Annotated in this window: 49 protein-coding genes, 2 tRNA genes and 1 pseudogene (2 of these 52 only partly in view); 31 read left to right on the top strand and 21 right to left on the bottom strand. The window is 46.9% G+C overall.

The window, feature by feature from the left end; all coding sequences use genetic code 11:
• Both K300_RS15325 and K300_RS15320 read left to right on the top strand, forming a co-directional pair.
• Positions 1-364: the final stretch of a glycosyltransferase gene (locus tag K300_RS15325; protein ID WP_022851544.1), read on the top strand. It extends 2,072 nt beyond the left edge of the window; only the last 364 of its 2,436 coding nucleotides appear in the window; the start codon falls outside the window, past its left edge; the stop codon is at positions 362-364.
• 20 nt (positions 365-384) lie between these two features.
• Positions 385-1,683 carry a radical SAM protein gene (locus tag K300_RS15320; RefSeq protein ID WP_022851543.1) on the top strand — a complete coding sequence of 433 codons (1,299 nt, stop codon included), beginning with the start codon at positions 385-387 and terminating at the stop codon, positions 1,681-1,683.
• Positions 1,684-1,748: 65 nt separating this feature from the next.
• On the opposite strand, the gene dnaX is transcribed toward K300_RS15320, so the two are convergent.
• The 6 genes from dnaX to argH form a co-directional block, all read right to left on the bottom strand.
• Positions 1,749-3,377: a DNA polymerase III subunit gamma/tau gene (gene dnaX / locus K300_RS15315; protein ID WP_022851542.1), complete on the bottom strand. Its 1,629-nt coding sequence runs from the start codon at positions 3,375-3,377 to the stop codon at positions 1,749-1,751.
• Positions 3,378-3,425: 48 nt separating this feature from the next.
• On the bottom strand, positions 3,426-5,270 hold the full coding sequence (locus K300_RS16280; protein WP_022851541.1) for a sensor histidine kinase: 1,845 nt from the start codon (positions 5,268-5,270) through the stop codon (positions 3,426-3,428).
• A gap of 73 nt (positions 5,271-5,343) precedes the next feature.
• On the bottom strand, positions 5,344-6,150 hold the full coding sequence (gene folE2, locus K300_RS0110045; protein WP_022851540.1) for a GTP cyclohydrolase FolE2: 807 nt from the start codon (positions 6,148-6,150) through the stop codon (positions 5,344-5,346).
• A gap of 2 nt (positions 6,151-6,152) precedes the next feature.
• Complete coding sequence (locus K300_RS0110040) at positions 6,153-6,872, bottom strand: tetratricopeptide repeat protein (RefSeq protein WP_022851539.1); 720 nt, start codon at positions 6,870-6,872, stop codon at positions 6,153-6,155.
• A gap of 78 nt (positions 6,873-6,950) precedes the next feature.
• Positions 6,951-7,838, bottom strand: a complete 888-nt coding sequence (locus K300_RS0110035) for a hypothetical protein (protein WP_022851538.1) — start codon at positions 7,836-7,838, stop codon at positions 6,951-6,953.
• Complete coding sequence (gene argH / locus K300_RS0110030) at positions 7,822-9,207, bottom strand: argininosuccinate lyase (protein ID WP_022851537.1); 1,386 nt, start codon at positions 9,205-9,207, stop codon at positions 7,822-7,824. Before argH ends, K300_RS0110035 begins: the two co-directional genes overlap by 17 nt.
• A gap of 171 nt (positions 9,208-9,378) precedes the next feature.
• Here argH and K300_RS16755 point away from each other — a divergent pair, with 171 nt between their 5' ends.
• Positions 9,379-9,543 carry a hypothetical protein gene (locus tag K300_RS16755; protein WP_022851536.1) on the top strand — a complete coding sequence of 55 codons (165 nt, stop codon included), beginning with the start codon at positions 9,379-9,381 and terminating at the stop codon, positions 9,541-9,543.
• Positions 9,544-9,652: 109 nt separating this feature from the next.
• Here K300_RS16755 and K300_RS0110020 read toward each other — a convergent pair.
• Together K300_RS0110020 and K300_RS0110015 are read right to left on the bottom strand one after the other, a co-directional pair.
• Positions 9,653-9,725: transfer RNA gene (locus tag K300_RS0110020), tRNA-Asn, on the bottom strand.
• Positions 9,726-9,834: 109 nt separating this feature from the next.
• Positions 9,835-10,344 (bottom strand): ferritin family protein, encoded by a 510-nt coding sequence (locus K300_RS0110015; protein ID WP_022851535.1) that lies wholly within the window; start codon positions 10,342-10,344, stop codon positions 9,835-9,837.
• Positions 10,345-10,475: 131 nt separating this feature from the next.
• Here K300_RS0110015 and K300_RS0110010 point away from each other — a divergent pair, with 131 nt between their 5' ends.
• The 16 genes from K300_RS0110010 (at position 10,476) to K300_RS15305 (ending at position 25,340) form a co-directional block, all read left to right on the top strand.
• Positions 10,476-11,783: an aminotransferase class I/II-fold pyridoxal phosphate-dependent enzyme gene (locus K300_RS0110010; RefSeq protein ID WP_022851534.1), complete on the top strand. Its 1,308-nt coding sequence runs from the start codon at positions 10,476-10,478 to the stop codon at positions 11,781-11,783.
• Between the two features lie 92 nt (positions 11,784-11,875).
• Positions 11,876-12,913, top strand: a complete 1,038-nt coding sequence (selD, locus tag K300_RS0110005; protein ID WP_081646952.1) for a selenide, water dikinase SelD — start codon at positions 11,876-11,878, stop codon at positions 12,911-12,913.
• 83 nt (positions 12,914-12,996) lie between these two features.
• Positions 12,997-13,081, top strand: a tRNA-Leu gene (locus tag K300_RS0110000).
• Positions 13,082-13,312: 231 nt separating this feature from the next.
• A complete protein-coding gene (locus tag K300_RS0109995) occupies positions 13,313-14,494 on the top strand; it encodes a tyrosine-type recombinase/integrase (protein ID WP_022851532.1) in 1,182 nt (393 codons plus the stop codon).
• Positions 14,467-15,222, top strand: a complete 756-nt coding sequence (locus K300_RS0109990) for a hypothetical protein (RefSeq protein WP_022851531.1) — start codon at positions 14,467-14,469, stop codon at positions 15,220-15,222. The genes K300_RS0109995 and K300_RS0109990 overlap by 28 nt, the downstream gene beginning before the upstream one ends.
• A gap of 98 nt (positions 15,223-15,320) precedes the next feature.
• On the top strand, positions 15,321-15,527 hold the full coding sequence (locus tag K300_RS17130) for an AlpA family phage regulatory protein (RefSeq protein WP_022851530.1): 207 nt from the start codon (positions 15,321-15,323) through the stop codon (positions 15,525-15,527).
• Positions 15,524-17,158 carry a YfjI family protein gene (locus K300_RS0109980; protein ID WP_022851529.1) on the top strand — a complete coding sequence of 545 codons (1,635 nt, stop codon included), beginning with the start codon at positions 15,524-15,526 and terminating at the stop codon, positions 17,156-17,158. The genes K300_RS17130 and K300_RS0109980 overlap by 4 nt, the downstream gene beginning before the upstream one ends.
• 376 nt (positions 17,159-17,534) lie before the next feature.
• Entirely contained in the window at positions 17,535-18,383 is an 849-nt protein-coding gene (locus K300_RS0109975) for an alpha/beta hydrolase (protein ID WP_162139878.1), read from the top strand.
• On the top strand, positions 18,355-19,512 hold the full coding sequence (locus K300_RS0109970; protein ID WP_155827592.1) for a hypothetical protein: 1,158 nt from the start codon (positions 18,355-18,357) through the stop codon (positions 19,510-19,512). Before K300_RS0109975 ends, K300_RS0109970 begins: the two co-directional genes overlap by 29 nt.
• Positions 19,505-20,026 carry a hypothetical protein gene (locus K300_RS16750; RefSeq protein ID WP_155827591.1) on the top strand — a complete coding sequence of 174 codons (522 nt, stop codon included), beginning with the start codon at positions 19,505-19,507 and terminating at the stop codon, positions 20,024-20,026. The genes K300_RS0109970 and K300_RS16750 overlap by 8 nt, the downstream gene beginning before the upstream one ends.
• Positions 20,002-21,456 carry a hypothetical protein gene (locus K300_RS0109965; RefSeq protein WP_022851526.1) on the top strand — a complete coding sequence of 485 codons (1,455 nt, stop codon included), beginning with the start codon at positions 20,002-20,004 and terminating at the stop codon, positions 21,454-21,456. Before K300_RS16750 ends, K300_RS0109965 begins: the two co-directional genes overlap by 25 nt.
• Position 21,457: 1 nt before the next feature.
• Positions 21,458-22,318 carry a decaprenyl-phosphate phosphoribosyltransferase gene (locus K300_RS0109960; RefSeq protein WP_022851525.1) on the top strand — a complete coding sequence of 287 codons (861 nt, stop codon included), beginning with the start codon at positions 21,458-21,460 and terminating at the stop codon, positions 22,316-22,318.
• Complete coding sequence (locus K300_RS0109955) at positions 22,315-22,704, top strand: GtrA family protein (RefSeq protein ID WP_022851524.1); 390 nt, start codon at positions 22,315-22,317, stop codon at positions 22,702-22,704. The genes K300_RS0109960 and K300_RS0109955 overlap by 4 nt, the downstream gene beginning before the upstream one ends.
• 2 nt (positions 22,705-22,706) lie before the next feature.
• Positions 22,707-23,999 (top strand): FAD-binding oxidoreductase, encoded by a 1,293-nt coding sequence (locus K300_RS0109950; protein WP_022851523.1) that lies wholly within the window; start codon positions 22,707-22,709, stop codon positions 23,997-23,999.
• Complete coding sequence (locus K300_RS0109945; protein WP_022851522.1) at positions 23,996-24,727, top strand: SDR family oxidoreductase; 732 nt, start codon at positions 23,996-23,998, stop codon at positions 24,725-24,727. Before K300_RS0109950 ends, K300_RS0109945 begins: the two co-directional genes overlap by 4 nt.
• A 1-nt stretch (position 24,728) precedes the next feature.
• Complete coding sequence (locus K300_RS15305) at positions 24,729-25,340, top strand: HAD family hydrolase (protein ID WP_022851521.1); 612 nt, start codon at positions 24,729-24,731, stop codon at positions 25,338-25,340.
• 294 nt (positions 25,341-25,634) lie between these two features.
• On the opposite strand, the gene K300_RS0109935 is transcribed toward K300_RS15305, so the two are convergent.
• The 7 genes and pseudogenes from K300_RS0109935 to K300_RS0109905 form a co-directional block, all read right to left on the bottom strand.
• Positions 25,635-26,045, bottom strand: coding sequence for a GFA family protein (locus K300_RS0109935; protein WP_022851520.1), 411 nt, complete (start codon positions 26,043-26,045; stop codon positions 25,635-25,637).
• 200 nt (positions 26,046-26,245) lie between these two features.
• Positions 26,246-26,407: pseudogene (locus K300_RS17125) on the bottom strand (RMD1 family protein); the annotation flags it as partial.
• Between the two features lie 91 nt (positions 26,408-26,498).
• Entirely contained in the window at positions 26,499-28,013 is a 1,515-nt protein-coding gene (locus K300_RS0109925) for a tripartite tricarboxylate transporter permease (protein WP_040463722.1), read from the bottom strand.
• Between the two features lie 4 nt (positions 28,014-28,017).
• Positions 28,018-28,503 carry a tripartite tricarboxylate transporter TctB family protein gene (locus tag K300_RS0109920; RefSeq protein WP_022851517.1) on the bottom strand — a complete coding sequence of 162 codons (486 nt, stop codon included), beginning with the start codon at positions 28,501-28,503 and terminating at the stop codon, positions 28,018-28,020.
• A 73-nt stretch (positions 28,504-28,576) separates the two neighbouring features.
• Complete coding sequence (locus K300_RS0109915) at positions 28,577-29,563, bottom strand: tripartite tricarboxylate transporter substrate binding protein (protein WP_040463718.1); 987 nt, start codon at positions 29,561-29,563, stop codon at positions 28,577-28,579.
• A 304-nt stretch (positions 29,564-29,867) separates the two neighbouring features.
• Entirely contained in the window at positions 29,868-30,554 is a 687-nt protein-coding gene (locus K300_RS0109910) for a response regulator (RefSeq protein WP_022851515.1), read from the bottom strand.
• Positions 30,547-32,169, bottom strand: a complete 1,623-nt coding sequence (locus K300_RS0109905) for an ATP-binding protein (protein WP_022851514.1) — start codon at positions 32,167-32,169, stop codon at positions 30,547-30,549. The genes K300_RS0109910 and K300_RS0109905 overlap by 8 nt, the downstream gene beginning before the upstream one ends.
• A gap of 226 nt (positions 32,170-32,395) precedes the next feature.
• On the opposite strand from K300_RS0109905, the gene K300_RS0109900 reads away from it, so the two are divergent.
• Genes K300_RS0109900 through K300_RS0109890 form a run of 3 tightly spaced genes read left to right on the top strand, consistent with a single transcriptional unit; the run spans position 32,396 to position 35,259 of the window.
• Positions 32,396-33,592 (top strand): CaiB/BaiF CoA transferase family protein, encoded by a 1,197-nt coding sequence (locus K300_RS0109900; protein WP_022851513.1) that lies wholly within the window; start codon positions 32,396-32,398, stop codon positions 33,590-33,592.
• 5 nt (positions 33,593-33,597) lie between these two features.
• The gene (locus K300_RS15300; RefSeq protein ID WP_022851512.1) at positions 33,598-34,509 is read left to right on the top strand and encodes a hydroxymethylglutaryl-CoA lyase; all 912 of its coding nucleotides are present in this window, start codon (positions 33,598-33,600) and stop codon (positions 34,507-34,509) included.
• Positions 34,510-34,512: 3 nt separating this feature from the next.
• The gene (locus K300_RS0109890; protein ID WP_022851511.1) at positions 34,513-35,259 is read left to right on the top strand and encodes an IclR family transcriptional regulator; all 747 of its coding nucleotides are present in this window, start codon (positions 34,513-34,515) and stop codon (positions 35,257-35,259) included.
• Here the strand turns inward: K300_RS0109890 and K300_RS0109885 are convergent.
• Positions 35,256-35,756, bottom strand: a complete 501-nt coding sequence (locus K300_RS0109885) for an AbrB family transcriptional regulator (RefSeq protein WP_022851510.1) — start codon at positions 35,754-35,756, stop codon at positions 35,256-35,258. The two genes, K300_RS0109890 and K300_RS0109885, sit on opposite strands and share 4 nt — an antisense overlap.
• Before the next feature lie 124 nt (positions 35,757-35,880).
• On the opposite strand from K300_RS0109885, the gene K300_RS0109880 reads away from it, so the two are divergent.
• Positions 35,881-36,795 (top strand): GntR family transcriptional regulator, encoded by a 915-nt coding sequence (locus K300_RS0109880; protein WP_022851509.1) that lies wholly within the window; start codon positions 35,881-35,883, stop codon positions 36,793-36,795.
• Positions 36,796-36,830: 35 nt separating this feature from the next.
• Here K300_RS0109880 and K300_RS0109875 read toward each other — a convergent pair whose 3' ends face one another.
• The 5 genes from K300_RS0109875 to K300_RS0109855 are packed head-to-tail and all read right to left on the bottom strand — an operon-like array spanning position 36,831 to position 43,044.
• Positions 36,831-37,022, bottom strand: a complete 192-nt coding sequence (locus K300_RS0109875; RefSeq protein WP_022851508.1) for a YgaP family membrane protein — start codon at positions 37,020-37,022, stop codon at positions 36,831-36,833.
• A gap of 1 nt (position 37,023) precedes the next feature.
• The gene (locus tag K300_RS0109870; RefSeq protein ID WP_022851507.1) at positions 37,024-40,251 is read right to left on the bottom strand and encodes an efflux RND transporter permease subunit; all 3,228 of its coding nucleotides are present in this window, start codon (positions 40,249-40,251) and stop codon (positions 37,024-37,026) included.
• A gap of 2 nt (positions 40,252-40,253) precedes the next feature.
• Positions 40,254-41,429 (bottom strand): efflux RND transporter periplasmic adaptor subunit, encoded by a 1,176-nt coding sequence (locus K300_RS0109865; protein ID WP_022851506.1) that lies wholly within the window; start codon positions 41,427-41,429, stop codon positions 40,254-40,256.
• A 20-nt stretch (positions 41,430-41,449) separates the two neighbouring features.
• The gene (locus tag K300_RS0109860; RefSeq protein WP_022851505.1) at positions 41,450-42,769 is read right to left on the bottom strand and encodes a TolC family protein; all 1,320 of its coding nucleotides are present in this window, start codon (positions 42,767-42,769) and stop codon (positions 41,450-41,452) included.
• Positions 42,739-43,044: an ArsR/SmtB family transcription factor gene (locus tag K300_RS0109855; protein WP_022851504.1), complete on the bottom strand. Its 306-nt coding sequence runs from the start codon at positions 43,042-43,044 to the stop codon at positions 42,739-42,741. The genes K300_RS0109860 and K300_RS0109855 overlap by 31 nt, the downstream gene beginning before the upstream one ends.
• A gap of 204 nt (positions 43,045-43,248) precedes the next feature.
• Here K300_RS0109855 and K300_RS0109850 point away from each other — a divergent pair, with 204 nt between their 5' ends.
• From K300_RS0109850 to K300_RS15290, 8 genes are all read left to right on the top strand, one after another.
• Positions 43,249-48,423, top strand: coding sequence for a transporter substrate-binding domain-containing protein (locus K300_RS0109850; protein ID WP_022851503.1), 5,175 nt, complete (start codon positions 43,249-43,251; stop codon positions 48,421-48,423).
• Entirely contained in the window at positions 48,424-49,794 is a 1,371-nt protein-coding gene (locus tag K300_RS0109845) for a TIGR01777 family oxidoreductase (RefSeq protein ID WP_022851502.1), read from the top strand.
• Entirely contained in the window at positions 49,795-50,910 is a 1,116-nt protein-coding gene (locus K300_RS0109840; protein ID WP_022851501.1) for a hypothetical protein, read from the top strand.
• 5 nt (positions 50,911-50,915) lie between these two features.
• Complete coding sequence (locus tag K300_RS0109835; RefSeq protein ID WP_022851500.1) at positions 50,916-51,794, top strand: DMT family transporter; 879 nt, start codon at positions 50,916-50,918, stop codon at positions 51,792-51,794.
• A gap of 50 nt (positions 51,795-51,844) precedes the next feature.
• On the top strand, positions 51,845-52,711 hold the full coding sequence (locus K300_RS0109830; protein WP_022851499.1) for an NAD(P)-dependent oxidoreductase: 867 nt from the start codon (positions 51,845-51,847) through the stop codon (positions 52,709-52,711).
• A gap of 77 nt (positions 52,712-52,788) precedes the next feature.
• Complete coding sequence (locus K300_RS16275) at positions 52,789-55,491, top strand: response regulator (protein ID WP_155827588.1); 2,703 nt, start codon at positions 52,789-52,791, stop codon at positions 55,489-55,491.
• A 95-nt stretch (positions 55,492-55,586) separates the two neighbouring features.
• Positions 55,587-56,624, top strand: coding sequence for an efflux RND transporter periplasmic adaptor subunit (locus tag K300_RS0109815; RefSeq protein ID WP_022851496.1), 1,038 nt, complete (start codon positions 55,587-55,589; stop codon positions 56,622-56,624).
• 4 nt (positions 56,625-56,628) lie between these two features.
• Positions 56,629-57,671, top strand: partial view of an efflux RND transporter permease subunit gene (locus K300_RS15290; RefSeq protein ID WP_022851495.1) — the 5' portion only. 2,089 nt of this gene lie beyond the right edge of the window; the window shows 1,043 of its 3,132 coding nt (coding positions 1-1,043); the start codon lies at positions 56,629-56,631; its stop codon lies off the right edge, out of view.

The following is a 57,671-nucleotide window of genomic DNA, read 5'->3' as shown; positions in this document are numbered from 1 at the left end:
ATTCCCCAGCAACACGGATACCTTCGGCATGGTTGTTCTGGAGGCTCAGGCTTGCGGAGTTCCAGCCGTCGTTTCCGATGAAGGTGGACCGAAGGAGATCATCAAGGATGGCGAAACCGGATTCGTCTGCACAGCTAATAATGTTGAGGAGTGGGAGGAGCGCATCAGCTCTCTCATAGAGATGGCCAGAACCAGTCCTGCGGAATATGAAAAATACTCCATAGCTGCCAGAGCAAGGGTTATGGAGGTCTTCAACTGGGATAAGGTACTGCAGGATATCTTCCTTAAAAAGAAGCCGGAGCTTAGCCAGGAAAACTCCGGAGAAAACGGAGAAGAACCGGGACGCAGGTTCTCGGTGGCATAAATAATAACCAAGGTGAATTAATGTCCATAAATGCAAAGGATTTCATGAATCAGGCAGGAACCTTCCTGAGGGGAAGGATGCCCGGTCAAGTCATTATACAGATGACAGACTACTGCAACGCAAAATGCCCCCAGTGCGGCATGCGTGTTCAAGAGAAGTTCCAGCGGAGCAAGCTGGAGCAGGATAAGGTACGCAGGATCATCGACCGTGCCGCCCAAAACAGCGTAACCGCTCTCTCCTTCACAGGCGGAGAGCCCTTTCTCCATACAGATGAACTCATAGGCCACATAAACCACGCCTCAAAGGCCGGCATAAGGTTCATACGTACTGGCACAAACGCATTCTTCTGCATGGGGAGCGAGAAGCCCGACTTTGAGGACAAGATAAAGCGTCTCGCGGAGAAGCTTGCGTCCACTGAGCTATACACCATATGGTTCAGCCTCGATTCATGGAATGCGGAGGTTCATGAAGAGAGCCGTGGACTTCCCGGCGTTGTGAAGGGTATGGAGAAGGCACTCCCTATCTTCCACGAATTCGGCATACATCCATCGGCAAACCTAGGGATAAACCGCCACGTTGCCTGCGGCAAGCTTCCGGAAAAGCTCGACAGCGAAGATGCAAAACAAACGTTCTACAGCTCCTTCCGTGAGGGTTTCAAAAGGTTTTACCGCAACGCCGCCGGCCTCGGTTTCACCATAGTAAACGCCTGTTATCCGATGAGTGCAGAGGAGAATGCGGTCTATCAGGCGGAATCCGCCGATATGATGGTGAGCTTCACAAAGACAGAGAAGATACAGCTCTTCAGCGCACTCTACGATACAATCCCCGAGTTTCGCTCCGAGCTCCGTATCTTCACACCCAGAACATCGCTCCTTAGCCTTATCAGGCAGTACAGCGGGGATGACTATGCAGACTACGCCTGCCGTGGCGGTCTTGATTTCTTCTATATAGACGGAGTTAAGGGGCATGCCTACCCATGCGGATTCAGGGCAAATGATGACTTTGGCCCTTATGAGAATCTGGACACAACCGGCGGAGTTCCCAAGGCGGACTGCCGCATTTGCGACTGGGAGTGCTTTCGTGATCCATCTACGCTTATGGGCCCTGTAACGGAGTTTTTCGAGCACCCCGCCGGTCTTCTGAGCCGTGTGCTTAACGATAAGCAGTTCTTCCGCCTCTGGATGGAGGATCTGCGCTACTACAAGGCTTGTGATTACTTCAACTGCCGCCAGCAGCCAGACTATGACAAGATGGCAAAACACGCCGAGAAACAGAAGGCTAAGAAATCCGTAAATCTCATTGAGGCTGTTGGTTCATAAAAAGTTATTAAGGATAGATATATAGATAATACCGGGGAATAGGGGGGAGGTCCTTTTTTCCGGGGCTATTCAGTCTGTTCCGAATCGCCGTCCGGTGTTCCTAGAACCTTTATATCAAGAATCTCGCCTTCGAATTCCTGCTTGAGCTGTTTAACGACCTCGTTTTCTCCGGCTTCCTTCTTTGTCTTGCGTTCGTAGTAGGTTTCCCTTTCCTTCTTCTTCTCAGTTACCGTTTTTTTTTTCGGCTCCGAATCCAGAACAGCCTTGATATATGAAACACCAGGATAGAACTTACCGGCAGTTTTGTTCAGGTAATCCCTCGTCTCCGGCTTCTCAAGCATCTGCACGTAGAATCGCTTTTCCTCTGCAACACCTATATAGAGCGTATCTCCTTCCACACGGGAGAGGTAAACGTTGCTGAGATATGAGGCTACGGGAGCGTTCTCTTCGGAGATATGCTTTATCATCTCCTGCCATTTGTCACCACCCCCCTGGGATGGGCTCTCCTGCCGTGGGGCTTTATGGGAAGGGGACTGCTGGGCACTTCTCGCCGGGGACTGCCTGGCAGATGATACCGCAGCCTGGGGTGTTCCCCCCGTGACAGGGATAACAGCAGAGAAAGAGGCCGCCTTATACATGGCGAACTCGAAAACATACTGATCGAAGCTGAAAAACTTCAAATCGTTGAGCAGTTTCTGGAATATCTGAAAGAGGGCGAAGAGCCGATGCTCTGTAACCCTTAAGGAGAGATCACTGTAAAGCTCCTCCTCATAGCTTGTTAAGCCCTTGAGGGTTCCCCCGCCAGTCATATAGAAAAGCAGATTGCGGGTATGCTCTATGAGGCTCTCTGCGGCAAATTTGAGATTAACACCCTTTGAGGTCAGCTCGGTGATATGCCCTGCTATATCCTCCTTACGCTCCTCAAGGATAGCCTTGAAAAGCTCTACGATGATACTCGCCTCGGAGTAGCCGAGGAGGAAGGCCGTGTTCGATTCATCCACACGCCCGTTGGTGTATGCTATTATCTGATCCAGCATGGAGAGGGAATCCCGCATGCATCCGTCCGAGTTTCGTATGACAAGGTTAAGGGCATCCTCATCGTACTCGATCCCCTCTTTGGCAAGGATCTCGCTGAGTGATGAGTACATCCTTTCAAAGGGTATCTTACGGAAGTCGTATTTCTGGGTACGGGATATTATAGTTGCAGGAATCCTCTGGGGATCGGTTGTTGCAAGGATGAATAGGGCATGCTCTGGAGGTTCCTCAAGGGTTTTGAGCAGGGCATTGAACGCCTGCTCGGTGAGCATGTGCACCTCATCGATGATGTACACCTTCTTCCGGCACTTCACAGGGAAGAATTTAACCGCCTCACGCAGGTCACGAATCTCATCGATACCCCTGTTTGAGGCACCGTCCACCTCTATCACATCCATGGATGTTCCGCCTGTTATCTCAAGGCAGTTTTCGCACTCGTTACACGGATTAACACCCTTTGGTGAGAGACAGTTGAGAGCCTTTGCGAATATACGTGCAGTGGAGGTTTTACCCACGCCACGGGGGCCTGTGAAGAGGTAGGCGTGGACAAGTCTGTCCATCTCCATGGCGTTTTTGAGGGTAGTCACCACAAATTCCTGTGCGACTATCTCATCAAAGTTCTGCGGCCTGAGTTTTCTGGCGAGTGCGAGGTATGACATGGTGTTGTTTTAGAATACTCCCCTTCAGTTAGTCAATGCAAAGTTTCCTCAGAGAACAATGCTCACTTCGGTTCCATGCTCCCTGTTCTCTATGTTGATGTTTCCGCCCATGTTATTCTCGATTATCATCTTAGACATGTACAGGCCTATTCCTGTACCCTTCCCCTGCTCCTTGGTTGTGAAATAGGGCTCAAACACATTCACGAGGATCTGCTCGGGGATTCCGCCTCCGTTGTCCAGAATACGCACAAGGCTCTTCTCCCCAAGGGAGGCGATGCTTATCTTTATGTATCTTTCCTTGCGCCTGTTCTCAATAACTGCGTCCTTGGCATTGCTGAGCAGATTAAGTACAACCTGGGCAAACTCGTTGGGGAAGCCTTTGGCCATTACACCGTCTTCGGCATCCATAATCAGCTCTATGCGGAAGTTGTCCAGACTTGCGTGGATAATATTAACCGCCTCATCAACGGCCTCACGTACATCAAACTCAACAACCTCCTTATTTGTTCTATAGAAGTTGCGGAAATCATCAATGGTGGTGGACATATGCTGGATAAGCTCCATGGAGTTTTCCACAACATCAACGATATAGTCCTCATCAATACCACCGTGGCGGAAGGTATCCTCGATATCCTGCACTGTAAGGGCGAGTGCGTTAAGGGGCTGGCGCCACTGGTGGGCGATGTTGCTTATCATCTCTCCCATGGCGGCAAGGCGTGATTGGCGAACCATAAGCTGGTCTTTACGTACGCTCTTGCCAGCCTCATCCTCAAGCTTCCCCTCAAGTTCAGATACAAGGGCCTGCAGGCTCTCGGTCCGAAGCTTCACTCTTTCCTCTATTTCCTCCTCCATTCGCTCCAGCTGGTCCAAAAGGCTTTCTATGCGCAACCGAACGGCTCCGGTGCCTGCGGCGATGGTCTCGAGTTCGTTATCCGAGCGAGTCTGCTTCGCTTCAATCCTGCCAAGTATGGCTGTACAGTTTGAAAGAGCCTCCCTGAGCGGGGCAAAATTACCTTTGATTGATATAAAAAAGAAATATATCCCAGCAAGGGATGCAAAGAGCGTTATGGCGGCAAAACCTGCAAAGGGGGCATTTAAAGTGTTCATAACGGCGGCCTTTTCACGAACCGATGCAAGGGTGAGATTGAGGTTAAGGTATGAGAATCTTGAGTATGCTATGCTCTCCCCCCATTTATCTATAACACCGGAATCGTCCTGCATGGAGGATACACTACGGTATATACCCGGAAAGAGCGTTTCATCCATATCGCCGAGAACAAGGTCGCCCGTCTTTGTATTGAAAAGAAACATCCTCTCCCCGCTAGTTCCGGGGCATGTGAGGGCTGTATTAAGTGGTTCCAGAGACAGCCTGAAGACGCTCACTCCCACTGCACTCCCTTCGATATTGGGATTATACATCGGTGTGGATATGTCCATAAAAACATCGCCGCCAACCGTTCGCTGAACACCAGCAACATATCCGGAGCCGGTTCGGAGGGGGGATTGAAAAATAGGTCGATCACCTATGTTGTCGTCAATGAAAAGGGGCTTATCCTTGCTCATCGAAAACCATATCTCCCCCGATGAATCAGCTGCTGCTATGGCGTTAATCTCGCTGTAGCCCTCCAGAACGGACTGAAGCTGTCTGCGTGAGAAGGTGTAGCCAATCTCGTTGTCCGGAACGGTAAAGCCTGCGATGCCGGGGTAAACCTGCAAGGAATCAAGGCTTTCCAGTAGTCTCACCTCAGAGATGCTGAGACATTCGGTCTGCTGGCTGATTGCACGCTCTTTCACTGTGTGGCTGAAGAAGAAGTAGGCAGATGCCATTGCGCTCAATGCGATAAACAGAGCGAATACGGCGCTGTGGAGTGTTATCCTTTTGAGGAGCTTCATTGTATAAGAGAATCCGTATCAAACATTCAAACTATTCTACTCCGAATAAAGGAATGTTCAAACAGAAAAATGATTAAATCCGACCCGATTCGCCCAGGGCTTTTTGATTCCTTTTATCACGAACGATAACGGCATAGGCGCTGTGGTTGTGGATGCTCTCAAAGTTCTCGCTGGAGACCTCAAACCAGTCTATTCTGGGCTCTTTCATAAGCTTCTCTGCGCAGTTGCGAACAACATCCTCAACAAAGGCGGGGTTTTCATAGGATTTTTCGGTGACAAATTTCTCATCCTCCCTTTTAAGGAGGGGGTATACGGGCGAGCTTGCCGAGGATTCGGCTATGTCGATGAGCTCCTCTATCCAAAGCATCTTACGGAAACGTACCTTGATTGATATCTCACCCCGCTGGTTGTGGGCTCCGTGGCAGGAGATCTCCTTGGAGCAGGGGCAGAGGGTCATAACCGGGACCTTTACGCAGAGGATGAAGTCCTTCTCCTCACCGGTGCTGGAGGCGTAGTATTCGCAAGTATAGTCCATCATGGAGGCTAGACCGGATACGGGTGCGGTTTTCTCTACGAAATACTTGAAGAAAAGCTCGATGTGGGATTCCTCACTCTCAAGCTTCTCCCGCATCTCTTTGAGTATATCCCAGACAGAGGAGATCCCCATCTTCTCCCTGTGACGGTTCAGAACCTCCACAAAACGGGACATGTGGGTCCCTTTGAAATCATGGGGAAGGCGCACATACATATTTATGCGGGCGTTTGTATGCTGTTTCCCCTTCTGCTTATCATCAAGTACGATGGGGTAGACAATGTCCTTAATCCCCACCTTGTCGATGTATATATTCCTGCTGTCGTACTCGTTTTGTATATCACGCAAGATTACTTTCTCTTAATGCGCTGATTTGCAAGAAACTGCTGATAGTGCTTTGCCCCCTCGGGGAGTTTGCCGAGGTGAAGCTGCATCCAGACCGTTCCATAACGCTCCATCTTGAGCTTCTTACCGTTCTTAAGCAGTTCTATATCGGACTCAAGCCTCTCATCAAGGGGGTTCTTCTTGGTTCCCCTACCGAGAACATCGATAGCCTTATCCGTCTCGTTGTTCTGAACGTGGAGCCAGGCGAGGAAGCTGTAGGGGAAGCCTTCCTTCGGAGCGTTCTTAACGGCGGTTTCCATGGTCTTTATCGCCTTCTCCATATTCTTATCCTTATAGTAAAGGGCGGCGAGCATGGCAAGACCCATCCAGTTCTTTTTGAAGCCCTTCTCAAGATACGGTCTTGCGTCCTCAAACTTCTTATTGGCATAGAGGATCATACCTATCTGGGAGTTGATCTGCTCCTTTACGAAGAACTGCCAGTTTGCATACTGGTATCCATCCTTAAGCTTTTCAATGGCTTTTTCGTTTCTGCCAGCTTTGAGATCCTTCTCCACAGAGGCAAAGAGACCCTTTAGCTTGTTGAGGAAGTGCCTTCCCATAAGAACGTTGATTAGGATGATGAGCAGTACCGCCAGAGCGATTGCCCAGGCGAAGCTGTATGTGGCGTAGTAAAGCCCTAGGGAAGCGGCTACGGAAACTGCTACGGAAATGAGGAGAGTAAGCATTTATAAGACTCCTGGATTATTAGTTATTATTTTGCAAAGCGGGATTATATTACCCGCAGGACTCTTTTTCAAGGGAAATCAGGGATAGCAGACCTCTATGACCGTCTTCTCCGACTCCGCCCCGTTCTTCAGCGAAGATACCGCAAACATACTGCAACCCGGCTCATCCCCCGTACGAAACATATAATAGGGGAGGTCTACCCTTGTAACGTACTCATATGCATCCCCTTTCATCCTGTATACGTTGTAGAGCCACACCCCTTCGGGTTCCATCCATGAGATGGTGGTTTTCCCCTCCGCAGAGATGGTCTTGAGGCTGAATGGAGCGTCCGGCTTGTTCCCCCCCTCTGCAAATATGGACACAACCTTCGGCTCACCTGCGTTGCCGTATTCATCGTAGGCATAGATGGTAAGGGTTCCTGTATCCGTTTCGGTGAAGTTTACAGTGAACTCATCCTCTATGGTAGAGGCCGCTTTCCTGTCGCCGGCGAAGGCTATTAGCCGCTCGAAGGGGCGGTTTGTCTCCACCTCAAAGGTGTAGCGTCTTCCGGGAAGTTCCGATGCCTGAACAGATTCAATAAAGATCGGCTCTGCATAGATGACCACCTCCCTCGCCTCATCGGAGAGGATCTTATAGGGGATATGCTCATTCCTCAGCTTGTAGACATAGCGGACATTCTCCGCAACATCTGTATCGGTAAACACTTCGCCCCCCTTCATGGACGTAAGCGGCTTATACTCCGAGAGGCAACCGCACTCGGGGTCATACTCCGCACGGGATATATGCAGAAGGTAACTGCTCTGTCCGCTACGGAACATTACGCCCTCCCTGGTATTAAAGATCTCATACTCCGAGGGTACAGGCACTTCGATGTATTTCTTCACCACCGGCTCCGTCTTCTTCCCGCAGGAAAGAAGGGGGACGATAAGCAGTGCGGCAATAAGAAGCCTAAGAGTTGTCCTCAATGAATTTCCTCGCATTATCTATCTGTTCCTTGACCGATTTCTCCGCTGTGCCACCCTTTGCGGCTCTGCTGTTTACGGAGGCATCAACGGTTATATAGGAGTATACATCCTCATCTATACGGTTGGAAAAGGATTTCAGTTCCTCAATTGTCAGCTCGCTGATATCACACCCCTTATCCAGAGCCTTTGCCACAGCACTACCCACGATATGGTGGGACTGACGGAACGGAACACCCTTGCGCACAAGGTAGTCCGCAAGGTCTGTGGCTGTGGAGAATCCCAGGGAGGCGGATTCACGCATCTTCTCACGCTTTATCTGCATCTTCTCCATCATGGGTATGAAGATCTTGAGTGAGGCTTTAATGGTATCCGCAGTATCGAATACAGGCTCCTTATCCTCCTGCATATCCTTATTATATGCGAGGGGGAGTCCCTTCATCGTTGTGAGCATGCCCATCAACGAACCATAGACCCTGCCGGTCTTTCCTCTTATTAGCTCGGGCATATCCGGATTCTTCTTCTGGGGCATGATGGAGCTTCCTGTGCAGAAGTCATCGCTGAGTTCTATGAAATCGAACTCCGAAGTGGAGTATATGATAAGCTCCTCGGAGAGTCTGGAGAGGTGCATCTGGCATATGGAGGCGGCACTCAGGAACTCGAGGGCGAAATCACGATCGCTAACGGAATCGAGGCTGTTCTCCGTGGGTGCATCGAAGCCGAGGGCCTCCGCTGTTCTGTCACGGTCTATGGGGAATGTTGTTCCTGCGAGTGCTCCGGAGCCGAGGGGGGAAAGGTTCATCCGTTCGGCGCAGTCCGTAAAGCGACCGTAATCCCTTTTCAACATCTGGCAGTACGCCATAATATAGTGGGAGAAAAGGATAGGCTGGGCAGTCTGCAGATGGGTGTAGCCGGGCATAACCGCGCCCATCTCAGCCTCCGCCTTATCACATAAGACCTTGATTAGCTCAAGGAGATAGCCCCTGATGATCTCTATCTCGGCACGGAGATACATCCGCATATCAAGAGCTACCTGATCGTTGCGGCTTCTGGCTGTGTGGAGTTTTCCACCCACTGGACCCACAAGCTCGGTCATCCGCTTTTCCACAGCCATGTGGATATCCTCATCCTCTGTGCGGAACTCAAAGGTTCCGTCCTCGATCTCCTGAAGGACATTGCCGAGCCCTTCGACGATAGAGTCCGCCTCTTCATCGGTGACGATACCGCAGGCGGCGAGCATGCGCACATGGGCGATGCTTCCGTTTACGTCGTATTTATAAAGCCTTTTATCGAAATGGATAGATGCGTTGAATTCCTCAACGAACTTGTTGGTGGGTAGCTTGAAGCGCCCCGCCCATGGTTTATCGCTCATCGAATCACTCCGTATTGTTTATGGAAAATATTAAAAAAGAATGCTGGTAATAATAGCAGTAACCTTGCTCGATCTCAAGGCTGAGGTTGCATACAGGGAGCAGGATTTCACCTGACACAGCCTCTCAGTGTGTTAGGATCGTTATATAAATATTATTGAGGAGGACAAAAGATGACAAACTGCGGAAATATGAAAAAGGATGATATTTATGTCTGCAAGATATGCGGCCTTGAGGTGAAGGTTCTCACAGAGTGCACATGCGGCATAACCGACGGCAACACTAACTGCAAGACCGAGCTCAAATGCTGCGGTCAGGCGATGGAAAAGGAAGGATAATTACTAAGCCGGGTACTCCCCGGCTTTTTTATTGTTTATTGTTTCACCAACTAAAAAACCCCGCCGAAAAGGCGGGGTTTATGAAATGGATTCTACAGGATTAAAGAAACTCCCCGGGACGGACTTGAACCGCCAACCTAGTGATTAACAGTCACCCGCTCTGCCGATTGAGCTACCGGGGATTGATTAACGAGATAGGACTATATCAACACGCCCTTTCTTTGTCAATAAGATTTTAAAAAAAATCCCCGACAGCGGAAGTTTCTGTAAATTAACTGATTTTAACCCGTTTTACTTCTCCAGAGAGAACTCCATCATGTCGAACCAGAAGCCATCCTGCTGGATGAATTCCATTTCTGCACGAATGATTTCGAAGTGTTTCTGCTCAACTGCGGCCAGATCGCTGAAAAGCTTCTTCGCCGCCGGGTCGTCAGCCTTCTCCGCCTGCTCAAGGTAGAAGTCTCTCGCCTTCTCCTCGTGTACAAGGGCTATCTTGAGCGCCTCGTCATCACCAACCGTAGCCTTCTCGGTCTTCTGGAGGCTGGCATCGCTCACATCGGGCATAAAGCCGCTAAGCCTTCCCTTGGGGACCTCTGCGCCTTCGTATACCTCACCCTTGATCATCTTCTCCATGAACTTACCCACGAGTTCCATGTGGTCTATTTCATCGAGTGCAAGCTGAATAAGCATGTTCTTGCCGCTTACAACCTCTGTTTGTTTTGCGAATTTCAGGTATGCACGCATACCCTCAACCTCTGCGTTGTAAGCCGTCTTTAGTGCTTGAAGTAATTCCAAGTTCATTCTTGCCTCCTTTTTTTACTACCTGTTTTGCACATATACATTATAATATTCTTCTTTCAAAATTTGTAACTATTTTGTATATTTAATTGCTATCCTGCAAGCAAACATAGCTTTATTCGGAGGCTAATTAAATGAACGCTCTCGCAAAGGAACTTAACGAACTTATCGCCAAAGACAACCCGGCAGTGCTTGAAATGCTCTCTGAGCTGGGCAAGAATCTTTTCATGCCCAAGGGTATCGTAACCCAGTCCGCAGAAGCAAAGGAAAAAGCACATAAGTTCAACGCAACTATCGGCATCGCCCTGGAAAACGGTCAGCCGATGTATCTTCAGTGCGTATACGACAATCTCAGCAAATACGCACCCAAGGATATCTTCCCCTATGCACCCTCTTCGGGTAAACCTGAACTCCGCAAGAGATGGAAGCAGAAGATATTCGACGAAAACCCGACTCTCAGCGGCAAGGCTACGAGCAACCCCGTTGTGACAAACGCCCTTACCCACGGACTTAACGTTGTGGGCGACATGTTCCTTGATAAAGGGGACTACGTTGTTCTCCCCGATAAATTCTGGGGCAACTACAGGCTAGGCTTCTCCGTTATCGGCGGTGCTGAGATCGCAACGTATGAGACTTTCACAGAGGAAGGGGGCTTCAACGTTCAGGCTCTTCTCGACAAGGTTGAGGAGTGCGGAAGGATCAAAGGCAAGGCCGTTGCGATCCTTAACTTCCCCAACAACCCCAGCGGATACACGCCCACCGTTGCAGAGGCAACAGCCATTGCAGACGGACTCACTGCCATCGCAGAGAAGGGTATCAAGGTAATCGCTGTTACAGATGATGCTTACTTCACCCTCTTCTATGAGGACACTATAAAGGAATCCATCTTCGGCCTTCTTACAGGCAGAAGCAAAAACCTTCTCCCAGTTAAGCTCGATGGAGCCACAAAAGAGGAGTTCGTTTGGGGATTCCGTGTGGGATTCATCACCTTCGGCGCTACGGAAAGCTCCGAGCAGAAGGATATGATGGCGGCACTTGAGAAGAAGGTTACCGGACTTATCCGTGGAACCATCTCAAACTGCCCCCACCCCTCACAGACATTCGTTCTCAACAGCCTTGATGACGAATGCTTCAAGGAGCAGAAACAGCAGAAGTTTGAGCTTATGAAGGAAAGGGCCCTTAAATTCAAAGAGGTGCTTAACACTGGCAAATACCTCGAGCAGTTCGAGTATTACCCCTTCAACTCCGGCTACTTCATGTGCCTTAAGCTCAAGAATGTGGACGCAGAAGAGCTTCGTGTCCACCTCCTTGATAACTACGGAATCGGAACGATATCCGTTAACAAAACAGATCTGAGGATCGCTTTCTCCTGCGTGGAGGCTTCGGATACAGAAGAGCTTCTGGACGGAATCTTCGCCGGATGCAAGGATCTTGCTAAGTAGTAACTAAACCCTGTAGAATCCTATACGCTTAAGGGGGAGCCTATGGTTCCCCCTTTTGCATTATCACCTTTTGGATTATACTAGAGGAGATTATGGCGGATAAGAAACGGCTGACAGAATACGCCAAAGCGGCGGGCTGAGCGGCTAAACTGGGTCCGGCGGACCTGGCAGGAATGCTTGATGGATTATCCCGCTACCGGGATGAACGACTGCTTGTGGGCTTTGAAACAAGCGACGATGCTGGTTTGTTCAAAATGCCCGACGGCAGGATACTGGTTCAGACGGTGGACTTCATCACACCAGTGGTGGATGATGCGCACACCTTCGGCCGTATAGCTGCGCTCAACTCCATGAGCGATGTATACGCCATGGGCGGCATACCCATTACAGCCATGTCCGTTTTCAGCTACAACTGCTCCGCCGAAGAAGGGCTTATCCGTGAGATAATGCAGGGGGCCTGCGATGAGCTCACCGATGCGGGGTGTACTCTTCTGGGGGGGCACACCGTAAGCGATGATGAGATCAAGGCGGGCTTTGCCGTAACCGGCGTTATCGAAGACGATAAATACTACCGCAACTGCGACCTGCGCCCAGGCGATGTTCTCATATACACAAAAGCCATCGGAATCGGCATCCTCACAACGGCCATAAAGGCTGGCAAAGCCACCAATGAACAGGCTGAGGAAGTTACTAAAGAGATGCTTATTTCGAACCGGATGGCGGCGGAATTGCTCAGAAGCTACGATGTATCAGCCGTTACCGACATCACAGGCTTCGGGCTCACAGGGCATGCATGTGAGATGGCTAAGGGGGCTGGACTCAGCATAGAGATAAACAAATCGGCTATCCACGTCATGGAGGGTGCGGCGGATTTTGCTTCCCAGTTCGTCATACCCGGCGGCGCACTCTCCAATCAGCAATTCCTTGGTACTGACTGCACATATGAGCAGATGCAGGATAACTCCCACATAATATACTTCGATCCCCAGACCTCCGGCGGCCTGCTCATAGGGGTTTGCGAGGACGATGCTGAGAGGATGCTCAGCACACTGAAGGATTCGGGGTATCCCCACGTAGAGGTTATCGGTACAGTCCTGCCAGGCGGCGAATCACCTGTAGTAATAAAATAATTCTCACTGCACCATCAACATACACCTATTGCATATTGACACCAAAGCTGAAAAGAGCGTATAAAACAGGTTCACAACTGCCTGCCCGAGTGGCGGAATTGGTAGACGCAAGGGACTTAAAATCCCTCGGAGCGAAGCTCTGTACCGGTTCGATTCCGGTCTCGGGCATTTAGGCAGCATCCTGGTAGTTCTGTAGAAAGCTATAAAATTCATGAAATACAGCCTTTTGCAAGGCCTCGTGAGCCAATGCATTCCATAATATTCCTGCTATATCCAGCTTCTGTTGACGGTAGATGTGACGGTACCATATAATTCAGACATATCCTATACCGTCAAGCGTATCTAATCATAGATAATGTTTTAACGGTATCAATTAAAAATAACCGAGGTTATACCGTCATGGCTCTTACAGATACTGTCATTAAAAATGCAAAGCCTAAAGATAAGAATTATAAGATCACTGACGAGAAAAGCATGTACCTACTTGTAACTAAATCAGGCAAATATTTCAGGCTTGATTATAGGTTCCATGGAAGACGGAAAACTTTTGCTATAGGAGTATATCCTGACATCTCATTAAAAGAAGCTAGAGAGAGCAGAGACGAAGCTAGAAAGCTCATTGCCAAGAATATTGATCCTAACGAGGAGAAGAAGAACCAGAAAGCTAAAGCTGAAGAAAATATTATCAACAGCTTCGGGAATGTTGCTAAAGAGTGGTTCGATAAGGCAGTTTCAAAGTATAACCCTGATACAGCAAAACGAAAGTGGCATTTTCTGGAAAAGGATGCCTTACCCTATATCGGTAATCGCCCTATAAACAATATAACCTCAAGAGAGCTTTTGACTGTACTAAACCGTATACAAAATAGAGGTGCAATAGAGATAGCCCACAGAGTGAAAGGTATCTGCGGAGAGATTTTCAGGTACGGTATTATTACTGATAGATGCGATAACGATCCTAGCCAAGCATTAGCAGGTGCACTAAAGCCAAAACGTAATAAGAACATGGCTACAATTACTGAGCCTAAGGCTGTAGGAGCGCTTCTAAGGGCTATTGAAGACTATCAAGGCAGTTATGTTACAATCTGTGCTTTAAAGCTTTTACCAAATGTTTTTACTAGGGTTGGAGAACTTAGAAATGCTGAATGGTGTGAGATAGACTTAGATAATGCTATATGGAAAATCCCTGCTGAAAAGATGAAAATGAACAGGATACATATGGTTCCTCTATCAACTCAGTCAGTAAGCATACTCGAGGATATCCAAAAAGTATCTGGCAATGAAAAATACGTATTCCCTTCAGTAAACAGAAAGACTAGACCGATGAGTAACAACACAATCAACTCAGCATTGCGTACTATGGGATTTGAAAAAGATCAGATAACAGGTCACGGTTTCAGGGCTATGGCTTCAACGCTTTTACATGAAAATGGATGGAACTCTGATATAATTGAGATGCAACTTGCACATGCGGAAAAGAATAAAGTTAAAGCAGCATATAACCATGCTCAATACCTTAAGGAACGCACGAAAATGATGCAATGGTGGTCGGATTGTCTAGAAAGATTAAAATCAAACTAAATTTCAAGGAGCTGACAAGGTGTGCAAAACTTCTTATGTTTTGGGAGGAGTATAAGTGCTATATTGCTAGCCTTGAGCTTTTCGATGGAGATAATAACCAAATAAAGGAAATATCGAAAGAGGAGATAATTGATATCATACTCCAGTTGATATTCCACAAAAGAAAAGAACCAATAGATGACTTAACAACAGAACATAATAAAGCTATGATTGGTAATTTTGATTATTTAGATTACTTAGCTCATAACAAAAAAAATAAATTTATAAGAAATGTTTTGAGTTCTGCTATTAAAGAAAATCTAGAAGCAGGTCACCAATATCAACAACTCCCCGAATCAGTCATTGCCTATTGTGTTGATAATACAGCAGGCACACTCAAGAAGGTTGGCAGAGGGAAAAATATTGAGGATAGAACCCCTCAGACAGATTACTATTATATCAGTGCTGATGTGGCATTAGCCTTATGGGCATTAGAGTTTATACTGAATATCCCGCCTACAAAGAATAATGCTACTGAATTAAAGGAATCCGGTTGTGATTATTTAGCGAAGAAGCTTAGTTCATCTTATGACTCAATTTTAGGTCACCGCAGAGATAAGGTTAACTCATTTTATTTAGACAAAAAGAAAATAAATCAGATACTTAATCATTTTGACTCACTAAACAAAAATGAGCGCCATGAGTATCTTGCACACATGATCAAACGTACCAGTGACTTTAATTTTTAGTCTTTCTCTGTTGGTAAAATAACAACATAGTATTTTGCATACGCTTATTTACTTTTCATAATATATCGTTATCTACACAAAATAAAACGAGGAAAAGTATGAGAAAAAATCTTTTACGGCGTAAGCAAGTCGAAGCAATCACAGGCCTATCCAGATCATCAATTTATGCGAAGATGGAAAAAGGAACCTTTCCTAAGTCAATCAAGCTCAGCACACGTTCAGTCGGGTGGCTAGAGAGTGAAGTAATTGAGTGGATTGACCAGAGAATTAATGATTCCAGAACAAACAATGAGGCTCAAATATGAATCAAAAGGAAAAGCCCATGGCAGGTGCGACTGTACATGAGCTTCAAAAAAACACCAATACAATAAATGATGTTACCTATTATTCGTCAATCAATCAAGAATTAATTGGAGACCCTGATACATTCGAATGGCAGCGACCTGAAGAATTTGAAAAGGGTCTCAGGCCTGTTATTAAATTAACAAGTGGTATGTTACCGAAAGCATACAGAGACTTTATTGTTGATGTGTCATACCGATTACAAGTTCCACTAGAGTATATTGCAGTACCTTTGATTACTCTCACAGGCTCATTAATTGGCAGAGAGTTAAAAGTTATACCGAAACGCAAAGATACTTCATGGAAAGTTGTTCCAAACCTTTGGGGTATAGTAGTGGGAGATCCTTCAACTAAGAAAAGCCCTGCTTTAACAGCAGCTCTTAACAGGCCTATAAGGTATTTAGAGAATGAAATTAGTAAGCACTACTCAGAAAAATATGAGAATGAGAGGGATGCCATTAATACTGTAATTAAGGGTTTAGAGGTTAAGAAATGTAAAGCTACTACTATTCAAGAAGCAAGAAATATCACCATGGAAATACGTAAGCATAAAGAAAACCTTTCTAGCATTCCATCGAAAAGACAACTAAAAATAAATGATGTAACAGCTGAGGCGCTGATGGAGTTGTTAAGCGAAAACCCTCAGGGCTTGCTCTACTATCGTGATGAAATATCCGCTCTGCTTGATAGTTTAAACAAGAAAGGCTATGAACAAAAGAAGACAATTCTGCTAGAATCATGGAATGGTGACTCTCCCTATCATGACCACCGGATAGGCAGAAAAAGCATAAAAGTAGAGCATGCCTGTTTATCTATTGTGGGTGGTATCCAGCCGGAAGTTCTTATACAACATATCTCAGAATCATTACGTAAGAAAGGTAATGACGGGTTTATTCAACGATTTCAACTCATGGTCTATCCTGACACAGCAGAACGCAAATACACTGATGAGAGCAATAATGATAAAGCACAAGAGACTGTATACAGTATACTTAACAAACTTACATTTCTTGATTACAGATCAATTTTTGATAGCTTAGAATCAAAGTCTGGAAATGATAACATCATTAGATTTAATTCAGAGGCTCAGAAAGTTTTTGAAGACTGGGACAAAGAGCTTATTGCCCGTACTGTAGAAATGGATAGCTGTATGCTCGGACAACATATCAGCAAATATGAATCTCTTCTGCCTTCGCTGGCTCTGATATTCCATCTAACAGATATTTGTTCAGAAAACTTTGAAAAAAACATTTCTGTAGAAAGTTTGAAACTGGCTATTCAATGGTGCGAATACTTAGAGAGTCACGCAATGCGTTTGTATGATATTAATGAAGATTATATATATAATGTATCTAAGAGCCTATCTAAAAAGCTTAGAAATGAAGATAATGATTTACCTACACCGTTTAAGGTGGCCGATATTAAACGTAAGGGCTGGTCAATGCTGGAAAATACTGAAGTAATAAAAGATGCTCTTGAATACTTAGAACAGCTTAACTGGATAAAAAGTGTCAAGCCAACTAACAGAGGCAGTAAAGGCGGCAGACCGCAAGGACTAGACTATTATATAAACCCTAACGTTAAGAAGATTTAACCCCCCCCCAGAGCAGAGGGGCAGAGACCTGGTTCTTTCCGGGGCTCTGTCCTTCTCTCTATTTACTCCACGTTCAGTTTCACATGTATAGTTCTGTAGGTTTTAGAGGTTTTATAGTTTGTATCTGTATCTAAGTGTGTAAAGACACCTCCACAATATGCTCAATAAAAGTCAACATATTCAGGTATGCGTATAGGGCTAAAAACCTATAAAACCTCTTTAATTGAAGCACCTCATCATTATTGACTAGATGTTTACAGGGATACCATTTCTTTTCTAATAGTGATAAACAGAACAATGAAATGCTTGAAGGTATAATATGCAAAAAGTTTTAAATTTAATAATTGCCTTGTTACTTTTAGTTACTAACAATCATATGGCTAAGGCATACGATCTTTCTCCATACATTATTCGTTATCAATGCACTGGTAATTTTACCGAAATATACAACTATAACCCAGTACCGCTCGAGCAATTTGAAAAAAACGGCTACACAATAAAAAAAGAAAAATACAAGGCTCAAGATAAGTACATAGGAGTCATTTCATATTATCCTTTGAATAAGCCCAAAGGTGTAATAGTATTTTTCCACGGTGGTGGCTGGACTGGAGGCAAGCCTGAACAAATATCTTTCATAGGAGAGTATTTTGCGAGCCTAGGCTTCGCTGTACACCTTCCAGAGTACACAAAAGTATGGGACTCTCATATGCCTTTTATATCAGTCAGAGATGCAAAATATGCATATCTATGGGCATATAACAAACATAGAACCAGAAGCTATGTCGATAACTTTATTGTTGGTGGAGAGTCTGCGGGCGGGCACTTAGCGCTTTCTATGCTAACAATACCCTTATTTTCATATAATCTTAATGTTAAGCCGAGTAAACTTGTCCTTATAAATCCAGTAACACGCTTAAGGGAAGGTGGTTATTACAGAAAAGATTATAGAGTGAATGCAAGATTTATTGAGCCATATAATTATATTTCACCTGGTCTGCCTACCACGCTTATTGTCCATGGTGACAGAGATAACACAGTGCCGTATGAAGACTCATGGGATACAAATATGAAGATTAATAAAGCTGGTAATACTTCATACCTCTGTAATTCAAGAACACTTGTTCATGGTTATTATTATGAGAATTTGACAAAAAGAATAAGCCTGCTAAATGTAATTCGAACATTTCTAATGGGCTATGAGACTCAAGACAATGCTAAAAAATAGTCATAAATATCAATTCATCATATTAGAGCTTTTAATACTGTTTACAATAATATACTCAACATCGTTGCATCTAATATATGATAAGAGTGAGACTAGAATAACTACAAGATATTATTGGCAAAAACTACCTGCTAACTACATGCCCAAAAAATTCTTTGACGATATTGGCAAGTTTCATCAATATAAAGAACAGTTAAAGGTCAGCAGTAAAGAATGGACTCTTTTCAGTGGAGATTCAAGATTCTATTTAGCTCAAACAATTGAACAGTCCAGTGGTAAACCACCTTACAAGTACAGAATCCTACCTACTTCAATAGCAAAACTCATAAAACATATACTTAATACTAGCTATTATAAGGCATACCTAATACTTAATATTATACTTTTAACAGCCATCGTTCTCATATTTAGAGACTATCTTTTAAAGCTTGGCTTCAATCATGTAACTACACTATTCGGCAATATTCTATTTGTTACGATGGTAACAACAACAAATACTTTAATATTGCCCATGCTTGAGATATTTAGTTTCTTTTGGATGATACTAATTATGATCTCTATTCAAAGGGAAAATGTGCTACTTTTTATATTTTCGTCAGTTCTAGGTGTGATGACAAAGGAGATTTTACTTGTTGCATCTTTCTTATGGATTTTTCACAATCTATCGTTAAGAAATCTATTTTCATCGATGAATTTCAAAACTCTTATAATAGCCAGTATACCAGGAATAACCTTTGTATTGCTGAGGTATTTTTTAGGTGGAGGTTTGGCTGAAGTAAACTACGGCTATAATCTTCTTGAAGGTGAATTCCCTAAAGGTTATCTAAACCATTTCCTTTCCTGGAATGGTTTTATTGATACATTAATAGCTTTCTTTTGTGCATTTTCTTTTGTCTGGGCAGGGCTTCTTAATATAAACAAATCAAGATTTCTTGCAAAAAGCTCTTTAGCGATACCTGTCATAATGACAGTAATAATACTTCTATCTGGCCAAAAGACTAGGACGTTAGGAATTATTTACCCAATAATCATACCTCTTTTCTTGTTCTATATAGACAGTTACATACGAAATGTTGCAAACAGTAACTCTAAAGAAAAACTAATAACAGGTGTGAATTCTCATGAATAAGAATTTTACTAACATAGTTGCAGTAACATTCTTATTATCTTTACTGCTTATTACCATTCTTAGAACTTCTTGGATTTCAGATGATGCTGCAATTACATTAAGAAGTGTGATGAATTTTACACACGGTTTTGGTCCAGTATTTAATGTTGGAGAAAGAGTTCAGGCTTATACTCACACTCTTTGGTTTATTGTTCTTACTTTTGCTTATCTTATTTTTGGACATATATATTACTCAACTATCGCAATATCAATTATAACAGTTTTGGCATCTCTGATAGTTGCAATAAAATACTACTTCAAAGATATTACATGTTCTATAATTTTCTTGCTTATACTGTTCTTCTCACAAGCATTCATTGATTACTCAACATCTGGATTAGAAAACCCTTTATCATTCTTGCTAATTTCATTTTACATAGTTAACTTTGCAAAAATTACAGATTCAAACTTTGAAAAAAGTATCTCTACGAGTTGGTTACTGTTTTTTTTATGTTCCTCAACAGGCCAGATTTAATATTAATAGCACTTCCTTCACAAATATATATCGTTTATCAACAGCTAAAAGTCAATAATACTACAAATGCGCTTAAATGTTTATTTGTTGGCTCAATTCCGTTTATAATATGGGAATTCTTTTCATTAGTCTACTACGGCCTCCCTCTCCCTAATACTGCATATGCCAAACTGAATACAGGTCTACCAAAGTATGAACTTATGAAGCAAGGTATCTTGTACTATATCGACGTAATTCAGTTCGATCCATTTACAATAGGTGTCATTATTACAGCACTAATCGCATCAATAGTCAGCAGAAGCATACTACACAAGCTTTTATCATTTGGCGTCTTGCTCTATTTGCTCTATATCCTAAAAATAGGCGGCGATTTTATGTCTGGAAGATTTTTTGCAGTACCTTTTTTTGCTACAGCGTTAGTAGTGTCTAGTTTTAATTATCACCGTCTTAAAAATATAAATATTTTCTTTTTCATCATCTTACTATTTGGGCTTTCGTCAATAAATATCAACTCTCCTAAGGTTATGAGAAATGGGTTGGTCACTGCTAGTAAAGACAACATCAGAGGAACTGGAATAGCTGATGAGAGAAAATATTACTCTTCAAGGAAAAGAAGCCTTTTTGCTAGTCTCTCAAACAACTACGGCTTGAATTATAAAGAGAGTGTTTACGATACTAATATTGGTAATAGTTATGCCAATGTACACACAAGAAAAGCCGGAATAGGTTTTTTTGGCGTTTGGCACGGACCAGAGCACTATATTATTGATAAGTGTGGACTTGTAGATCCATTGTTGTCAAAAATACCACAAGACTTTAACACTAACTGGAGAATCGGGCATTTCGTAAGAAGTCTTCCATATGGCTATAAAGAGTCTATACAAAGCAATAAGAATCTAATAATAAATGATGATTTATCAGAGTATTATGACACAATTAGAAGTATTACAAGAGGCGATGTATTTACCTTAGAAAGATTAAAACATATACTGTATTTAAACATAGGTTTGTATAATCATTATATTGAAGAATACCTTAAGTTTAACACCTATAAAATCGAGTATCTTGAAACTCAAAAAATAGACATTTCAAAGCTTCAAGCCCCCAAAAGAAGCGGCCATATATGGAATCAAAATACCGTTATAATAAAACCAGAACACTATCTTGTCATAAACTTAAATACGGCGATGTCAATTAAATCGTTTGATATCTCATATGACCACACTGATCTTTACACAGTTATATTTGTAAACAAAGATAAAATCGTCGAAAATGTAAGAGTTTATGGACAATATGGTTCTACTGGACTTAATAGAAAAGAAGTACTCTTCGATAACCCAGTAATCGCAGATGAAGTATTTATAGTTCCAGAGGACGGAGATGAAAAGTACTCAATAGGACATTTTATAATAGGAAATAGTGGTGACTAAAATGGGATTTTTTAGGCTCCTTCGACCGCATCAATATATAAAGAACTTATTTGTTTTCGCTCCCGTTTTTTTCTCATTCAATCTCGATATCTACATTATATTTAAGACGTTTATTGTATTTGCTCTGTTCTCTCTTTTAGCAAGCTCGATTTATATAATAAATGACATTAAAGATTTGGAAGAAGATAGAAAACACCCAGTAAAAAAACATAGGCCAATTGCTTCTGGAATAATCAAACCATTCACAGCAGCCTTAACATCTATTACCCTAGCTTTGACTGCGTTTATATCTGCTTTTTTTCTTTCAAGTAATCTACTTCTGGTTTTCCTGATATACTTTGTCCTTAATATTGCCTATTCCTTCAAACTTAAGCATATTGCTATTGTTGATATTGCAATTATTGCTACTGGTTTTGTATTAAGGCTATATGCAGGAAACTCAGTTACCGATATTGAGCTTTCTAAATGGATTATTGTTGTAACTTTTCTGTTAGCCCTCTTCCTTGCTGTGGCAAAGAGAAGAGATGACGTTCTGCTTTCAACTCGGGGACATCAGACCAGAAAAAACATTGATGGTTATAACTTAGAGTTTGTTAATGCAACTATGGTTTTAATGTCAGGGGTAGTTATTGTTGCCTACTTACTCTACTCTGTATCACCTTCAGTTATTGAGCGACTTGGTACTGATAACCTTTTTATCACTACTTTCTTTGTTGTTCTTGGAATAATGCGTTATATGCAAATAACTTTTGTAGAACAAAATAGCGGTAGCCCGACAAGGATTGTTATAAAAGACAGATTTCTACAAGTCACAATCTTTCTATGGATAACGTTGTTCTTTGTCTTGGTAAAGCTCGTATGATAGCAGTTAAATATATAATCTTTGCAGGAATCTCAACAATCGTTAATCTTTCCTCACAGTTCCTTTCACTCAAGATATACGCAGGTACATACTCTTTATATATCGCAATATTCTGGGGAACTTTGTTTGGGCTGGTGACTAAGTATATCCTTGATAAAAGATATATCTTTTATTACATAACAAAGAATAAACTTGATGATAGTATTAAGTTTATCCTTTACACTTCTATGGGTGTAATCACTACACTAATATTCTGGAGTTTTGAGATTAGTTTTAACTACATTTTTGACTTTAAACTAGCAAAGTATTTAGGGGCAGTGACCGGTCTTTCTATAGGCTATTTAATAAAGTATAAGTTAGATAAGAAATATGTGTTTAAGGGTTAGAAATGAAAGTATGCGGCTGGGGAAAATACCCTGTAATAGAATCAAATGTTAAGCAACTAAGGAATATTGAGACTGCACAAGAGCTGTATAATTCTGGAACTGACTTTATACCTTACGGTAACGGTAGGAGTTACGGTGACAGCGCTCTTGCAGATAATATTTTAGCTTGTAACAAGTATGACTATTTTCTAAGCTTTGACAATCGTGATGGAACACTGCACTGTCAAAGCGGAGCTATGCTTTCCGATATTTTAACCGCATTCGTTCCAAAAGGCTGGTTTCTTTCAGTAACTCCTGGTACTAAATTAATAACTGTTGGAGGAGCTATTGCAAGCGATGTACATGGCAAGAACCACCACATAGAAGGCTGTTTCAGCTCTTGTGTTGAGGAAATGGAATTGCTTTTACCAGATAACAGAGTTGTAAAGTGCGCAAAGAGTGACGAGCTTTTTAAGGCCACTTGTGGAGGGATGGGGCTTACTGGAGTTATTCTAACTGCTAAGCTTAAGTTAAAGAAAATTCCATCAAGCACAATTGAACAGACAACAATTAAAACAAAGAATCTTAAAGAAACGTTTGAGGCGTTTGAAGCTTATTCTCACTTGCCATACTCTGTTGCCTGGATAGACTGCTTAGCAAAAGAACCAAACATTGGTAAGTGCCTCCTCATGGTTGGTGATTTTTGTAAAAGAGGAAAGCTTAAATATGAGCCAAAAGGCGGCTTAGGAATACCATTCGAATTTCCATCCATCTCCCTTAATAAAGCTTCTGTCTCTCTTTTTAATACACTCTATTATCGCAAGGCTCCAGAAGGCATTTCCGAGCAAAAGGTTGACATTGATAGCTTTTTCTATCCTTTGGACTCTATAGGCAACTGGAATAGAATTTATGGGCGAAAAGGTTTCACCCAGTATCAATTCATTCTTCCAAAAGAAAGAAGTTACGATGGGCTTAAAAAAATATTAGACACTATATCAAAAAGTGGTAAAGGATCTTTTCTTGCCGTTCTCAAACTTTATGGGAAAGCAAATGATAACTACCTTTCATTTCCAATAGAGGGTTACTCCCTGGCACTTGATTTTAAAATAGAAAGAGGACTTTTTAGACTTCTGGATGAGTTGGATAGAATCGTTCTCGAGCATGGTGGAAGGATCTATTTGACCAAAGATGTAAGAGTAAGCAGCGAAGCATTTGCAGCTGGATACCATAAGCTCAAGGACTTCAGAGCCTTGAGGATGGATTATAAGATGGACAAACACCTCAACTCTTTACAGTCAAGGAGACTTGGATTATGAGCTATGTATTAATTGTTGGCGCTAAGAGTGATATTGCTAAAGCAGTTGCTAGAAAGTATTCGGAAAATGGCTACAACCTGTACCTTGCAGCTCGTGAACATGAGGAACTTACGGCTTTTGCAAACGATATATCCTTAAGAAGTAGTAATACTGTTAAACTATTTGAGCTTGATGTGTGCAACTTAGAAGAGCATGTTGAGTTTTACGATAAACTACCTGAAAGACCCGTTGGTACGATAATATGTGTTGGATATATGGCTGATCAGGAGATAGCACAAGCAGAACTAGATGAGACCTTAAAGACAATAAACACTAACTTTACTGGATGTGTGAGCTTGTTGAATATTATTGCCAATGACTATGAGAAACATAGGAATGGTTTTATTGTTGCTGTCAGCTCTGTTGCTGGAGATAGAGGGCGTAAGACAAACTACTTATATGGGAGCGCAAAAGCAGGTTTAACAGCATACCTCAGCGGCCTTAGAAATAGGCTAAATAACTCGAATGTACCTGTTCTTACAGTTAAGCCAGGGTTTGTAAATACAAGAATGACACAAGACATGGACCTGCCGGAAAAGTTAACTGCCCAGCCTGATGAGGTGGCTAGTGCCATCTATAAGTATCAGCAAAAGAGAAAGAACATACTTTACACTAAGGGAATCTGGAGGATTATAATGTTTATAATAAGGCATATACCGGAATCTATATTTAAAAGACTCAGCATTTAGCATGAATAAAACTCTAGTGCTGTTTGATTTTGATGGGACTCTTACAAATACAGATAGCTTGTTAGACTTTGCAAAATATTACAAAGGCCGTTGGTTGTTCTATTTATTCATGACAGCTCTATCACCACTATTAATTATGTATAAGACCAAACTGATAAGTGGTCATAGAATGAAAGAGATATTTCTGAGTCTATTTTTTGCTGGTGAAATATATGATAAGTTCCAAAATAAGGCTTGCAACTATTCAAGGTATATTATCCCCACAATTTTAAGAGAAGACACAACAAAGATTCTTAATCAGCATAGAGAGAACGGAGACCGTATTATTGTGGTCTCAGCCTCGCTAAATGACTACCTGCATATATGGTGTAAGGAACAAGGCCTAGAACTCCTTTCAACTAAAATCGAAGTCACACAGGGCAAATTAACAGGTAAGATAAAGGGGCATAATTGCAACGGTTTCGAAAAAGCCAAAAGAATAAAAGAGCTACTAAAGCTAGAAGACTATACCGATATTTATGCTTACGGTAATGGTTCTGGAGATCTTGAAATGCTTGAATTAGCCAACTTCAAGTTTATGGTGAAAAGGGAGGGGGGGATCGTATCTCTATAGTCTATACTCAAGCAACGTGTTATGTAATCAAGTTAAATACGTGTCAAATATGCCCAATAATCGGTGATGGCCTATAGGGTGTATGATTATCTATTTTTGATAATAATTATATAGCATAGATTTCTTGACGGTACATATGACGGTACAAGAACATACCGATAGAGTATTTACACAGCCCTTCCAATAACATACAAGACGACTTACATTCCGGTCTCGGCATTTTTAAGCAGTTTTCAACCTTCATATCTCAAGGCAATGCCAGTAGATGCCGCCTGTTATATTTAAATAATTATCCTATTCAGAGATATTCGGCAATTTATCATACTTATTAATAGCTTGAAGCTCATTATCCCAGTTTGCTCTGTTAGCCCAGAATATATGTCCATCAGGCTTAATATTTACTTCAACATCCAGACTTCCGGCTGGTACAACAAGGAGTGCTCCATCCATCTGGATATTAGGTAATGCTGAACCGCACTCAGTACAAAAACTCTTTATATGTCCGCTGGATTTATAATCGAATGTTTTGACAAAACTCTCACCAGAGATCCATTTCAGTTTTGCAGAGGCGGAAAACAGACTTGCGGCATGTGCTGACCCAGTGTCCTTGCGGCAGTGCTCGCAATGACATAAGAAGAAGTTATCAAAAACACCGTCGATCCTAAAGACAATCTTCCCACAAAGGCATGACCCTGAATGATTCATATCACAGCTCCAATAAATTATCGAAAATCATTTTACCAAAAAACTGGTAACACCATCAGACGAATAAGCATAAGCAGCTAAGCGGTGCATTTCAAATCTGGACTTATTGACGGCATTGAGTCAATAAGCCTTCTGTTCTATATAATGAATTCGGTGCTTATATACCACATAATAGTCGCTGTTAAACGGCTCTCCCGCCGCTAAACATGTCTGATAAACATCTCGTAAAGTGTGAGCAGGATCTCCACGACGATGAGGATAACGATATACCACTCCACCCGGAGGGAGTGCTTATTGTGGAGGAGTTCCAGCTGGGTTTCAGCTGTTGTGGTGATAAGGCTCAATTTCTTCTCAAGTAAAATGCAAGCGTAAGCTCCCCGACCATAAAATCGGGGAGCCATCTGGGAGGGGTTACGCAAAAAGGTTTACTGTTTATGGAGCGCAGGCTTATTCTCAGCCCGCCTTTAGTTCTCTTCTCTTAGCCATAAAGGTTCTCATAAGGGGGAACATGAGAACGAATATTGTGAGCAGGTTAATCGCCAGTGTAACGGGTCTTTCCCACATAAAAGAAACGGAGCCGTCGTATATGGCGAGTCCTCTTCGGAGGTTGTCCTCCATCAGTCCACCGAGGATGAACCCAAGAAGCAGTGGAGCCATGGGCATATTCATAAGTCTTAGCGCAAGGGCTGATACGCAGAATATAACCATCATCTGTATATCGAAGGTGTTGAACGTAACAAGGTAAACACCCATGATCGAGAAGAACAGTATCGCCGGTATCATGATTACCCTGGGTATAGCGAGCAGTCTTGCGAAATAGGGGATCAGGGGAAGGTTCAGCACTAGGAGGAACACGTTCCCGAGATACATCGACATGATAACGCCCCAGAAGACCTCCGGACTGTCGACGAATAGACGGGGGCCTGGCTCTATACCATAGGCTATAAGGGCACCGAGCATCACCGCAGTGGTTCCAGAACCGGGAATACCGAGGGTGAGAAGGGGTACGAAGGAGCCGGAGCTGGCAGCGTTGTTGCCTGTTTCGGGTGCGGCAAGACCTCTGAGCGAGCCTTTTCCGAACTTCTTCTGCTCCTCTGGCGGAGCAAGGTTACGCTCCATACCGTAGGACATGAAGGAACCGAGTGTTGCACCCGCTCCGGGGAGAACACCGACGAAGAAACCGAGAAGTGAAGAGCGCCCTATGGTGGGTGCTATATTCTTAAACTCATCCTTAGTAACCTTGAGGTCCTTGAATGTGATCGACTTCGGATCGAGGCTGTCGGATGAGGCGTCCCTTTTCATAACAAGGAGGAGTGCTTCTGTGAGGGCGAATGTTGCCATGGCAAGCATAAGGAATTCGATACCGTCGAGCAGTTCAAGGGAACCGAAGGTGTACCGCTGTGTTCCTGATGTCTGGTCCGTACCAACGGTGGAAAGCATAAGCCCGAGCACGGTCATGAGCATCGCCTTGAGGAAGCCGCCCCTGCCTGCAAAGGCGGAGACTGCGGTGAGCCCCAGTATCATAAGGGCGAAGTAGTCCACCGACTGGAAGCTCTTGGATACGGAGGCGAGCATCGGAGCAAAGAACATGAGCAGAATAACAGCCACAGTTCCGCCAGAGAATGAGGAATATGCCGCAATTGCAAGGGCTTTGCCGGGCTTTCCTGAGCGTGCCAGCGGGTATCCGTCCAGCGATGTGGCAACCGTTGCCGCTTCGCCCGGTGCATTGATAAGGATGGAAGAGGTAGAGCCTCCGAAGATTGCACCGTAGTATACGCCTGCCAGAAGTACCATTCCCGTTGTGGGGTCAAGCCCATAGGTAACGGGAATCATCAGTGCAACGGCTGTGATAGGGCCAAGACCGGGCATCATCCCGATGAAGCTTCCCATGAAACAGCCGAAGAGCACCATTGCTATATTTATGGGGACAAAGGTCTGCGTTATCCCCGTTGTCATTCCTGATATCATTGACTCAAACATCGATTATCCCCATTATGTAAAACAGCTCGCCCGGTGCGATATATACGCCGAGGAGAAGCGACATTATTATCCAAAGCACAATAACAAGGGGTATTGCGCCAAGAAGCATAATCTTGATCCTCCTCTCGCCGAGGATATAGAATCCTGCCATAAGAAAGATCGCCGAGGAGATAAGGAAGCCTATCCACTTCATTATCAGTCCGTAGATGATCATTGAAACTATGAGGAGTCCTGTTTTCTTGAACTCCATACCTTTAGTAACCTGGCCAAGGGTGGGCTTGCCGTCGGGATCCACCGTGGGGAGGATTAGTATCGCCAGGGAAAAGACTATCCCTGCAACGGCAAGCGCTAGGGGCATTGTCCTTGAGTTGAAGCTCTCCTGCTGTGCTAGGAAGCTCAATGGGAGCCGGAAGGCCTGTATGCCGTAAGCGATGGAGAAAATCAGCATAACAAGTCCGCCGAGTTTTTCTCTGGTCATGTATAACTCCTTTAACTGAACAAATTAAAATGGGGGAGCGAATGCTCCCCCGCTCATTAACGAATGTTAGATATTATCTTATGAAGCCGAGCTTGCGCATGATTCCGCCGAGTTCATTTTCCTGCTTCTCAAGGAACGCTACGAATTCATCACCGGGCTGATAGAGGTTCTGCCAGCCACGCTTGGTTTTGATGTCCTTCCACTCGGGTGTGTCGTACATCTTCTTAAGTACGGCACGAAGTGCATCCGCCCTTTCCTGCTCAAGGTTGGGAGGTCCGAAAAATCCTCTCCAGTTTGCGAATGTTACGTCAAAACCCTGCTCCTTAAGGGTGGGAGTATTGGGTGCAACATCGAGCCTTTCCTCTGCGGTTACCGCAAGGATGCGAACCTCACCCTGCTTTGCAAGGCCGAGGGCTTCGCCGAATCCTGTGGCGAGAACCTGAGTATCGCCGGAAAGAAGGCCGGCCATAGCTTTGCCACCTGCATCGTAGGGGATGTAGGTGAGCTTAAGTGGGTCTTCGTCTGCTGCCTGAATGGCGAGTGAGGGAACGAGGTGATCCATACCACCCTTAACAGAACCGCCGCCGATCTTTACGCTCTTGGGGTCTGCTTTGAAATCCGCCATAACATCGCCCCAGCTCTGATACTTGGACTTTGCAGGTACAACGAATGCTGCATAGTCTGCAATAACAGATGCGATGGGAGTGAGGTCCCTGAAGGACTGGGGGAAAACGCCGGTGAGAGAACGGATTACGATGGGGGTGGAGTTAACCATCATAGTCTTCTTCTGTCTTCTCGCTGTGGAGATAAGGTGGTTGATTGCCTTACCGCCGCCACCGCCGGACATGTTTTCGAAGGATGCTTCTTCGATTAGGCCGGAATCGAGAAGTGCTTTACCCACACCCCTTGCGGTACCGTCCCAGCCGCCGCCTGCGCCGCCGGGGATAAGGAAGTGAATTTCATCGATCTCTTCCGCAGAAGCCTGCTGGAAGGGAGCCGCTGTCATAAACATAACTGCGGCAAGGGTTATAAAACCGATTCTTACGAGGTTTCTGAACATTGACATCTGTGCCTCCTGTGTTGTTTCGTAATACGAAATATAGTTTTAAATACCAAAACATAGTTGGTATGTCAACTCAAATATATAATCGTGTGATTCCTCCGCTGTTATCGACAAATGCCAATATGACAGTGGATAAAAGGACAAAAAACAGCGTATTAAAACGGTACGCAATCAATTGTTCTCTTTCTTAGAACAATATTTGAATTTTTTGATTAGTAAAGTTTCTGGGAATATTCTGGATTTAAAGCTTAAAGGTTATTTTGTTCATAAAAACCACGGGAATGGGTGATATTCGTATTTTCTATTTCATCTTGAAATACTTCCGCTCCGGACGCCCCACTGTGCCGTAGACCTGATCAGCGTATAAATAGTTAATGCTTATGAGGTATTCAAGATATCTTCGAGCTGTGGAACGGCTTACCCCCGATATCTCGCTTACAGCCTCTGCGCTGAAACCTTCACCAGTAGAGCCTTTGAACACTTTTTTGATCTTCTTGAGCGTTAAGGGATCCACACCTTTAGGCACGGATGTTTCAGTTTGTGGCGGACTTGCTGTTATACTGAAATACCTGTCAACATCCTTCTGCTCAACTGTATCCGAAGAGGCAAGGCCTCTTCTGTGTTCTCTGAAACGTATGAGTGATTCCTGGAACCTGTCGAATATAACCGGTTTAATAAGATAGTCGAAGGCACCTCCATACAGTGCCGCCTGTAGTGATTTCATCTCCTTTGCCGCCGTGATGAGTATGAAGTCCGCCTGAGCATTGCCGCTGCGCACCTTTCTCAGGAACTCGAGCCCGTTTCCTTCGGGGAAGTAAAGGTCCAGCAGTATCAGATCCGGCTCTAGGATAGAGTACATATCCCCTGCGTCCTCAAGAGTGTTCGCAATGCCCGCCACTTCGAAGCCCTCCACCTTCTCTGCATAGAGGCTGTGGATCTTTGATATCTTTATATCGTCTTCGACAATGAGTATCCTGAAATTATCCATCCTGCCCTTCCTTCGGGAGCGCTACCGTAAAAAGAGCACCGCCAAGTTTGCTTTCGGAAACGGTTATATAGCCACCCATCTCCTCCAGAATACGCCTTACAAGGTGTAGGCCGTAGCCTCTCCCCTGCTCATCCTTTGTGGTTACCCCTTTTTCGAAGATTCGCATCTCCATGCCGGGATCTATACCGCAGCCGGAATCCTCTATCTCGAATATAAGCTCCTTGCCGTAGTCCATCATGAGGAGATGCACCTTCTTCTCAACAGCACATTCCTCACGGACAGCATCGAAGGCGTTGTCGAAGAGGTTGCCGAGAATGGTTACCAGCCTCTCCCTGTCGATATGCTCGGGGATATCCTTCATACTGCTTTCTCCGGATATTGTTACCTCTATATTATTTTCCTGTGCATAGCTGTATTTCCCTATGATTATGGCAGATAGCATCGGATCTTTCACCGTGGAGCTCATGAGCTTAAAGAAGTCGTAGTAGCCGGTGGATTCGGTTATTATCATGTCGAGGGCTTCTGTGTATGCCTCAATCTGTATGAGACCTGCCAGTGTGTGGAGCTTATTGGAGAACTCGTGGGTCTGTGCTCTCAGCATCTCTGAGTACTGCTTAACCCTTGATAGCTCCTTTGCCATGCGTGAGATCTCATCCTTGCGGCGGAAGCTTGCCACGGCTCCAATTACATCGGCGTTATGCTTAATAGGGTAGATGTTCATTACGACGGCGATCTCGCCGATCTTTAAATCCTGATCTTGTTTCGGATTACCTGTTTTAAGAACCTGAGTCATAAGACGTTCCGGCTCGGATTCACCAATCCTTCTACCGAGGATATCATCGGCGTTGGGGAGGTTCAGGATACTCAGAGCCGCAGTATTGAGCATGGTCACACGCCCCTCCTCGTTAACCGCCGCAACCCCTTCCCGTATAGACTCGAGGATCGCATTCTTCTCCTCGAGTAGGTTTGCAATCTCCCTTGGCTCGAGGCCGAAGATCGCCTTCTTGAAGCCCCTCGATATGTATACAGCGGCTGCAACCCCGATGAGTGCCATCATCGCTATCAGATACTTGAGGCTCATCTGATAGTTGCCTATGATCTCCTCCACCTCTTTGATAAGGTAGCCGGTGGATACGATGCCGATGACATTGCCGTTATCGTCAAATACAGGGACCTTCCCCCGAATGGAGGGTCCAAGGGTTCCCACAGCTTTGGATACGTAGGATTCACCACGCTGAAGGGCCCTTTTGCTGTCGCCGCCCACCATGAACCGACCGATCTTGTACTCGTCCGGATGGGCGAACCTGCGCCCCTCGTGGTTGCCTACAACGATGAATTCCGCACCCGTTTTAATCCGGATCCCCTCGACAATCCCCTGTATCCTCCCCTCCGGATCGCCGTGCATTATCTCTTTTCGTATGGAGGGGATCTCGGAGACTGTCTTGGAGACGGAAAGGGCTCGCTTACCTATCTGGTTTTCCAGAATCTCTGCGATTATCTGCAGCGACATAGTGCCCAGGGCGATCATCTGCAGAACGACAAGGCCGCTTATAATCAATATCAGCTTATTCTGTAATGTTTTCGGCTTTATAAAACCGATAATCCTTTTGAGCATAGCCACCCTTTCCCCATGGGAAATCCTTACCCTATGAACTTAGCTTTGGGGAATAAATAAATCCAGTGAAAAAAAGCACCATAAATCAGCCCGAAGCCCATACCACACACCGTTTAATTACCAAGCCGGCTCCTTTATGCTTGACTGCTACCTGTAGCGGGTGTATCGTCTAGTGAAATTATATTTTGTATTATGAAACAAAAAGAGTGCGAAAGAGGTAAAGATAATGACCAGCAATCCCGAACTCCCCCTTCAGGGGATTACGGTACTAGAACTGACGCAGAACGTAATGGGTCCCACCTGCGGGCTTATTCTTGCAGATATGGGTGCAGATGTTATCCGCATAGAGAAGACCGACGGCGATGATACACGAAGACTAAAGGGTTTCGCCAGAGGTTTCTACGGCTTCTACAACAGGAACAAGAAGAGCCTCTGCCTCGACCTGAAAAGTGATGAAGGAAAAGGGATCGTGCGTGACCTTGTAAAGGAGGCGGATGTTTTCATAGAGAACTTCGCCCCCGGAACCATAGAGCGGTTGGGGTTCGGATATGAAACGGTCCGGGAGATAAACCCGGCTGTGATATTCTGCTCAATGAAAGGGTTCATGAAGGGGCCCTATGAGAAGCGGGCCGCCCTTGATGAAGTTGTGCAGATGATGTCCGGTCTTGCATATATGACAGGACCAAGGAACAAGCCCCTTCGTGCAGGCGCATCCGTTGTTGATGTTATGGGTGGAACCTACGCCGCCCTCGGGATCATCACAGCTCTTTACCAGCGTCAGGTTACGGGTGCCGGAACCTATGTAGTCTCCACACTGTTTGAATCCGCCGCTTTCCTCATGGGTCAGCATATGGCAAACGAGGCGATAACGGGTGTTCCCGTTCCCCCCATGCCCGAGCGTGGAAGGGCGTGGTCGATATACGATCTGTTCACGAGCAGCGAGGGTGACAGGATTTTCATAGGCATAACCAGCGACCGCCACTGGCAGAGGTTCTGTCGAGCCTTTGGCTTCGATGACCTGTGCGGTAATGAGAAGCTTGCCACCAACAACAGCAGGCTCGATGAGCGTGAATGGCTCATCGTTGAGCTTGAGAATCGTGTGGAGGAGCTCCCCCTTGATGAGATACTCAAGCGTTGCGAGGAGGCGGAGATACCCTACGGCAAGGTTTCAAAGCCGGGGGATCTCTTCGATGATCCGCAGATGAACGCCGAAGGAAACCTTGTGGAAACGGAGCTTGAAGGGGGAATAAAGGCTAAGCTCCCCTCCCTCCCCTTGAGGATAGGGAGCTGGAGGCAGTGCGATAAAGGTGCACCGCCGAGAATTAACGAAGGGGCTTCGGACATTCTAAGACGCATAGGGATAGATGGAAAGAGGGCGGAAGAACTTAGAGATGCGGGCATACTCGCCCCGCTGGAGGATTGATACGAATGGGAAGAATACAGCTTGAGGAAGTGGGGCTTCGTGAGGGTCTGCAGAGCAATCCCGAGATACTGACCATGGAGCAGAAGGTTAATCTTATTGATATGGTTATGGAATCGGGGATAGAGCGTATTCAGCTCGGCTCCTTTGTGAACGAGAAGCGTGTCCCTCAGATGGCCGGTGTTGAAGAGCTGTTTCAACGATATGCAGATAAAGATGGTGTACTCTTTTCCGGCCTTGTTCTTAATAGAAAGGGGCTTGAGCGTGCGGTGGAGTGCGGCGTTAAGCTTCTAAATATATCCATCTCCGCCAGCGATACCCATAACCGAGAGAACACAGGGAAAGGCATTGCAGAAGCACTTCCCGGAATTACCGATATGATAAAGGAGGCCGTTTCCGCAGGTATACGTGTACGTGCGGGGATACAGGCCGCCTTCGGTTGCTACTATGAAGGAAGGGTGGACGAGGAAAGGGTTTACACCCTCACAGAGAAGTATCTGGAGGCGGGTGCCGATGAGATAGGTCTTTCCGATACAGCGGGCTTTGCAAGACCGGCTCAGGTGGAGCGCATCTGCCGCAGAGTCTCTGCCATGTCCGGCGACAGACCCCTCGGTCTTCATATGCACGACACCTTCGGCATGGCGATGGCAAACGTCCTCGCCGGAATAGAGGGTGGTGCTGTAATCTTCGACAGCTCGGTTGCCGGCATGGGGGGATGCCCCTTTATGAAGGGAGCCCCCGGAAATCAGGCCACCGAGGATATGGTGTACATGCTGCAGTCCATGGGGGAGTTGAAAAGCGTCTCACTGGGTGCTATAGTTAAAGCCGCTGAGCTGGCGAAGGGGATATACGGGCGTGAGTTCAACAGCCGTATATCCGTCCACTACCCCCTCATCGAAAAACTGAACCTGACGGACTGACAAATGCCCGCAACATCAAGCAGTGTGGAAAAGGCACTGCAGATACTGACCTGCTTTACAGGGGAGGAACGTGAGCTATCCCTTGGTGATATATGCTCTATGCTGAACATATCAAAGCCGAGTGTGTACCGCCTCTGCTCAACGCTTACAGCAGAGGGCTTCCTCACCAAGGATTCGAGAAACCAGACCTACCGGCTCGGGATCCGAATGCTTGAACTTGCCAACATATACCTTAACTCCGCCTCCGCACCCACCTCCATACAGCAGATTATGAAGGAGCTTGGGGGGAAGATAGGTGAGACGGTGACAATATACCGGCTCGCCGGCCTTGAGAGGAAGTGTATTATGCGTCATGAGGCGGAAACCGCCCTGCGTGTGAGCGTTTCCCTGGGGCAGAAGCTCCCCCTCCATCTGGGGGCAACGGGGAAGGTTATCCTGGCCTATGCTCCGAAGGTTTTCTTCAACGCATACCTTTCAGGTGTGGATATAAGCAACTCCTATCCCGATCCCAGTGTCCTTGAGAAACAGCTCACTGAGGTTCGTGAGAGAGGGTATGCGGTAACTCTTGGTGAAAGGGACCCCTACCTTGCGGCGGTGGCCGTGCCTCTCTTCGATGCTGGAGGAGACATCTTCGGCTCTCTCAGCGTCTCAGCACCCCTTGAAAGGTTCAAAATCAACGTTGGTGATGCGGAGATCTCCATGGTTCAGGAGTACGGGCGAAAGCTCAACTCCTTCATCCCCCTCCTTTAATCTGGTGTTTTCACAAAAAGAAGCCTGACTATAATCGGAACAACAACGAACAGCGTGAAAATCCTTACCACATGAAGAAACGCCACTACAGAGGTTTGGAGCCCCTCTTCCTTGGCAATTATCGCCATGCCGGACATGCCGCCGGGTGAAAACCCGAAAAGTGCCGTGCCGAAATCCATAAGCCCGAATCTTTTGGCAAGATAGGACATGGCAACGGCAACGATGAGCAGGATAAGTGTGCTGAGAACGGCAATGGGGAGAACCTTGGGTATCATCTTAACAAAAGAGGGTTGGAATGTTATCCCCAGAGATATGCCGAGGAGGATCTGGATAGTGGTGTTTACCGATGAAGGCATTGCGATACCGGGGGAGATGAGTATGGAGCATACGCCGGAGCCCGCCATGGCTCCCACAACAGCACCGCCGGGGATATGGTATTTATCAGCAAGAACCCCTCCTATTATTCCCATCACAATGATAATCACAAGCCTTTCCATCTGATACACCCCGTCTATCGTACTTTATTACCGTATAGCACAATCGCAAAACCGTGTAAATGTATTTTGCATAGACTAAATACATATGCTATACTTCCAGCGAAATAAGGAAGGCGGTCACACTATGGGCAGATTTACAGGAAAACTGAGCAAGGTTGCCGAAGGTATACTCCAGCAGGCGAGGATAAAGCGTATGAGCCGTGGTGACAGGCTGACCGAGGCAGAGATTACCGAATCCCTCGGCATATCAAGAACCCCTGTCCGCCGTGCTCTGAAAGAGCTTTGCGAAAACGGCTTTGCCTATGCGGAGCAGAACAGGGGGTGCTTCCTGAACATGGATGCTTCGGAGATTACGGTGGAGAACCCGCCTACGGAGGATACGGACACACCCGAAGGGCTGTACAGGAACATAGCAAGGGATCGTATAAAGCGACAACTTGAGGACACCGTGACAGAGAATGAGCTGATGCGCAGATACAACATCTCTAGAGGTCAGCTGAAGAGGGTTCTAACCCAGATTGCGGAGGAGGGGTGGATCGAGCAGAAGGCCTTCCACGGATGGCGTTTCCTCCCAATGGTCGATTCCAAGGAGAGCCTGCGGGAGAACTACGAACTCAGAATACTCCTTGAACCTCAGGTGGTTATGCTTCCATCCTTCGAGCCGGACAGGGAAGCCTTTAAGAGGATGCTTGAAATACAGCGCCATATCGCAGAAAACGGCTCCGGTGACTTCACCGATATGGACCTTGTAAGTCTTGGTGCAGAGATGCACGAGCTCCCCGCCGCCTCATGTCATAACCGTTTCATACTCCAAACCGTACGCAGGGTGAATATGCAGCGGCGTGCCATGGAGCTTCTGCAGAGTGTGGATAGAAAAAGGGTGGAGGGGCAGTGCGCCGAGCACGTCCGGCTCATTGAGATAATACTCTCCGGCTGGTATGTTGAGGCGAGCGAGTTTCTCCGTGAGCATCTGAAACGCTCCCTAAGAGAGAAGATAAACGCAGAGGTAATACTGGATATTTCAACCAGCGGAGAATAGAGGGCTCCCGCTAAAGGAGCCCGCCATAAAATATTCTACTCCTCCGGTACGCCTATCTTTATCAGGATAGACTCAAGGAGGCACCATTTTGTGAATGCTGATTGAATAAGGTTCAATCCCACGAATGCCGCGAGGGCAAACCACCATTGATTTACAGTGAGACCAAGGGCAAGGCTCACAAGGATCATGATCCCCGGAACCAGTCTGAGGATATACTTAACTGTCATGTCACGCTCCTTTCTTCCTGAATTTCTCCAGGAATTTATAGTTCAGATAATATATGAGTGGTATTACACCCAACGTAAGGATCGTTGAAACGAATGCACCTGTAATAAGTGATACACCCAGCCCTGCGAATATGGGATCCGGCAGCATGAAGAGGGCGCCAACGATTACCGATATCGTTGTAAGGAAAACGGGCCTTGTTCGTATTGCACCGGATTCTATCACTGCATCCTCAAGGCTTTTGCCGTTTCTGAGGCCGTGTTCTATGAAATCGATGAGGAGAACCGCATTCCGCACCATGATTCCCGCCAGTGCGATAAAGCCTATCATACTGGTGGCGGTGAAGAACTTCCCGAAGAGGTAGTGACCGGGGATGATGCCGAGCAGACTAAGCGGGATCGGTATCATCATGATAATCGGCGTTATGAAGGACTTGAACCACCCCACCAGGACGAAATACATTATGACAAGTACAGCCGCAAAGGCGAGGCCGAGATCCCTGAAAACCTCGTAGGTAATCTGCCATTCACCGTCCCACTTGATGGAGGGCTCCTGGGTGAATTCAGGCTGTTTTGTCCAGTACTGCTTTATGGATTTGCCGTTATGGGTGAGCTTCTCCACATCACCCTTCATCTTGAGGATTGCGTAAACGGGGCTCTCCTCAACGCCGGCAACGTCTGCAGTTATGTAGGTTACAGGCTGCATGTTTTTATGGTAGATAGCCTTTTCCTTTTGGGTCTCTTTAACTGTAACCAGCTCACCCAGTGGAACGGGTTTGCCGTTCTTCGACATGAGGTGTATGTCCCGAAGTGCGGTTACGGCGTTCTTTCGGTCTTCGGAGAGCTGGACTGTAATATCCACGTCCTCTCTGTCCGTACCTGTATGGAGCACGCCTGCCTTCATCCCCTTAAGCCCCATATAGAGGGTCTTGGAGACCATCTCGGAGGATACCCCAACAAGTGCAGCCTTCTCCTTGTCCACCTTGAAATCGAGCTTCTTCATGTTCGATTCCTCGTAGGTGTCGATATCCACGACGCCTTCGGTATTCTCGAAGATATTCATTACCTTCGAGGCAACACCCCGCCTCGTTTCCTCATCCGGTCCGTAAACCTCTGCCACAAGGGTGGAGAGAACGGGAGGTCCCGGGGGAACCTCTGCTATCTTTATGCTGGCGTTATATTTATCCCCAATCTCTGCGATGGGGCCTCTTATCTTCTTTGCTATACCGTGGCTCTTCAGATTCCTTTCGGATTTATGCACGAAGTTGACCTGTATATCCGCCTGATTCTCCTCGGAGCGGAGGTAGTAGTGGCGCACAAGGCCGTTGAAGTTATAGGGAGCGTGCCCTCCGGCGTATATCTGGTAGTTCTCCACCTCGTCCACAGTTCCCAGATAGCTCCCTATCTCGCTGGCCAGCTGGGTGGTCTGCTCCAGAGGGGTGCCTTCGGGGGTATCTATAATAACCTGAAGCTCATTCTTGTTGTCGAAAGGGAGCATCTTCATTACCACAAGCTTTGCGGGAACGAAGAGGAAGGCCCCTGCGAAGAGAAGGACCATAAAGCCCATGAGCATGTACCGCTTCGGCCGGCTGTGCATAAAGGGGGTCAGGAAAGCCTTGTAAAACTTATACAGCCTCGTACCTCGGACGTATTCATCCTCGCTCAGCTCCTTTGCCTCACCTTTGATCTTCATCTTCGAGAGGAGCTTAAAGGATAGCCACGGAGTAATCATGAGCGCCACAAGTAGGGAGAATATCATCGCAAGGGATGCACCTATGGGCATAGGCTTCATGTAAGGCCCCATCAGCCCCCGTACAAACGCCATGGGATATAGCGCTACGATAACGGTGAGCGTTGCGAGGATCGTGGGGTTGCCCACCTCTCCGACGGCATAGATAGCCCTTTGGAGAAGGTTTTTGCGGCTCATTTTGAAGTGCCGCTCCATATTCTCAACAACGATGATCGCATCATCCACAACAAGCCCTGCGACGAATATAAGGGCGAAAAGCGTAACCCGGTTAAGGGTGTAATCGAGCATATAGTAAACGAAAAGGGTGAGGGCGAAGGTTACGGGTAGTGCAACAAACACCACAAAGCCGGCACGCCACCCCATCGTAACAGTCATAACTATGATAACGGCAATAATCGCACCCAAAAGATGCTCCATAAGGAGCTTAACCTTCTCGTAGGCTGTTTTGCCGTAGTTCTTCGTAACTGTTGTGTTAACGGTATCGGGGATAACATACCCCTTGAGACCCTCAAGCTTGCTGAGAAGATCGTCTCCGACAACAACTATGTCGCTACCCTTTCGCTTTGATAGGGAGATTGTAACAGCCGGGAACCTTTCGTCCGTTTTTCTCTCGTGGAAGCCCATGAGGGTATAGGAATCGGGTACCTCCGGTCCGTCGATGACTTCGGCAACATCCTTAAGGTGTACGGCCTTGCCGCCGTACGCTCCAACTACAGTGTCACGTACCTCGGCGGAGGTGTTGTAGAAGCCGCCTGCGGTGATGTAGATAACCTCATTGCTCTGAACGATCTGTCCGGTGTTCAGAGAGGCGTTATTCATCTTAAGGGCTTCATAAACCATGAAAAGATCGAGATTGTACGCCTTCAGCTTCTCCATATCGGGTTCTATACGCAGAGCCCGCTTATATCCACCCAGTATGCTTGTCTTTGAGACATCGGGAACCTCTTTGAGGTGCTTCTCCGTCTCCACAGCGATACGGCGGAGCTCATAGGAGTCGTGTTTATCCGACCACAGGGTAACGGCCATCTGGGGCACATTATCGATGGAACGGCTCTTTATTATGGGAGGGACAACGCCGTGGGGCATTCGGTCCATGTTGTAATCAATCTTCATCTTCAGCTTGGTGATCGATTCCTCTTCACTCTCGCCAACCTTAAAGCGCACAACCACCATGCCCATATCGTTCATGGCCGTGCTGTAAACGTACTCCACTCCCGGGATCTCCCACATGATCTCCTCTAGGGGTTCGGTTACGGTTTTTTCCACATTACTGGCATTCGCTCCAGGGTAAGGAACGAAAATATCTATCATGGGAACGGTAATCTGCGGCTCTTCTTCCTTCGGGGTCATGATGACCGCAGCCGCACCTATAAAGAGTGTGGCGATGATAAGCAGTGGTGTCAGCTTGCTGGTGATAAGCCCGGAAGCGAGACGGGATGCGAGGTTAGGCTTTTCTGTTTCCTGTTTCCTGTTCTCTTCCATAACTACTCGGTCTCCAGTTTATCGCCCGTTTTAAGCGCCTCTGCATTCTGAACTACAATACTCTCACCGGCCTTGACGCCGCTCAGAATCTCGATGACCCCCTCGAAATTACGCCCCGTCTTTACTATACGCATATCCGCCTTCATGTTCTCTTCCACGAAAACGACGCTCAGCTGTCCTCGCTGAACAAGGGCGTTCTCGGGTACTGTAACGATGCTGTCCTCTCCGGTGGCGATGCTGACCTTGGCATACATGCCGGGAACAAAACGCTCGTGGCCGGAGAGCTTAACCTTGAAGTTCCTTGTGGCCGCATCGATATCGGGGCTTATCTGCAGTACGGTGCTTGAGCATGTGAAGTTGAGTGAATCCACAGTTATCTCCGCCCTGGAGCCCACAGAGATGTCATTGATAAGGCTCTCATTGAGGAAGGCGTAAACCACCATCTCGTTGTTGCCTATCTTAAGGATCGGGTTACCGGGGGCGGCGAGGTTGCCTGTATCGAGAAGCTTTTCGAGAACCACGCCGTTGAAGGGGGCTCTGATTTCAGTGTATGAGAGATACGCCTGTACCTCTGCAAGCATAGCCTCCGCCTGCTGTTTCTTGAGCCTGAGCTGTTGCATCTTTTCCTTGGCAAGGCTCACGTTCTCTCTGACGATATTAACCTGTTCCTTCGCCTGCTCATACTTCGATTCCACCTGATCGAACTCCTGCTTGCTCACGGAGTCGTTTTTTATAAGATTGGAGTATCTGTCATAGGTCTTTTTTGCCAGCTCGAAGTTGGATTCGGCCTGCTTAAGCTGACCTTCCGCCATGCGCAGGCCTATCTCCGCCTGATTAAACCCGCTTTCAGCCTCCTGAACGGCGGATTCGGCGAACCGCTTTTTCTCCTCCAGCTCGGTACTCTTAATGCTTACGAGCAGATCTCCCTTCTCAAAGCTCTCACCGGGGGAGACGTGGATAGCCTCCACATAACCCACAACCTTGGGTATGAGCATTGCGGTTTTATCACTGGATACCGTGGCGGAAAAGGAGCGTGAGGCGGGCATGCTGGTTGTCTCTGCCTTACCGAGGGTGACTTTCATCGTTCTGGCTTCAGGTTTTTCGCTCTCCTTTTCGCCCCCGCCGGAACAACCGGCAGCAACAACAATCATCGATAGGAATAGAATCAGCTTTTTCATTGAAGAACTCCGTGGAAGAATCAGTTCAGCTCGCCGGAGGCGTAAAGTAGCCCGGCTCTGCTGATAATTAGTTGGTATTCGGACATATAAAGGGAAAGCTCAGCCTTCTGGAGATCCACCTCCCTGTCGAGGAGCTCAGTGATCTTTGCAAGCCCTTCCCTGAACCTGTTTTCGGTGATCTCAAGGGCGGTGGAGGTGGACTCCACACGTTTTCTGGCTGCATCAAGCTGTGCGGAGGCGGCTTCGACACCGTAGAATGCGGACTTTACCTCCGATTTAACGGCAAGACGCTTATCCGCCACACGGTGGAGCATGGCGAGATGCTTCGCCTTGTTCTCTTTGATCTTATAGTGATCGGCACCGCCGTTGAAGAGGTTCAGCTTAAGCTGTGCTCCGAAGGTTACCCCTTCTCCGGAATCACCAAGAAACTCTTCATCGTTGCGTTGGTAGTCTGCAAAAACGGCAACCTCCGGGAGATATGCCCCCTTGGACTTATCCACCTCATACTGCGCGGCTTTCTCGTGCTTTTCCATTGCAGCAAGATCCTGCCTCTCTGTAATGGCGGTATCTATATATTCATTGAGTGATTTATCTGTCCTGTAGCCCGGATCCTCCCATATGATAGAAAGATCCTCGTCGGTATCAAGAAGCCTCTGCAGATGGCTCACAGCCACAGCAAGCTCCTTTTTGGCATCCTTTCGAGCCTGCTCGTTCATGAGCAGATAGGTCTCCGCCACGAGAAGATCGCTCTTCACAACAAGGCCGTTCTCGTAGAAGTCCTTTGTCATCTCGTAGTAGCGTCTGGTTCTCTTCTCGGAGGTTCGGACAACATCAAGAGCTTTCTCCGCAAGGGCAGTACCAAAGAATGCACGGTTCAGGTTATATATTATATTCTGCCGCACACGCTCGGTCGTTAAGTTGGAGGCGTCTCCAGCAAGCTTTGCCTGCTTAATGGAGTAGCGTATCTTCCCCTGCATATAAACGGGCTGGAGAACTTCGATCTTGGTTCGGAAGTTATCGATTCTGTCCGGATCGGCGAGCTGGTTCATGAAATAGGGCATATCGAATTCACCCTGCGCCATGGTTGAGAATGCGGCATTTGCAGGCTCATCGGTGCTGGTATAGGTTTCGCTGAGGTTGATCTTGGGCAGATATGCTCCCACAGCCTGCCTGCGACGGTACTCCGCACCCTTTGCCTCAGCCTCATATGCCTTAATGAGGCGGCTGTAATCAAGGGCGGTTTCTCTGGCTTCGCCGTAGTCTATCCTTTTGGCCTCGGCAGAGGCGGAGAGAGCAATCAGTAGAGCGGCTATGCCTGCTGACAGTCTTCCAGTTCGCATTCAGTAGCCTCCAAAAGCTTATTCAACATCTCCCGGACACCATCGTCCTCGATGCTGTAGCAGATACTGGTGCCATCCCTTCTACCCTTGATGATACCCTTGTTTTTGAGTATCGCAAGATGTTGACTGGTCGTCGCCTGGGGGATGTTGAGCCCTTTGCATATCTTAGTTACGTTACATTCGTTATTCATAAGACCGATTACAAGTTTAAGACGAACAGGATGACCGAGAGCCTTCAGCTTGTCAGCGTAAAGATCGTACCAGTTAGTATCCATAGGGAGCCTCCATAATTTAATGAATGAAATAAACTGCTGAAATTATATCTATATATTTATATATATTGCACAGGGGCCACTGTCAACTTTTTATACACATTAATTTTTGCTCTGTGATCATGGATTTTTCGACGATAGGGTGCTAATTTATCTATAGACGACTGACCGTATAGGATTTTGACTCGCTTATCAGGAAATTATTAGATGAAAAAATATTATTTTTATGCCCTTACAGCTCTGTTTTTCCTGCTTCTAACCGGAGCAGTTAAGGCTAAGACCTACTCCATCACATACTCCGAGTACGCACCCTTCTATTTCACATCGGAAAACGGAGATGTCCGGGGCTTCCTGCCTGATATATGGAGGCTCTGGGCTGAAAAGACGGGTAATGAGGTTGTTTTCAAAACTCTCAAATGGAAGGAGGGGATAGAGGCTGTAGGCAGGGGTGATATCGATATCCACGGCGGCCTGTACTACACTCCGGGACGTTCTGAAATCCTTGATTATTCAACCCCCTTCCACAGGGAGAGCAGTGCTGTCTTCTACAGGAAGGATAAGATGGAGCCCTTAACACCTGAGCGGATGGCGGGGGTGCGGACAGGTGTCGTGGTCAGCGACTACGCTGAAAAAGGAGTTGCCCAGAAATATCCTGAAGCTGAAATTGTACGTTTTGATGCATACCCAGAGATGCTCAGGGAGTTCCGCACCGGCGGAGTGGATACCATCGCCATGGAGATCCCTGCAGTTATCAACTATATCGAGAAATATAACCTCCATGATGTAGCAGGGATACTAACCCCCTATCTCCACACTGACTATTACCGGGCAGCTGTTAAGAAGGGTGACTCAGAGCTCTTGAACATTGTAAACAACGGGCTTTCACGTATCAGCGAAGGGGAGATGCAAGGCCTTTTGCAGAAATGGATGCACAACAGCCTTTACACAGAAACGAGGATCCCCGACAGCATAAAGGTTGCAGTGGCGGAGGATATTTATCCCTTTGAATACAGGGATGATAAGGGTATGCCTGCGGGTATCCTGGTGGATTACTGGCGGCTGTGGTCATCCAAAACAGGTATAGAGGTAAGCTTTGAGCTTTCCACATGGAGCCGGAGTCTGAATAATGTTCATGAAGGCAAGGCCCATGCCCATGCCGGGCTTGTTTATACCAAAGAGAGGGACAAGTACCTTGACTACGGCATTGTTATGGAGCCCACGAGGGCGGCTGTCTTCTCATCCAACCCTGCTGTGAAGGTCCCCCTGGATCTGGGTGGGTTAACACTGGGCGCCTTGAAGGATGACTTCATCATCCAGTACCTGAAAGCGAACCACAAGGAGATAAGCTTTATAGAATATCCCCGGGTCGAGGATCTGCTTAAGGCAGTTCAGGATAGGCATGTAAGCTTCTTCACCCTGGAGGAGGATGTTGCCGCCCATTACATGAGCAAAGACAGCAGTAAATGGGCTGATATCGCTGCCACGTCAAGGGAGTCAGTCTCTGCGGTCTATCAGCCCGCGGTAAAGGAGGGATACTCATCACTACTCGATGAGGTGAACCGGGGAATGAAGCTGATAACAAACCATGAAAAAAATGCGATCAGAGACAGGTATCCCTCCCTTAAAGACCTAAGCCAGAACACCCTTGAGATTGCCGTCTCCTCCGGGTATCCCCCGTTCTCCTCCGCAGATGTAAATGGGAGACCCAGCGGTATACTGGTCGATTTCTGGAAGCTCTGGAGCAAGAAGACGGGTAACAGGATACGTTTTCGGATGAGCAGCTGGTCCGAGACTGTTGAAGATATCAGAACCGGGAAAGTGGATATCCACTCCGCTCTTTTCACGAGTAGCAGCCGCAGGGAGTTCATCGACTTCTCTCAGCCCGTCCTGAAGGTACAGACGAGGTTCTTCTATAACCCCTTCTACGGTAAACCCGACAGTTCCCAGACCTTTAAGGGTGTTCGTGTGGGAACTGTGAGCGGCTCATTTCAGCATGAGTATCTCAAAAACAACTACCCCGAAGCTACCATCGTTACCTATTCCGATGACCTTTCCATGGTTAAGGGTGCAATTCTGGGCGAAGTAAGCCTTATTCTGGGTGAGGAGCCTGTAATCAGAACCATTCTGATGAAGGAAGGGGTAGCAGGAAGCCTGAAACCCGATGACAGGGTTCTTTTCACAAACCACCACAGAGCGGGGATTGCCAAGGGTAATGCCGAGATGATGGAGGTGGTGAACGAAGGTATAAACCTAATCACCAGAGAGGAATTGGATACTATTATATCCCGCTGGCTCCCCTACCATAGCGAAACACTTTCGAATACACAACTCAGCGAGAGATTTACAGCGAAGGAGCTTGATTTCATCCGGAGAAACCCCGTCATAAGGGTCGGTATGGATCCGGACTGGCCACCCTTTGAATACAGGCTGGATAACGGCACCTTCACGGGGATGAGCACCGGGTTCATGGAGATGGTGACGAGAAAAACAGGCATGATATTCGAGCCTGTGGATGCGGATAACTGGCAGGAAGTAATTGAGATGGGTGAAAACGGCGAGCTCGATGCCTACACATGTGCACTCAAAACCCCTGAGCGAAGCAGATATATGGACTTCACCGAGCCCTACCTGAGCTTCCCCGTTGTTATATTCACAGGAACCAATCACCCCTTTGTGGGTGATCTTGATGATCTGTACGGAAGCAGAATCGGGGTTATCAGAGGCTTTGCCATAACCGAAATGCTGAGAGACGACCACCCCGCATTCAATTATATTGAGTTTGAGAACCTGAAAAGTCTGCTGAATGCCCTTGCCTCTGGACAGGTAGATGCTTATGTGGGCAATCTGGCCTCAGTTAGCTACATGATAAAGCAGAACGGTTTCGCCAACATAAAGGCCGCCGCACCCACTGACTACCGATTTGAGCTACGTTTTGGCGCAAGAAAGGACTGGCCGGAGCTTATAAGCATAGTGCAGAAGTCACTGAACACGATCTCAGAAGCTGAGCAGAACGAGATATTCAACAAATGGATCTCCATTACATACGAAAGAAGGATAAACAGGGAGGAGATACTTCGCATTGCAGTACCCGCCGGAGCGTTTCTTCTATTCATTGTGCTTACAGCATTCTTCTGGAACAGGCAGACGAGAAAGAGGGAGGAGCGTTTCCGTCAGCTCACGTATAACTCTGCAGATATGATCTCCGTTATCAACGCCGAACGTGAGTTTATGTTCGCAAGCTCCGCATTCTTCCGTTTTACAGGTTACTCCCCCAAAGAGCTGAGAGACAAAAAGCTGGACGATTTTCTCCATGAGGATGAGGACAGCCTGATACGTCTCAAGCTTAACAAGATATCCCTTGAAGAGGAGCACAGCCTCGCCTTTACCTACCGCTTCCGCAAGGCCGACGGGAGCTGGATCATCTGCGAAAGCACCGCTGCCAACCACCTCCGCACACCTGCCATCGGCGGTATAATTCTGAACACCAGAGACGTAACCGATCGTGTGCAGACAGAGGAGGAGCTCCGCAGGGCAAAGCTGGAGGCGGAAAAGGCAACAAGGGCGAAGACCGAGTTCCTCGCCTCCATGAGCCATGAGATAAGAACCCCGATGAATGCAATTCAGGGGATGGCAGAGCTTCTCAACAGTACAGAGCTTACTCTGGAGCAGAAAAGATATGTGCAGGTGTTTAACAGCGCCAGTGACAACCTGCTCACCATAGTTAACGATATACTTGATATAACCAAGATCGAGGCGGGGCAGGTGGATATCGTCAATGAAGAGTTTGATATAATTACCCTTGGTGAGAACGTTTGCGACTTCTTCGCCTATAAAGCCCATGACAAAGGACTCGATCTCAGCTGCCGGATAGATCCGGAGCTCAAAACTCACTACACAGGCGATGTTCAGAGGATCAGACAGGTTCTGGTGAACCTCATGGGGAATGCTTACAAGTTTACCCAAAAGGGTGAGATCTTCATTAATATCTTTAAGGACAGGGACAGTGTTGCCTTCGCCGTTGAGGATACAGGTATAGGTATCCCTCCGAATAAGCTCACAGATATATTCGAACGCTTCTCCCAGGTGGACAGCTCCATAAGGAAGCGTTACGGAGGTACGGGGCTTGGATTGAGCATTTCAAAGCACCTTGCAGAGCTTATGGGCGGGACAATCGATGTTAGAAGCAAACAGTTCAGCGGTAGCAGGTTCTGCTTCAGCGTTCCCCTGAAACCCGCCTCTGATGACCTTGTGGCCGATAGGAGCAGGCTGGACCTCTCCGGTCGAAGCATCCTTGTTGTGCATGAAAGCCCCCACGCCGGAGATGCTTTAGTAGAGCTGCTCAGTTCATGGGGAGCATACGCAGAGTACGTCCCGGGTATTGATGGCGCTTTGATGCGGATAGAGGTGCTAAAGCCTGATACCGTCCTATGCGACAGTGCTTCGGTGCATAATTCCGAAGCAGAGGCCATGGATACATTCAGATCTTTTGCTGGCTCATTCCGTCTGGTAGCACTCTGCTCTAGTTTCCAGTGTGTTTCTGATCTTGAGGTGATGGCGGATCTGAGGTTGAACTCCCTGAGTAAGCCTGTTCGAAGAGGAGAGCTTGCCGCTCTATTGAGCGATGCACAATCATCCCCCTACAATGCTGAACAAAGTTATGAACTGGATAGTGATGCAAAGGGCATTACACTCCTTGTGGTGGATGATTCGGAATATAACCGTTTCGTGGTGGAGTCATACATAAAAGATACGGGATGGTCCATGGATATTGCAGAAAACGGCCGTGAAGCTGTTGATATGTTCCGTAACAGGGAATATGATGCGGTATTGATGGATATGCAGATGCCGGTAATGGACGGCTACACAGCCACAGAAGAGATACGCCGTATTGAGCAGAGTGAAGGGAGGAACCCCTCCCGTGTAATCGCTATGACCGCATATGCACTCCGGGAGGATCAGGACAAATGCCTCAGCGCAGGCTGCGATATGTACTTGGCAAAGCCTATACGAAGAAATGAACTTATTTCAGCGGTATCCGGCTCCGGCGGTATTGCTGAGGAAAAGGGAGCGGAAAGGGAAAATATGGACGGAAACGAGATCTATGTTCGTGTACCGGATGACTTCAAGGAGATAGCGCCCAGGTATCTGGATGCTGTGAAAGGTAAAAGCTCAGAGGCTGTTGAGGCTCTGGAAAAAGGGGACTATGACTCCATTCATATCATCGGCCATTCCATGAAGGGGGAAGGCTCTGCCTTCGGCTTTGACAAGATAAGCCAATACGGTGCGGAGATTCAGTTCGCAGCTGATAACTCCGATCACGACGGTGTTAAGAAAGCCACAGATGCACTTATCGACTATCTGGACAGGGTAAGGCTGTTATAGATGCCCCTGTTTACCTTTAAATCTGATTTTGATGCCCCTGTTAAGGATCTCTTCGACTGGCACAAGCGGGAGGGTGCACTTCTGCGCCTTGTTCCTCCGTGGGAAAGTGTGGAGATGGTAGAGAAGAAGGGGGGGATCGCAGAGGGTTCCTCTGCCGTATTCAAGGTTAAGATAGGCCCTTTCAGCAAGGAGTGGAAGGCTGTCCACACCGCATACGAAGAGAACAGAATGTTCAGGGACAGGATGGAATACGGCCCCTTCAAGTCCTGGGAGCATACCCATTTATTCGAAGAGAAAGGTGATAAAAGCTCCCTTGAGGAGCGGATAGAGTTCAAACTCCCCTTCAACACCATAGCATACCCCTTTGCTGCCCCTTTCGTAAAAAAGAAGCTCGCCTCCATGTTCCGGTACCGTCACAGGGTAACCGCAGGGGATCTGCAGATTCTGAAGAAATATAAACCTGAACCTATGAATATTGTTGTCTCCGGCGCAGGTGGGGAAGTGGGGAGATACCTTGTCCCGTTCCTCACAACCCAGGGGCATTCGCTCAAGAGACTTGTCCGTAAAGAGGTGTCATCCCCCGATGAAGAATACTGGAACCCGATCCAGTGTCGCCTCGGAGACTGCTTTCCGGGCATGGACGCAGTTATTCACCTCGCAGGAGAACCAATAGGCAGAGGTAAATGGGACACAGCGAAGAAGAAGATAATACTTGAGAGCAGAATAGAGGGTACAAGGCTCATCGCCGAAAGGCTCGCCTCCATGGACAACCCTCCGAAGACGTTCATAACCGCCTCCGCCATAGGATATTACGGCGACAGGGGAGAAGAGGATATAACCGAGGACTCCCCCGCTGGAGAAGGCTTTATAGCCGATGTATGCCGTGAATGGGAAAAGGCAGCCGAGCCGGCCATTGATAAGGGTATACGTGTTGTCTTCCTTCGTATAGGTGTTGCGCTCTCACCCTCGGGTGGAGCCCTCGAGAGGTTCCTCCCTTTCTACCGCATGGGGATAGGGGCTGTGCCGGGGAACGGTGAACAGTACCTCAGCTGGATATCCATGGATGATCTGCTCGGGAGCATAGCCCACGCCCTTTATAATAAGGATGTTACTGGTGCGGTGAATGCGGTCTCCCCCGAACCGCTCACCATGAATGATTTTGCACGCAAGTTCTTAAGTGTGACAGGCTTCGGCAGGCGTTTCACTATCCCTGCTCCCCTCATAAGACATGTATTCGGGGAGATGGGGGAAGAGGTTCTCCTATCCGGCGCAAAGGTTTACCCTGAGAAAATGCTGGATACAGGCTATGAATTCCGCTATCCTCATCTTGAATCTGCGCTGAGGCATCTTCTCGGCAAGAGGGAAGGGTAGATGAGCGTTTACTTAAGAGTCCTTTTTATGGTGATGATGACCGTGGCCCTCGGTTTCGGTTACGCCCACCATTTAACAGATGCATACAACTTCGAGCGGCTCCATATCTTCCTGTTCAACCTCTGCACGGGGGGCACAATAATCCTCTTCTTCACCGAAGGGGAATGGCGTATGACCCCAAAAACATGGGCCTTCTTCATACTCTCTTTTATATACGCCATACTCGCCTTTATGGAGATCTACTCCCTCTCCATCGTGGTGGCCCTTGCTATGGTTCCCGTAGTTGAGGCTGTGCGCATACGGAAGTTCGGCCGCTTCTTCCCCATGGACTTCTTTACCCTGAAGACGACAACTGCAATGAAGTTTCATCAGGCCTCGCTTCTATGCCTTTCCATGGGGCTTGTTATATCGAGCTTTGCCATCATAAACGATGTTTATTACCAGTTTGCAGATTTCGACAAGCTTGAGCTTAATACATTCTTTCTCGGCTTCTCCTTCCCCCTCTCCCTCATAACATTCAGTCTGATTTTTACCCTTATGCACAAGGGTAGAAGCAGGGTTAAAAGGCTTATCAAGGTGGGTAGCTTCTGGACAATAACCCTTGGTGTAATAATATTCTTTATCTTCATACTATTCGAATCGATCATACTTGAGTTCGCTATATCATCTATCCTTTTTGTTGCGGTCTATACGGTCTTTATCCTCTATATAAACCTTGGAATGAAGGAACAGCAGAAGTCGTTTTTGACCTCTGGTATCGTCTTCCTAATAGCAACGGCGATAACCGGTATCCTCTATATATCACTATACTTTTTTGTTGAGCCTTCCCAGGCACAGAAGGAGCTTATCCTCAGCTACCACAGGATCGTATCCCTCTATGGCTGGAATCTGAGCGGCCTGGCTGTCATATGCCGGTTTAACGACTTTCCTATCCGTCTGCATTCCGGCAAGCTCATCGTTCTGCACTGGATAATCGTTGTTATCCTGGCTCCCGCAGGATACTACTCGGCATACTTCGCCGTACTGGCCATTGTAACCTACGCCTTCTTTGTCTATAATCTCTTTTTTTCAAGGGGTTATGAAGAGATGCCCCCATTTGAGGAGGCGGGTGCCTGAAGCTTATGGAACAAAAAAATTCTATCGCTATACTGGCAGCCGGTGCGGCTGTTATTAGCTTTTCGTCCATATTTTCAAGACTTTCCGAGGCTAGCCCTGCAGCAAACGGCTTTTACAGAATGCTTTTCGGCCTTCTGTTCTTTATTCCGGTGGTGGTTTTATATGCCAAACGAAAGGGTAAAACGGGGATACGTCCCGGGCGACCTGTTGCACTCGCCTCGATTGCTGGCTTCTTCCTCGCCATTGATATGTATCTGTGGCACACATCCATAGAGCTTATCGGGCCCGGTCTTGCCACACTCATAGCGAACTTTCAAGTGTTCTTCCTTGCAGGCTACGACACGGTCCTATTTAAAAAGCCCCCCTCCCCCAAGCTTAAGGCCGCTCTTGTACTTGCTGTGGCGGGGCTGTACATACTTATAGGTCGTGATTGGGGGAGCACGGGGAGTGAGTTTAAAAGTGGGGTGTTCTTCGGGCTGGCCGCTGCGTTCAACTACTCGCTCTTCTTCCTCTTCCTCAAAAAATCGGGGATCACCGGCGAGCTGAATAATAATGAATCTATGGCAGTGGTATCCGTATCCTCCGGCATAGTTCTCGGGATAATCGCCTTCACAGGCTACAACGGCATCCATATACCCAATACCGAATCGCTCATATGGCTTGTGCTGTATGGTCTTATATGCCAGGGCTTCGGCTGGATGGTGGTTACCACAGGGATGAAGGGAACCTCCCTTTCCGTTGCCGGGCTTATGCTCCTTCTTCAGCCAACCCTCGCCTGGGTCTGGGATGTCATGATCTTCGACAAGCCCTTTTACATGCTCGACGTAGCCGGCGCTGCACTCTCCCTAGCTGCAATTTATCTCGGAACGGTTAGAGAAGCCTGAACTTCTGTGTTACAATAACTTTAAAGTTTTAATTCAGGAGAGGTTTCATTATGAAAACAGCATTTCTCGGTCTCGGAGTTATGGGATACCCCATGGCAGGTCACCTTGCCAATGCAGGTCACGAAGTAACGGTTTACAACAGATCCTTTGATAAAGCGGAGAAGTGGCTGGAAGAATATAAAGGACTCGCCTCACCAACACCCGGTGATGCATCCAAGGGAGCTGAGATCGTTTTTATGTGTGTAGGTCAAGATAAGGACATAGAAGAGGTTGTCCTTGGCGAGCACGGCGCACTCTCCGCCATGGAGAAAGGTTCAATATTAGTGGATCACACCACAGCCTCTGCGGGTATAGCAGAAAAACTATACGGTGAATGCAGGGATAAGGGGGTCGGTTTCCTTGATGCCCCGGTATCAGGCGGACAGGCGGGGGCAGAAAAAGGCGCTCTCACCGTTATGGTGGGAGGGGATCAAGAGATCTTCGACAGAGCCAAACCCGCAATGGAACTTTACGGAAAAGCTGTTACGCTCATGGGTCCCGCAGGATCGGGGCAGAAAACGAAGATGGTGAACCAGATATGCATAGCCGGACTTGTTCAGGCCCTCTCCGAAGGGGTAAGCTTTGCAGAGAATTCCGGCCTCGATGTCAAAAAGGTTTTAGATGTTATATCCAAAGGTGCAGCCCAGTCATGGCAGATGGAGAACAGAGGGGAGACCATGGCGGACAGAAAATTCGACTACGGCTTTGCTCTGGACTGGATGATAAAAGACCTCGGCATATGCCTGGAAGAGGGACGCAGGAACGGTTCTGTCCTTCCGGTAACCTCCACGGTACAGCAGTTTTATCTCGATCTCTCCCGCAGGGGAAAGGGGCGCTGGGATACCTCCAGCCTCGTGGAACTTCTCAGAAAAGATTAAATTTTCGTCAAACGTCTGTTCCAGCGTTATTCTTTGTGATAATAAGATAATGTTTCTCTGCACTCACGGGGGCGGAATTGAGAAAAAAGCTCTTCTTAATGACAATAATTATCATAGTGTTCTCCACTGCTGTATCCGCCCTTACCACGGCGTATTTTGCCTATTCACGAATCAACCAGATCCTTGAGGATGATAGGGACAACGTTCAGCAACATATAGAAGAGAAGCTAAAGGCGTTTGACTACATTGTCGGTATAATCACCGAGGAGATGGAGACCGCATCCATAGAAGCCGTCGAAGGGCTCAAGGATGAGATATTCCATGGAGCTAAACCTGCAAAATACTTCTCATCCAAAGACCTCGACGGGCTTATCAAGGATTATAATGTGGATGAGGTGTACATAATAGACCCCGATGGAGTCGTTTTTAATACCTCCTTTGAGACCGATCTGGGCCTTAACCTTTTCCGGATTGGCGGCTCCTACCGAGATTTTCTTAAAAGTGTCCAGGGTAAGGGGAGGATATTCCACAGTCGGCTAACCGTTGCAAAAAACAGCAACCTCATCAATATGTACTCCTACTACTCCCCCGAAGGGAGCGAGTACATCCTTGAATTTTCCATAAAATTCCAAGACTTCATAAAGGCCAAGTACGGCGAGGATTACTTCAGCTTCCTTTTCCGTGATTTCTTCCTGAGCGAGAGGGAACACGGCTCTTTTGTAAAGAATGTGGATGTTTACACCCGTTTTGCAAACTCAGGACGTTCCTTCATAAACCCGGGCAAGGAGTTCAAACTCCCCCATGACAAGATCGAACGGCTGAAGGCCGGGGAGCGTGTCATAATCAAAAAAGGGGACATTGTAACTACATACAAGTCCTTTCAGCTCAGCAACAAACGCTCCGACTTTGCAGAAAGCTACTATGTGGAGATCGTTTACGATTTCGGTATAGCTTCCGGCTTTATTACAAATGTTTTCATATCCGTATTAGTCTCCACGTTTATCATTATCCTGATTGTTGGAATAATCGCCTCATACCTAATAAACCGATTCTTCCTGAGCAAGGTAACCAAGCTTATGCGTGGAATAGTAAAGCTCGAGCAGGGTGACTACTCCTCCAATATCGATATGGAGGGGGAAGACGAGCTCAGCAGGGTTGCCCAGCAGGTGAATACCATGACCTCCAGGATTAGGGCCAGAGAGGAACACCTTCAGGCGGAAAAGGAGAAGATGTGCTCAATCAAGGAAGAGGCGGAGAAGGCAAACTTCGAAAAAAGTGAATTCATGGCAGCTATGAGCCACGAGCTGAGAACACCCATGAACGCCATTCTCGGCATGGGAGAAATGCTTGATTCAACACCTCTTACAAAGACCCAGAAGGAGTATCTGGATATAATAAATAACTCCGGCGAAAACCTTATGCGCCTGATAAACGATATCCTTGATATATCCAATGCGGACACAGGGCAGATGGTTCTGGAGCCTGTAAGCTTTAATATCCGGGCACTTATGGAGAATATTTGCTCCGTATTCTCGGCCAAGGCCAGTGAGAAGAGCCTGGAATTAGAGTGCTCCATATTTCCAGATGTCCCTGAGATCCTCAGCGGTGATTCATTCAGGCTGCGCCAGATACTTGTAAACCTTATTTCCAATGCAGTTAAATTCACCAACGAGGGGAATATCAGCGTTAAATGCGAATGTATTGATGCCTCTTCAGAAAAATCGGTTCAGCTAAGGTTCATCGTAGAAGACACCGGCATAGGTATCCCCCTGGACAAACAGAGCAAGATTTTTGATCAATTCTCAAGGCTTGATGAGGATAACACAGTGAAATCCTCCGGTGCAGGTCTGGGGCTGAGTATTACCAAAAAGGTGGCTCAGATGCTTGGCGGAAGCATCTTCATGAGCAGTGCCCCCAAAGAGGGGAGTACGTTTGTGTTCATAGGCAGCTTCGGTATAATGGCGGAAACAGCTAAAGCGGAGCCCGAGGAAACACCTGCTCAAAAGGTTGAAACAGATAACAATCCCTCCGCCAGACTTGAGGGCCTTCATATACTCCTAGCCGATGACTCGGAATACAACCGTTTCGTAGTGGAATCATACCTCAAAGACACCGGCTGCAGTATTGATATCGCCGAGGATGGGCGTGAGGCTGTGGAAAAGTTCAGGCAGAACAGATACGATCTCATCCTTATGGATATCCAGATGCCGGAGATGGATGGCTATTCAGCCACAAGAGAGATTAGAAACATTGAGAGGGAGCAGCTCTCCGGCCACACTCCCATAATAGCCATAACTGCCTATGCTCTTGAAAGGGACGCCAAAAGATGCTTCGATGCCGGATGCGACGGCTATGTGGCTAAGCCTGTGACCAAAGAGAACCTTATGAACGCTGTGGGGGGCTACTTCAAGGTAGAGGAGGAAACTGTACAGAAAGAGGAGGCGTGGAGCCCCCTTGGAAATGTGCGGAACATACAGTCCCAGCCCGATGCGATATACATCAGGGTAAACTCCGAATTCAGGGACATCACACCCCGCTTTTTCGAATCGCTTAAGGATAATGTAGAGAATATTAAGCGTGCGGTTGAGGAGAAGGACCTCGAAACAATCCAGGTTATCGGCCACCGGATGAAGGGGGAGGCTTCCTCCTTCGGTTTTGAACCTGTGAGCGATATCGGTCTTTTCCTGCACGGCGCCGCTGTCCAAGGTAATTTCGATAAGATTGAAGAGCTTACGGAACAGCTCTCAGACTACCTGCGCAGAGTCATCCTTATTATATGAACTTTGTTCATAATTCCTGTTTTCCATATTATCTTTTGGTGCTATAAATCAATCGGTTACTTTTATTGAAATTAATCATTATTTGGAGTTCAAAAATGCGCATACTGCTCGCCGCTCTGGTTGTCCTTGCCGCCGTTGCATGCGGAAACGGTGAGGATAAGGCTCCTGAAGAAGAAGCCCCCTCCGGCCCCAAACCCGTTGATGTTGTTACTCTCCCCCTTCGAACCGAAACAGTCGAAGAGTATTTTACGCTCCCCGGTGATGTTCAGCCCTGGGAGGATGTGTCCCTGACCGTAGAGGCTGGCGGAGTTATTGAAACTATCACCAAGGAGGAGGGTGGGCGAATCAAAAGCGGAGAGACACTTCTGCAGCTAAATATGGACAGTATAAGAGCCTCCCTTGCCAAAAACCGTGCTCTGCTCGAGCTTAAGAAAGCCAACCTGGAGCGTATAGAAAAGCTTTATAAAGGAAAGAGTGCAAGCCGCAAAACCTATGATGAAGCCCTTGCGGACTATAAGACGGCAGAGGCGGATGTTCAGTATTTCCGGTCGGAACTGTCTAAGGGAACACTTAAAAGCCCCCTCTCCGCTTGGGTAGACAGAATATATGTGGACGAAGGGGAGTTTGTTTCACCCGGAACAAAGATAGCAGAGCTTGTGCAGACCGACAGGCTAAAGGTAATAACCGAGGTTCCCGAAAAGGATGTTGCATGGCTTGAAAACGGCGATAACGTAACCGTTACAAGGGCTCTTGTGAATGAAAACCTTGAGGAATACAGGGCAAGGATTATACACATATCAAAAAGTGCCGATGAGGTATCCCGCACATACAGGGTTAAGCTTGAGCTCATCGATGGACACCACATACTTCGTCCCGGTATGATAGTCCGGACACGCTTCCTGAGAAGAACCATTGAGGACGCCTTCGCTGTCCCCTTCTACGCAGTGGTTGACAGAGGGGACAACAGAGGGGTCTTTCTGGAGGACAACGGAACGGCTCGTCTCGTTATGGTGGAAACAGGCGCCGTTACCGGCTCACGTGTGGTAATAAAAGGGGAGCTTAACGTTGGCGACAGGCTCATCGTTCAGGGGCAGCAGTTCCTTGTGGATTCCCAGCCCGTAAGGTCAGAGTAGTTCCATGCTAATAACCGATGCCGCAGTAAACCGAAAAAGCACAATCTTCGTGCTGATGCTCCTTGTTATAATCGTGGGCGTGTATAGTTATGTATCCCTCCCCAGAGAGTCGGACCCGGATATCACGATACCCTATGTTCTCGTTGTGACACCCTATGAGGGGGTTGCGCCGGAGGATATTGAAAGCCTTATAACCCTTCCCATCGAAAGGAAGCTTAAGGGGATAAAGAACGTTAAGGAGATCCGCTCCACAAGTGCAGAGGGGAGCTCCATGATAACCATAGAGTTTACCCCGGACACAAATATCGACAACGCCATGCAGTGGGTTCGTGATAAGGTCGATCAGGCGAAGGGTGATCTTCCGTCAGACCTTGAGCAGGATCCTCAGATTCTTGAGATAAACCTTTCCGAATTTCCCATCATGAATGTGGCTGTGCACGGAAGTGTGTCCGAGCCGGTTTTGAAAAAGATAGCGGAGGATCTAAAGGACGAGGTAGAGGGTATTCCGGGAGTTCTTGAGGTTATCCTCTCCGGCGGGCGGGAGCGTGAGATACGTGTTCTTTTCGATCATGAGCGTCTGGCCGCATACAACCTCTCCTTTGTGGAGATACTGCAGGCGATCCAGCGGGAGAATGTGAACATACCAGGCGGCACAATGGATATAGGAAGCGGGAAATACCTTCTCAGAATCCCCGGCGAGTTCAGCGATCCATCTGTAATAGATAACCTTGTTCTCGTCTCCAGAAACGGAAGACCTATTTACCTCAAGGATGTCGCCCAGGTTGTGGACACGTATGAAGACAGGGAGAGCCTTGCAAGGCTTAATGCCAAGAAAGCAATATCCCTGGCCATTAAGAAACGAACCGGCGAAAACATCATAGAGGTCTCCGACAGGGTCCGGCTGCTCATAAAGGAGGCGGAGAAGAGGCTTCCCGATGCTGTGAGCATAACCATAAATGAGGACCAGTCCGATGAGATACGGGATATGGTTGGAGAACTCGAAAACAACATCCTCTCCGGTCTTATCCTTGTTATACTTGTCCTTTT

It is taken from the genome of Limisalsivibrio acetivorans (assembly GCF_000421105.1).
Classification (GTDB): Bacteria; Chrysiogenota; Deferribacteres; order Deferribacterales; family Geovibrionaceae; genus Limisalsivibrio; species Limisalsivibrio acetivorans.
This window is presented reverse-complemented; position numbering and strand designations above follow the sequence as displayed.

Excerpts from the sequence above, each read along its gene's own strand:
- K300_RS0109885 (WP_022851510.1), bottom strand. The coding sequence starts at position 35,756 with ATGGAAAGGCTTGTGATTATCATTGTGATGGGAATAATAGGAGGGGTT.
- K300_RS17130 (WP_022851530.1), top strand. The coding sequence starts at position 15,321 with ATGAGAAAAAATCTTTTACGGCGTAAGCAAGTCGAAGCAATCACAGGC.
- K300_RS0109920 (WP_022851517.1), bottom strand. The coding sequence starts at position 28,503 with ATGACCAGAGAAAAACTCGGCGGACTTGTTATGCTGATTTTCTCCATC.
- K300_RS0109840 (WP_022851501.1), top strand. The coding sequence starts at position 49,795 with ATGAGCGTTTACTTAAGAGTCCTTTTTATGGTGATGATGACCGTGGCC.
- K300_RS0109970 (WP_155827592.1), top strand. The coding sequence starts at position 18,355 with ATGAGACTCAAGACAATGCTAAAAAATAGTCATAAATATCAATTCATC.
- K300_RS0109905 (WP_022851514.1), bottom strand. The coding sequence starts at position 32,169 with ATGCTCAAAAGGATTATCGGTTTTATAAAGCCGAAAACATTACAGAAT.
- K300_RS0109975 (WP_162139878.1), top strand. The coding sequence starts at position 17,535 with ATGGCTAAGGCATACGATCTTTCTCCATACATTATTCGTTATCAATGC.
- K300_RS0109960 (WP_022851525.1), top strand. The coding sequence starts at position 21,458 with ATGGGATTTTTTAGGCTCCTTCGACCGCATCAATATATAAAGAACTTA.
- K300_RS0109835 (WP_022851500.1), top strand. The coding sequence starts at position 50,916 with ATGGAACAAAAAAATTCTATCGCTATACTGGCAGCCGGTGCGGCTGTT.
- K300_RS0109860 (WP_022851505.1), bottom strand. The coding sequence starts at position 42,769 with ATGCGAACTGGAAGACTGTCAGCAGGCATAGCCGCTCTACTGATTGCT.
- K300_RS0109935 (WP_022851520.1), bottom strand. The coding sequence starts at position 26,045 with ATGAATCATTCAGGGTCATGCCTTTGTGGGAAGATTGTCTTTAGGATC.
- K300_RS0109845 (WP_022851502.1), top strand. The coding sequence starts at position 48,424 with ATGCCCCTGTTTACCTTTAAATCTGATTTTGATGCCCCTGTTAAGGAT.
- argH (WP_022851537.1), bottom strand. The coding sequence starts at position 9,207 with ATGAGCGATAAACCATGGGCGGGGCGCTTCAAGCTACCCACCAACAAG.
- K300_RS0109980 (WP_022851529.1), top strand. The coding sequence starts at position 15,524 with ATGAATCAAAAGGAAAAGCCCATGGCAGGTGCGACTGTACATGAGCTT.
- K300_RS0110010 (WP_022851534.1), top strand. The coding sequence starts at position 10,476 with ATGAACGCTCTCGCAAAGGAACTTAACGAACTTATCGCCAAAGACAAC.
- K300_RS0109915 (WP_040463718.1), bottom strand. The coding sequence starts at position 29,563 with ATGTTCAGAAACCTCGTAAGAATCGGTTTTATAACCCTTGCCGCAGTT.
- K300_RS0109955 (WP_022851524.1), top strand. The coding sequence starts at position 22,315 with ATGATAGCAGTTAAATATATAATCTTTGCAGGAATCTCAACAATCGTT.
- K300_RS0109830 (WP_022851499.1), top strand. The coding sequence starts at position 51,845 with ATGAAAACAGCATTTCTCGGTCTCGGAGTTATGGGATACCCCATGGCA.
- K300_RS16750 (WP_155827591.1), top strand. The coding sequence starts at position 19,505 with ATGAATAAGAATTTTACTAACATAGTTGCAGTAACATTCTTATTATCT.
- K300_RS0109925 (WP_040463722.1), bottom strand. The coding sequence starts at position 28,013 with ATGATATCAGGAATGACAACGGGGATAACGCAGACCTTTGTCCCCATA.
- K300_RS0109900 (WP_022851513.1), top strand. The coding sequence starts at position 32,396 with ATGACCAGCAATCCCGAACTCCCCCTTCAGGGGATTACGGTACTAGAA.
- K300_RS0109890 (WP_022851511.1), top strand. The coding sequence starts at position 34,513 with ATGCCCGCAACATCAAGCAGTGTGGAAAAGGCACTGCAGATACTGACC.
- K300_RS0109950 (WP_022851523.1), top strand. The coding sequence starts at position 22,707 with ATGAAAGTATGCGGCTGGGGAAAATACCCTGTAATAGAATCAAATGTT.
- K300_RS15300 (WP_022851512.1), top strand. The coding sequence starts at position 33,598 with ATGGGAAGAATACAGCTTGAGGAAGTGGGGCTTCGTGAGGGTCTGCAG.
- K300_RS0109850 (WP_022851503.1), top strand. The coding sequence starts at position 43,249 with ATGAAAAAATATTATTTTTATGCCCTTACAGCTCTGTTTTTCCTGCTT.
- K300_RS16280 (WP_022851541.1), bottom strand. The coding sequence starts at position 5,270 with ATGAAGCTCCTCAAAAGGATAACACTCCACAGCGCCGTATTCGCTCTG.
- K300_RS0109995 (WP_022851532.1), top strand. The coding sequence starts at position 13,313 with ATGGCTCTTACAGATACTGTCATTAAAAATGCAAAGCCTAAAGATAAG.
- dnaX (WP_022851542.1), bottom strand. The coding sequence starts at position 3,377 with ATGTCATACCTCGCACTCGCCAGAAAACTCAGGCCGCAGAACTTTGAT.
- K300_RS15320 (WP_022851543.1), top strand. The coding sequence starts at position 385 with ATGTCCATAAATGCAAAGGATTTCATGAATCAGGCAGGAACCTTCCTG.
- K300_RS0109880 (WP_022851509.1), top strand. The coding sequence starts at position 35,881 with ATGGGCAGATTTACAGGAAAACTGAGCAAGGTTGCCGAAGGTATACTC.
- K300_RS0109910 (WP_022851515.1), bottom strand. The coding sequence starts at position 30,554 with ATGGATAATTTCAGGATACTCATTGTCGAAGACGATATAAAGATATCA.
- K300_RS0110040 (WP_022851539.1), bottom strand. The coding sequence starts at position 6,872 with ATGCTTACTCTCCTCATTTCCGTAGCAGTTTCCGTAGCCGCTTCCCTA.
- K300_RS0110015 (WP_022851535.1), bottom strand. The coding sequence starts at position 10,344 with ATGAACTTGGAATTACTTCAAGCACTAAAGACGGCTTACAACGCAGAG.
- K300_RS0109870 (WP_022851507.1), bottom strand. The coding sequence starts at position 40,251 with ATGGAAGAGAACAGGAAACAGGAAACAGAAAAGCCTAACCTCGCATCC.
- K300_RS0109855 (WP_022851504.1), bottom strand. The coding sequence starts at position 43,044 with ATGGATACTAACTGGTACGATCTTTACGCTGACAAGCTGAAGGCTCTC.
- K300_RS0109815 (WP_022851496.1), top strand. The coding sequence starts at position 55,587 with ATGCGCATACTGCTCGCCGCTCTGGTTGTCCTTGCCGCCGTTGCATGC.
- K300_RS15305 (WP_022851521.1), top strand. The coding sequence starts at position 24,729 with ATGAATAAAACTCTAGTGCTGTTTGATTTTGATGGGACTCTTACAAAT.
- K300_RS0109965 (WP_022851526.1), top strand. The coding sequence starts at position 20,002 with ATGTTCCTCAACAGGCCAGATTTAATATTAATAGCACTTCCTTCACAA.
- K300_RS0109875 (WP_022851508.1), bottom strand. The coding sequence starts at position 37,022 with ATGACAGTTAAGTATATCCTCAGACTGGTTCCGGGGATCATGATCCTT.
- K300_RS16755 (WP_022851536.1), top strand. The coding sequence starts at position 9,379 with ATGACAAACTGCGGAAATATGAAAAAGGATGATATTTATGTCTGCAAG.
- K300_RS0109945 (WP_022851522.1), top strand. The coding sequence starts at position 23,996 with ATGAGCTATGTATTAATTGTTGGCGCTAAGAGTGATATTGCTAAAGCA.
- K300_RS0109865 (WP_022851506.1), bottom strand. The coding sequence starts at position 41,429 with ATGAAAAAGCTGATTCTATTCCTATCGATGATTGTTGTTGCTGCCGGT.